Origin of the sequence: Desulfatitalea alkaliphila (genome assembly GCF_022968795.1) — a bacterium.
Lineage (GTDB): Bacteria > Desulfobacterota > Desulfobacteria > Desulfobacterales > Desulfosarcinaceae > Desulfatitalea > Desulfatitalea alkaliphila.
The window spans coordinates 1-45,122 of the sequence record NZ_JALJRB010000036.1 but is presented as its reverse complement, the minus strand read 5'-3'; the positions used below and the strand labels follow the sequence as shown (position 1 = coordinate 45,122).

The 45,122-nt window shown below is 61.9% G+C and carries 43 protein-coding genes; 23 read left to right on the top strand and 20 right to left on the bottom strand.

Annotation, left to right across the window (positions count from 1 at the left end):
• Nucleotides 1-226: 226 nt before the first annotated feature.
• From MRX98_RS20195 to MRX98_RS20185, 3 genes are all read left to right on the top strand, one after another.
• Complete coding sequence (locus tag MRX98_RS20195) at nucleotides 227-838, top strand: DUF3786 domain-containing protein (protein WP_246914448.1); 612 nt, start codon at nucleotides 227-229, stop codon at nucleotides 836-838.
• 338 nt (nucleotides 839-1,176) lie between these two features.
• Nucleotides 1,177-3,048 carry a 3-deoxy-7-phosphoheptulonate synthase gene (gene aroF / locus MRX98_RS20190; protein WP_246914446.1) on the top strand — a complete coding sequence of 624 codons (1,872 nt, stop codon included), beginning with the start codon at nucleotides 1,177-1,179 and terminating at the stop codon, nucleotides 3,046-3,048.
• 113 nt (nucleotides 3,049-3,161) lie between these two features.
• On the top strand, nucleotides 3,162-3,542 hold the full coding sequence (locus tag MRX98_RS20185) for a PilZ domain-containing protein (protein WP_246914444.1): 381 nt from the start codon (nucleotides 3,162-3,164) through the stop codon (nucleotides 3,540-3,542).
• Here MRX98_RS20185 and MRX98_RS20180 read toward each other — a convergent pair whose 3' ends face one another.
• From MRX98_RS20180 to MRX98_RS20145, 9 genes are all read right to left on the bottom strand, one after another.
• Nucleotides 3,543-3,914, bottom strand: coding sequence for a response regulator (locus MRX98_RS20180; protein ID WP_246914443.1), 372 nt, complete (start codon nucleotides 3,912-3,914; stop codon nucleotides 3,543-3,545).
• A gap of 16 nt (nucleotides 3,915-3,930) precedes the next feature.
• Complete coding sequence (locus MRX98_RS20175) at nucleotides 3,931-4,188, bottom strand: FmdB family zinc ribbon protein (protein WP_246914442.1); 258 nt, start codon at nucleotides 4,186-4,188, stop codon at nucleotides 3,931-3,933.
• Between the two features lie 62 nt (nucleotides 4,189-4,250).
• Entirely contained in the window at nucleotides 4,251-4,658 is a 408-nt protein-coding gene (locus MRX98_RS20170) for an iron-sulfur cluster assembly scaffold protein (RefSeq protein ID WP_246914440.1), read from the bottom strand.
• 46 nt (nucleotides 4,659-4,704) lie between these two features.
• Nucleotides 4,705-5,088, bottom strand: a complete 384-nt coding sequence (locus MRX98_RS20165; protein WP_246914438.1) for a NifB/NifX family molybdenum-iron cluster-binding protein — start codon at nucleotides 5,086-5,088, stop codon at nucleotides 4,705-4,707.
• Between the two features lie 48 nt (nucleotides 5,089-5,136).
• A complete protein-coding gene (locus MRX98_RS20160) occupies nucleotides 5,137-6,021 on the bottom strand; it encodes an ATP-binding protein (protein ID WP_246914436.1) in 885 nt (294 codons plus the stop codon).
• Nucleotides 6,014-6,892, bottom strand: coding sequence for a nucleotide-binding protein (locus MRX98_RS20155; protein WP_246914435.1), 879 nt, complete (start codon nucleotides 6,890-6,892; stop codon nucleotides 6,014-6,016). The genes MRX98_RS20160 and MRX98_RS20155 overlap by 8 nt, the downstream gene beginning before the upstream one ends.
• Entirely contained in the window at nucleotides 6,889-7,668 is a 780-nt protein-coding gene (locus tag MRX98_RS20150) for a DUF134 domain-containing protein (protein WP_246914433.1), read from the bottom strand. The genes MRX98_RS20155 and MRX98_RS20150 overlap by 4 nt, the downstream gene beginning before the upstream one ends.
• Before the next feature lie 114 nt (nucleotides 7,669-7,782).
• A complete protein-coding gene (locus MRX98_RS22285; RefSeq protein WP_425523900.1) occupies nucleotides 7,783-8,067 on the bottom strand; it encodes a DUF5320 domain-containing protein in 285 nt (94 codons plus the stop codon).
• A gap of 71 nt (nucleotides 8,068-8,138) precedes the next feature.
• Entirely contained in the window at nucleotides 8,139-8,573 is a 435-nt protein-coding gene (locus MRX98_RS20145) for a DUF134 domain-containing protein (RefSeq protein ID WP_246914431.1), read from the bottom strand.
• A gap of 313 nt (nucleotides 8,574-8,886) precedes the next feature.
• On the opposite strand from MRX98_RS20145, the gene MRX98_RS20140 reads away from it, so the two are divergent.
• Both MRX98_RS20140 and MRX98_RS20135 read left to right on the top strand, forming a co-directional pair.
• A complete protein-coding gene (locus MRX98_RS20140; protein ID WP_246914429.1) occupies nucleotides 8,887-10,728 on the top strand; it encodes a PAS domain-containing sensor histidine kinase in 1,842 nt (613 codons plus the stop codon).
• A 17-nt stretch (nucleotides 10,729-10,745) separates the two neighbouring features.
• Nucleotides 10,746-11,906, top strand: a complete 1,161-nt coding sequence (locus tag MRX98_RS20135) for a sensor histidine kinase (protein ID WP_246914427.1) — start codon at nucleotides 10,746-10,748, stop codon at nucleotides 11,904-11,906.
• On the opposite strand, the gene MRX98_RS22220 is transcribed toward MRX98_RS20135, so the two are convergent.
• On the bottom strand, nucleotides 11,903-12,730 hold the full coding sequence (locus MRX98_RS22220; RefSeq protein WP_246914425.1) for a lytic transglycosylase domain-containing protein: 828 nt from the start codon (nucleotides 12,728-12,730) through the stop codon (nucleotides 11,903-11,905). The two genes, MRX98_RS20135 and MRX98_RS22220, sit on opposite strands and share 4 nt — an antisense overlap.
• 592 nt (nucleotides 12,731-13,322) lie before the next feature.
• Here MRX98_RS22220 and MRX98_RS20125 point away from each other — a divergent pair.
• Both MRX98_RS20125 and MRX98_RS20120 read left to right on the top strand, forming a co-directional pair.
• The gene (locus MRX98_RS20125; protein ID WP_246914423.1) at nucleotides 13,323-13,895 is read left to right on the top strand and encodes an HD domain-containing protein; all 573 of its coding nucleotides are present in this window, start codon (nucleotides 13,323-13,325) and stop codon (nucleotides 13,893-13,895) included.
• Between the two features lie 6 nt (nucleotides 13,896-13,901).
• Nucleotides 13,902-14,735: a DUF362 domain-containing protein gene (locus MRX98_RS20120; protein ID WP_246914421.1), complete on the top strand. Its 834-nt coding sequence runs from the start codon at nucleotides 13,902-13,904 to the stop codon at nucleotides 14,733-14,735.
• Here MRX98_RS20120 and MRX98_RS20115 read toward each other — a convergent pair.
• Genes MRX98_RS20115 through MRX98_RS20100 form a run of 4 tightly spaced genes read right to left on the bottom strand, consistent with a single transcriptional unit; the run spans nucleotide 14,732 to nucleotide 18,388 of the window.
• The gene (locus MRX98_RS20115) at nucleotides 14,732-15,544 is read right to left on the bottom strand and encodes a hypothetical protein (RefSeq protein ID WP_246914419.1); all 813 of its coding nucleotides are present in this window, start codon (nucleotides 15,542-15,544) and stop codon (nucleotides 14,732-14,734) included. The two genes, MRX98_RS20120 and MRX98_RS20115, sit on opposite strands and share 4 nt — an antisense overlap.
• 14 nt (nucleotides 15,545-15,558) lie before the next feature.
• On the bottom strand, nucleotides 15,559-16,848 hold the full coding sequence (locus MRX98_RS20110; protein ID WP_246914411.1) for a TRAP transporter large permease: 1,290 nt from the start codon (nucleotides 16,846-16,848) through the stop codon (nucleotides 15,559-15,561).
• Entirely contained in the window at nucleotides 16,848-17,348 is a 501-nt protein-coding gene (locus tag MRX98_RS20105) for a TRAP transporter small permease (protein WP_246914409.1), read from the bottom strand. Before MRX98_RS20105 ends, MRX98_RS20110 begins: the two co-directional genes overlap by 1 nt.
• Entirely contained in the window at nucleotides 17,345-18,388 is a 1,044-nt protein-coding gene (locus tag MRX98_RS20100) for a DctP family TRAP transporter solute-binding subunit (protein ID WP_246914408.1), read from the bottom strand. Before MRX98_RS20100 ends, MRX98_RS20105 begins: the two co-directional genes overlap by 4 nt.
• 286 nt (nucleotides 18,389-18,674) lie before the next feature.
• On the opposite strand from MRX98_RS20100, the gene MRX98_RS20095 reads away from it, so the two are divergent.
• Nucleotides 18,675-19,115: a PaaI family thioesterase gene (locus MRX98_RS20095; RefSeq protein WP_246914406.1), complete on the top strand. Its 441-nt coding sequence runs from the start codon at nucleotides 18,675-18,677 to the stop codon at nucleotides 19,113-19,115.
• A 15-nt stretch (nucleotides 19,116-19,130) separates the two neighbouring features.
• Here the strand turns inward: MRX98_RS20095 and MRX98_RS20090 are convergent, their stop codons facing one another.
• Nucleotides 19,131-19,757 carry a class I SAM-dependent DNA methyltransferase gene (locus tag MRX98_RS20090; protein ID WP_246914404.1) on the bottom strand — a complete coding sequence of 209 codons (627 nt, stop codon included), beginning with the start codon at nucleotides 19,755-19,757 and terminating at the stop codon, nucleotides 19,131-19,133.
• Nucleotides 19,758-19,822: 65 nt separating this feature from the next.
• Nucleotides 19,823-20,461 (bottom strand): class I SAM-dependent DNA methyltransferase, encoded by a 639-nt coding sequence (locus tag MRX98_RS20085; protein ID WP_246914402.1) that lies wholly within the window; start codon nucleotides 20,459-20,461, stop codon nucleotides 19,823-19,825.
• A 536-nt stretch (nucleotides 20,462-20,997) separates the two neighbouring features.
• Here MRX98_RS20085 and MRX98_RS20080 point away from each other — a divergent pair.
• Nucleotides 20,998-22,398 (top strand): sigma-54-dependent transcriptional regulator, encoded by a 1,401-nt coding sequence (locus MRX98_RS20080; protein ID WP_246914400.1) that lies wholly within the window; start codon nucleotides 20,998-21,000, stop codon nucleotides 22,396-22,398.
• Nucleotides 22,399-22,457: 59 nt separating this feature from the next.
• On the opposite strand, the gene MRX98_RS20075 is transcribed toward MRX98_RS20080, so the two are convergent.
• Nucleotides 22,458-23,621, bottom strand: coding sequence for a PQQ-dependent sugar dehydrogenase (locus MRX98_RS20075; protein ID WP_246914392.1), 1,164 nt, complete (start codon nucleotides 23,619-23,621; stop codon nucleotides 22,458-22,460).
• Between the two features lie 249 nt (nucleotides 23,622-23,870).
• Here MRX98_RS20075 and MRX98_RS20070 point away from each other — a divergent pair, with 249 nt between their 5' ends.
• The 7 genes from MRX98_RS20070 to MRX98_RS20040 all read left to right on the top strand — a co-directional run bounded on the left by MRX98_RS20070 (nucleotide 23,871) and on the right by MRX98_RS20040 (nucleotide 30,817).
• Nucleotides 23,871-24,650 (top strand): dihydropteroate synthase, encoded by a 780-nt coding sequence (locus tag MRX98_RS20070; RefSeq protein WP_246914390.1) that lies wholly within the window; start codon nucleotides 23,871-23,873, stop codon nucleotides 24,648-24,650.
• Between the two features lie 197 nt (nucleotides 24,651-24,847).
• The gene (locus MRX98_RS20065) at nucleotides 24,848-25,471 is read left to right on the top strand and encodes a cytidylate kinase-like family protein (RefSeq protein WP_246914381.1); all 624 of its coding nucleotides are present in this window, start codon (nucleotides 24,848-24,850) and stop codon (nucleotides 25,469-25,471) included.
• A 258-nt stretch (nucleotides 25,472-25,729) separates the two neighbouring features.
• The gene (locus MRX98_RS20060) at nucleotides 25,730-26,725 is read left to right on the top strand and encodes an acyl-CoA desaturase (protein ID WP_246914380.1); all 996 of its coding nucleotides are present in this window, start codon (nucleotides 25,730-25,732) and stop codon (nucleotides 26,723-26,725) included.
• A gap of 58 nt (nucleotides 26,726-26,783) precedes the next feature.
• Nucleotides 26,784-28,034 carry an NAD(P)/FAD-dependent oxidoreductase gene (locus MRX98_RS20055; RefSeq protein ID WP_246914378.1) on the top strand — a complete coding sequence of 417 codons (1,251 nt, stop codon included), beginning with the start codon at nucleotides 26,784-26,786 and terminating at the stop codon, nucleotides 28,032-28,034.
• Nucleotides 28,031-28,816 carry a DUF1365 domain-containing protein gene (locus tag MRX98_RS20050; RefSeq protein ID WP_246914376.1) on the top strand — a complete coding sequence of 262 codons (786 nt, stop codon included), beginning with the start codon at nucleotides 28,031-28,033 and terminating at the stop codon, nucleotides 28,814-28,816. Before MRX98_RS20055 ends, MRX98_RS20050 begins: the two co-directional genes overlap by 4 nt.
• Nucleotides 28,817-29,045: 229 nt before the next feature.
• Nucleotides 29,046-29,453 (top strand): DUF2177 family protein, encoded by a 408-nt coding sequence (locus tag MRX98_RS20045; RefSeq protein WP_246914374.1) that lies wholly within the window; start codon nucleotides 29,046-29,048, stop codon nucleotides 29,451-29,453.
• 65 nt (nucleotides 29,454-29,518) lie between these two features.
• The gene (locus tag MRX98_RS20040) at nucleotides 29,519-30,817 is read left to right on the top strand and encodes an SAM-dependent methyltransferase (protein WP_246914372.1); all 1,299 of its coding nucleotides are present in this window, start codon (nucleotides 29,519-29,521) and stop codon (nucleotides 30,815-30,817) included.
• Between the two features lie 184 nt (nucleotides 30,818-31,001).
• Here MRX98_RS20040 and MRX98_RS20035 read toward each other — a convergent pair whose 3' ends face one another.
• Nucleotides 31,002-32,828: a DUF1295 domain-containing protein gene (locus MRX98_RS20035; protein WP_246914370.1), complete on the bottom strand. Its 1,827-nt coding sequence runs from the start codon at nucleotides 32,826-32,828 to the stop codon at nucleotides 31,002-31,004.
• Nucleotides 32,829-32,847: 19 nt separating this feature from the next.
• The gene (locus MRX98_RS20030) at nucleotides 32,848-34,218 is read right to left on the bottom strand and encodes an MFS transporter (RefSeq protein WP_246914368.1); all 1,371 of its coding nucleotides are present in this window, start codon (nucleotides 34,216-34,218) and stop codon (nucleotides 32,848-32,850) included.
• 257 nt (nucleotides 34,219-34,475) lie between these two features.
• Here MRX98_RS20030 and MRX98_RS20025 point away from each other — a divergent pair, with 257 nt between their 5' ends.
• Complete coding sequence (locus MRX98_RS20025; protein ID WP_246914366.1) at nucleotides 34,476-35,234, top strand: hypothetical protein; 759 nt, start codon at nucleotides 34,476-34,478, stop codon at nucleotides 35,232-35,234.
• A 33-nt stretch (nucleotides 35,235-35,267) separates the two neighbouring features.
• Here MRX98_RS20025 and MRX98_RS20020 read toward each other — a convergent pair whose 3' ends face one another.
• Nucleotides 35,268-36,008 (bottom strand): metallophosphoesterase family protein, encoded by a 741-nt coding sequence (locus tag MRX98_RS20020; RefSeq protein ID WP_246914364.1) that lies wholly within the window; start codon nucleotides 36,006-36,008, stop codon nucleotides 35,268-35,270.
• A 206-nt stretch (nucleotides 36,009-36,214) separates the two neighbouring features.
• On the opposite strand from MRX98_RS20020, the gene MRX98_RS20015 reads away from it, so the two are divergent.
• The 6 genes from MRX98_RS20015 to MRX98_RS19990 all read left to right on the top strand — a co-directional run bounded on the left by MRX98_RS20015 (nucleotide 36,215) and on the right by MRX98_RS19990 (nucleotide 44,546).
• The gene (locus tag MRX98_RS20015) at nucleotides 36,215-36,838 is read left to right on the top strand and encodes an MBL fold metallo-hydrolase (RefSeq protein WP_246914357.1); all 624 of its coding nucleotides are present in this window, start codon (nucleotides 36,215-36,217) and stop codon (nucleotides 36,836-36,838) included.
• 92 nt (nucleotides 36,839-36,930) lie between these two features.
• The gene (locus tag MRX98_RS20010) at nucleotides 36,931-37,173 is read left to right on the top strand and encodes a hypothetical protein (protein WP_246914355.1); all 243 of its coding nucleotides are present in this window, start codon (nucleotides 36,931-36,933) and stop codon (nucleotides 37,171-37,173) included.
• 9 nt (nucleotides 37,174-37,182) lie between these two features.
• Nucleotides 37,183-37,758: a peptide-methionine (S)-S-oxide reductase MsrA gene (locus MRX98_RS20005; protein ID WP_343217779.1), complete on the top strand. Its 576-nt coding sequence runs from the start codon at nucleotides 37,183-37,185 to the stop codon at nucleotides 37,756-37,758.
• Between the two features lie 286 nt (nucleotides 37,759-38,044).
• Nucleotides 38,045-38,254 (top strand): YwbE family protein, encoded by a 210-nt coding sequence (locus tag MRX98_RS20000; RefSeq protein ID WP_246914351.1) that lies wholly within the window; start codon nucleotides 38,045-38,047, stop codon nucleotides 38,252-38,254.
• 77 nt (nucleotides 38,255-38,331) lie between these two features.
• Nucleotides 38,332-39,258 carry an HD domain-containing protein gene (locus tag MRX98_RS19995; RefSeq protein ID WP_246914349.1) on the top strand — a complete coding sequence of 309 codons (927 nt, stop codon included), beginning with the start codon at nucleotides 38,332-38,334 and terminating at the stop codon, nucleotides 39,256-39,258.
• The gene (locus tag MRX98_RS19990) at nucleotides 39,222-44,546 is read left to right on the top strand and encodes a RecQ family ATP-dependent DNA helicase (protein WP_246914347.1); all 5,325 of its coding nucleotides are present in this window, start codon (nucleotides 39,222-39,224) and stop codon (nucleotides 44,544-44,546) included. Before MRX98_RS19995 ends, MRX98_RS19990 begins: the two co-directional genes overlap by 37 nt.
• The last annotated feature ends 576 nt before the right edge of the window (nucleotides 44,547-45,122 follow it).

Below are 45,122 nucleotides of genomic sequence, written 5' to 3'. Positions count from 1 at the left end.
GCCCGGCCCCCCGGCCCACCCGCCGGCGGTTGTTCAACGCACCATACCTCAACGCACCATACATCGGGCTTCCAATTTTTTATTAGGCGGATTCCACCGCACACCATACAGCGGTGGTTGGTCAGCATTGCTGAGAAGGGCCGTCCAATTTGATTTTTCAATGGAATCGGGTTAAGGACGAACAAAAAACGCAAATTCAGCGGCACCCAGAACAGGGAGGGATTAAATGGCACGTGTGGACGATTTTCAACAGGCGCGGGACTTGGCTGCGGAACAGCTGGCGCAACAGGATTTGACCCGGATCGCACGCCGCGCCGGCTACGAAACCGTGGACGACGCCACCTTGCGCATCCCCTTCCTGGACCGCGACTACCGCGTCAGCGCCCCCGCCTTCACATTCAGCGACGAGGCCAATCCGGAAGCGCAGATCCCTCTTCAGGAACAGGTTCTCATCCTTCACTACCTGCTCGGTTGCCGTCAGCAGCTAAAGGGGCAGTGGGTGGCCTATCGCGAAATTCCCGGGGCGAGCTTCTACTTCGGTCCCTTTGTCAAGCGGGCCATCGAGCCCTTGAAGAAGGTGTTCGGCCAAAACAGCGCCGGCCTGCGCACTGCCGCAGAGCGCCTCAACGGCACGCCCATCGATACCGGCGATGCCGGATTCCATTTCGCACCCCTGCCCTACGCCCCCATCCAGATCATCGTCTGGGAAGGTGACGAGGAGTTCCCCACCGAAGCCAACATCCTTTTCGATGCATCGGTGGGCGATTACCTCTCCCCGGAAGATGCCGCCTGGCTGGCCAGCTTGACCGTCTATCGATTGATGGCCGTGGCACGATGAATGCGGCTGTCGAAGAATGGTTTTGACAAAACGGCTCCGGCTGATGTATTAAATATGACATCAAGCGCAGTTGATGGATGTCACACATGAATGCCGGCAAGGAAACGGCCCAATCATGAGCAACGGCACCAACGTCTTCCGGAATGACTTTTTCAGCGGATGCTTCTTTTTTGGTTTTAGGAGCATCCACCTGGAGGCGTAACATTTCAATGTAATCGACGACCCCGGGTGGATATGCAATGCCACCCGGGGTTTTTTATTTTTCGAACCCCGCGAGGAAGGCACCCCTCGACGGGGTTTTCCTTTTCGCGGCAAGGGCAACCAGGGAGGAATACACCATGATTATTGTATTGCGGGAAGATGCGAGTGATGAAACCAAAAAGCAGATCCGGGCCGATCTGTTCCAGCAAGGCTGCGTGCTGCGCGAGGTCAACGGCGGTGCGCAAAACGTCATTGTCGCCATCGGCCGCGGCGATCTTTCCGCCGATGTCCTGGCCGCCATGGAAGGTGTCGCCGAAGTGCTGCCCATGGACAGCAAGTTCAAGCTGGTCAGTCGGCAGTGGCACCCCCACGACTCGCGTGTGCAGGTGGGACCCATTACCATCGGCGGCGAACGGATCGTGCTGGTGGCCGGCCCCTGCGCCGTGGAGAGCCGCGAGCAAGCCCTGACCATCGCCCATGAAGTGCGCCGCTACGGCGCCGTGCTGTTCCGGGCCGGGGCCTTCAAACCGCGCACTTCGCCATACTCCTTTCAAGGCATGGAAGAAGAGGGCTTGAAAATCCTGGCAGAGGTCAGGGCGGCGACCGGCATGCCGGTGGTGACCGAAATCACCTCGCCCGATCAGGCGTCGTTGATGGAAACCTATGTCGACATGGTGCAGGTCGGCGCCCGCAACATGCAAAACTTCGAATTGCTCAAGGCCGTGGGGCGTTCGGGCAAACCGGTGCTGCTCAAACGTGGCCTGGCCGCCACCATCGAAGAGTGGCTGATGTCGGCGGAATACATCATGGCCGAAGGCAACGACAATGTGGTGCTGTGCGAGCGGGGCATTCGCACCTTCGAGCCCTTGACCCGCAACACCCTGGACCTTTCGGCCATTCCCGTGCTCAAAAACCTGACTCACCTGCCGGTGGTGGTGGATCCCAGCCATGCCACCGGTATCCGCGCAAAGGTACCCCCCATGGCCCGCGCCGCCGTGGCCGCCGGTGCCGACGGATTGATGGTCGAGGTGCACCACGATCCGGACAATGCGCTGTCCGACGGTCCCCAAAGTCTCTATCCGCAACAGTTCGGGCAACTTGCGCGGGACATCTATGTCATCGCCCCGGTCGTCGGCAAACAACTCGATTTCGACTACCTGGAAAAAGCCCGTCGTCCCCCACCCCGCCCCACCCAGGGAGACGCCTGCATGGCGGCCTATGTGGGCGAACCGGGCAGTTTCAGTCACATGGCCTGCTGCCGGTACTTCGGCGAAGCAGCGCAATTGACGACCCGGCCCTCCTTCCGCACCATCTTCGACGCCGTCGCCGCCGGCGAAGCCCGATACGGCGTATTGCCCTTGGAGAACTCGCTCACCGGCAGCATCCACGACAATTACGATCTGCTGCTGGAGTACGATCTGCATTTGGTGGGCGAACTTTACCTGCGCATCATTCACCATCTGATCGCGCCGCCGGAAACCCGATTGTCCGACGTGCGCCGCGTCTGGTGCTCCGAAGCAGGCCTGGCGCAATGCCGCACCTTCCTGGAACGGCATGCGGAATGGGAAATCATCCCGGTACACGGCAATACAGGTGCCGCGCGCCTGCTCAAAGAGCATGGGCTACCGGGGGATGCCGCCATCGGCAGCCGGGAGGCCGCCCGGCACCACGGCATGGCCCTGCTGGCCGAAAGCATCGAAACCAACCCTCGCAATTTTTCGCGCTTTGTGATAGTGGGTAAACAACCTTCAACCGGGCTCAACAAATCCAAAACAGCCATTGTCTTCTCCACGCTCAATCATCCCGGCGCCTTGTTCGAGGTGATGAAGGTGTTTGCGGCCAATCGCATCAATCTGGTCAAACTCGAATCGCGGCCGATTCACGGGAAACCGTGGCAATACATGTTTTATGCCGATATCGAAGCCGACCTGTCGGCTCCGGAAATGGCGGCACCGCTGCAAAGGCTTCGCGCGGAAACCGACTTTTTCAGGATATTGGGAAGTTACTGAGAGAACACTGCAAAAAGGACCGGCCGTCAGCGGCAATGGCGTCTGTTCAGCCTTGACGGCCGACCCCAAGCGCGGTGATCGTTGACGTCATCCGACAAACAGAGAGGTGTAAGATGGTTGAAGAGAGAAGATTGTATCCCAGGCTGAAACTAGAGATGGACGACGGCTATTTCGCCCAATTGCTTTTGCCGGACCAGGAAACGCTCTCTGCCGCCATTATCAATCTGAGTGCCGGAGGAATCCATCTGATCCTGCCGAACGGCGCCAAAGAACGCATGCAAGAGGGGGACGAACTGCTGCTTCAAAACATCCTCGGCGGCCGCACCCTGAACTTCCTGGCGGACGTCAAAGCGGAAGTGCGCTGGATTCGTCCGGCGGCAACGGACCATCAGCTTTCGGCGGGGTGCAAATTCCGAGACCTGGCCGAACCGGTGCGCCAGCAACTCAGCCAATTCGTCCACTCCGAACGGATGACCCGCGGCCAATATGATTGATCAATCGGCGACCACTCCGCCCAGCAAGCGCCGAACGGTCTTGGCATCCTCGAGTCCGGGCACGGACGGCAAACGACAGAGCACTCCCAAGCCTTCGGACTGCTCATGAAAGGCCTCCTCATCCATATTGCTGAGTACCGCCGTATTGACGAAGGCATTGAATTCGAGCAGCTGCCGTACGACGGACAGCGCGGACATCTCCCCCACCGGGTCATCCACGATCACCAGGTGGGGCAGATCGTGCCGAACGGCATCCAAGGCATCTATCGCGGAGTGCAACACCTCCACCCGATCCTCGGGGGTCTCTGCCAGCGCTTCGCGGAAGGGGCGGAATAGATCCGCCTGCCGGCTGGTGACCAATACGATTCGCATCGTCCTCTCCCCTTTGTTAGAACTGCCCCGCCCGACCGCAACAGGAACCCGGCCCGCTACAAGAGGCCTGGTCCGGGCTCTGGCCGCAACAGGCCGTGTCCCCCGCACCGGGCAACCGTTGCGGCGTCTTGCCGGTCAGGCTGGACGGCGCCGACATGAGCTTTCGGGTCCGCTCACTGCCGCAGGACGGGCAGCGCAGGGCATCACCGGCGCTGAGCACAATCGTTTCGCCAGTGTAGTGGCATTCATCGCAAGCGATTTCAAAGATGGGCATGGCCTCACTCCTTTTCCCGGCACGCCTTGCAGCGGGACCGGAGCCCCATCAAAGGGCGACTTTCAGTGACCGTCCCCCTTGTCCTTTGCGGGCAGGGCCACGGTACGATAGGCATCGGCGATGGCCTCGCCGAGGGTGTTGACGGCCAGTCGGGCACAATGCAGGTGGTCTTCGGGAAGGCCGCCCAGCAAACAATCCACATCCTCGGGTTGCAGCAGCAAGGCCTCTTCCACCGTTTTGCCGTAGGCCAGTTGTGTCACGGCACTGGCACAGGCAACGGTGTAATCGCAGCCCCGGGGCCGATGGCCGATGGCGCTGATGGTGTCGCCTTGCAGGCGCAGGCTGATTTCAACGGAATCGCCGCAACTGCCGACACCGACGGCACACCCGTCGGCTCCGGCCACCGCCCCCTGGTTGCGCGGGTGCCGCACATGGTCGAAAAACGGCCCCCCAACGATCTCAGGGGGCAAGTGATGTTCCCCGCCACTGTCTTCCACAATGGATCCCATGGTTTTTTTAAAGACCTCCACCACCACCACAGGTGTGCATCTGCTGGAACTGCATCAACTTACCGTCGATGGCGGCCTGCACCGCCTCGCCGACCGTGCGTGCCTCGCCGCCGTGGAGCACCTGGATCCCCACCTGTTTGAATCCCATCAAGGGCCGCAACCCCATGCCGCCGGCGATCAACTGTTGCACACCCTTGCCGGCCAGGTACTGCACCGGCGCCATGCAACCGCCCTGCTGATGGGGCACGTTGGGCACCACCTGCACGTCCCGGACGCTGCCGCCTTGCACGGCAACAAGGGTATAAAGGTCACAATGGCCGAAGTGGGCACCCAAACCGGCGTCCAATCCTCCGGGGTTCTGAGACGGTATCGCAATCAACACTGAATCCATGGTTCCTCCTGAAGGTATCTGACTCAATTGAACTTTCTCCTCATTCTGTTAAGCCGCATCGAATGCGGCCGCCTGTTGCAGCACCCGCTCCCATACTTCGCGTACGGCGCGGGACGCGGCACTGTCGGTAAATTCGGTGATCGCCTGGCCTTGCACCATGGCGTGGACAAAATCGGTATCGAAGGGAATCTCCGCCAAAACCGGCAATCCTTTGTCCGCGCAATAGGCCTGAATAGACCCGCTCACCGATTTATTCAAGTCCGTTTTATTAATGATGACGGCAGTGGGCACCCGAAAGTGATCGGCCAGTTCCACCACCCGTTCCAAATCGTGGAACCCGGAGGGCGTCGGTTCGGTGATCATCACGGCCAAATCGGCGCCTGAAACGGCGCTGATCACCGGGCAGCCGATCCCCGGCGGGCCGTCGGAGAGAATCAGCTTGGCGCCGTTTTCCTTGGCCAGGGCCTTGGCCTGCGTGCGCAGCAGGGCCACCAGCTTGCCCGAATTCTCCTCGCCCGGATGCAACTGGGCATGCACCATGGTGCCGAACCGGGTTCGGGCGATCCGCCACCAGCCGCATTCCCGGGGCGTGAAATCGATGGCCTTTTCCGGGCAAAAATGGACACAAACCCCACATCCCTCGCAACGAACCGGGTCCACGCTGAATCCGTCATCCGTGTCACGGATCGCTTCGAAGCGGCACATCTCATGACACAGACCACACTGGGTGCAATCAGCGCTACGAATCCGCGCCTCAAAGCCCGACACGAAAGGGATCTTCTCAGTGTCGGACGGTTGTAAAATCAAGTGCAAATCGGGCGCATCCACATCCAGGTCGCACAGCACCGCATCATGACTCAAATGGGCGAAGGCGGCGGTCAGCGATGTTTTTCCGGTTCCCCCCTTGCCGCTGATAATCAATATTTCATGCATGCCGGGCCTCCCGTGAGTTCATCACCGCCGCTTGAATGGATCGTGCCAGGGTTCGGAACAAATCTTGCCACCGTGGGTCGCTGAGGGCCACCACCCGGCCGTCGGCGTAGACGGCGGCGATGTCCCGATCATAGGGAATTTCCGCCAAGATGGGCAGATCGACCTCGCGGCATAGGTCGTAGACCGCGCCATTGCCCAGCCCGGCACGATTGATCACCACCCCCATGGGTTTGTGCAACGGCCGAAAGGCCTCTTGGGCCAAACGTAGATCGAACACGCCGAAGGGGGTGGGCTCGGTCACCAGCAGAATGAAATCGCTGTCGATCACCGCATTGACGGCCGGGCAGCTGACCCCCGGCGGTGCATCCATCAACACATCGGCGGCCGGATCGAACAGATCGGTCCTGGACAAGCAGGCTTGCACCTTTCGGATCAATGGAGGGCTCATGGCCTCCCCCACCCGCAGGCGCCCCATGATGAAGGCATTGTCCGCCGAACGGCCCCAGGCGATCTCCCCCAGGGTGCGCGTGGTGGTGGCGATGGCCTCCCGTGGGCACAGTGCCATGCAGCCGCCGCAGCCATGGCACATTTCGGGAAACACCATGACCACATTGGGCAACACCGATATGGCCTTGAACTGGCAGAACTCGGCGCACTGGCGGCAATAGTCGCATTTTTGTTCATCGACCAGAGGCACCTCCATGAATGCCTCCTGCCGTCCGGACAGCTCGGGTTTTAAAAAGAGATGCAGATTGGGCTCTTCCACATCCAGGTCCACCGCCACCACCGGCGCGCCCCAGCTCACCGTGAGTGAAGCGGTGACCATGGTTTTACCCGTTCCTCCCTTGCCACTGGCGATGGCGATCTTCATGCGCCTTGTCCTTTCGCGTCGTCCAATGCCGACCATTGCACGTCGCCTTGTTTGAACCGCTCGACCGCTTCACGCACCGTGAGGTTATCCAAATTCTGCGCAATGCGGATGCCGGCGGCGGACAGCGCCTGAAACGCCTTGGGGCCCACGAAGCCGGTCAATACCGCCTCGGCGCCGGTCCGCGAAATCGTCTCGGCGGCCTGAATACCGGCGCCTTGGGCACGCGCCTGGGCGGCACCGTTTTCCACGTAGCTGAACGACATGGTTTCCGGATCAACCACCACAAAACCGGCGGCGCGCCCGAAACGGGGGTCGACGGCATCGTCCAGGGTCGGCCCTTCACTGGTAATGGCGATTTTGGTCATGTTCACACCCTCCTTGGGTTGGGTCGTGTCTGTTGTTGGTTGGATTTGCGCTACCACCGACGACCGAACGGCACCGGTGGTACAAGCAGCCGCCGTCGCTGTGCTTTCATCGGCGGCGTCGCCCATTTGGTAGTGCCCGCCATGAATGCGCAGCGCCATCCCCTCCACCAGTGCCCGGCCGACCGTATTGCGCGCCGAGGCCAAAATACGGCCGAAGGTCTGACGCGAGACGTGCATCTGCAGGGCTGCCGCTTCATGGTTCAACCCCTCGTAGTCGGCCAGACGGATGGCTTCGAATCCCTCCAGAGGCAGATACACCTCGGCCAATTCACGCATGGGAACGCCCCGGGGTTTGAAATAGTTGATGTCGGGTGCGTTGTTGATTTTACGGCATTTCCGCGGTCGCGGCATACGGTGTCATCCTTCTGTTTTGAGCATATGCGCTTTTTGCCCTACACCCAATAATGGGCCCTGTCAACATAAAGAGCATATGCCCAATTAAAATGTGGTCGGCGCCGTCAGGGATCAGCGCTGCCGACCGCCGCCGCCGAAACCACCCCCGGTGCCCTGGCCGCGCAGGCCAAACGGCCGACCGGCCCCCTCAACATCCTGCCTGCGGCCGCCGTATCCTGCGCCGGCATCCATTGGGGCAAACGCATCGCGGCGGCACCGCCGCCGGCGCAGACGCTGCATCACGCGGGTTGTCCGTTCATCTCGACCATTACCGAGACGATTGCCGTTGCATCGGCCCAGCCCTCTGCCACTACGGGCACCTTGGCCCATTGGTCCTGTCTGGTCATAACCTGGCATAATAACCTCCTGTATCGTGTTTTCGATCCCGTGGCCGTCACCTGCATGGCAACAAGCCGACGGTATCGTTGTTATCGTGAATCTTCACCATTGCCGGATGGCGCCCGCGAATCGCGGACGGCCCCGGAAGCCGATGGGCCGCAACGCCCGTCAAAGCGCCGGCCCCTGCCGCGGCCCTGCCGCCGCCCAGCCCCATGAGGTCCTCCGACCGCCCCCACCATGCGGTAATGGCCGCCATCGATGTGTATCGCCCAGCCGTTGCTCAAGGCGCGTGCCACCGTGCGGCGCGCCTCGGCCAACATGCGGGAAACGGTGGGCCGCGAAACACCCATGCGCTCGGCCGCCGCCTCATGGTCCAGCCCCTCGGCATCCACCAGGCGCAGGATCTCCAGCCCCTCAACGGTCAGGTTCACACCGGTCAATCCCTCCAGGGGAACGCCTTGCGGCTTGTAAAAGGTGTGCACCGGGCCTTGCTGTACACAGCGGCGAATTTTGGGTCGCGGCATTGCATCCTCCATGCTTATTATGAACGCTGGCTCATAATAAGTAGGTGCGTCGTTGTTGTCAATCCATGTTTTTGCACATGCGTTCATTTACCTTTGATCAAGGAGGTCGGTCGGGAGCCGGAATACACACCTGTCATCGAAGCGGTCCAGACCCTGTCCGGTGGCGCTCAATCGAGTGCGGCGCCACTTTGACAATCCGGCCGTTGCAGCCTAAGATGTTACCGGATCCAATAATCCCGCGCCCTCGAGGACCGCCGGCATCGGTTGACGGTCCGCTCCTCCGGGCGACACATCATCAAAGGAGTACCCCGGTATGCCGCCGCTGCCCAAGGCCCTCCGCCACAACAGCCTCACCATCCGCGTGGGGGGCGCGCTGTCCGTCCTGTTCGTCGCGGGATTGTTGTTCTGGACCCTCCTGCTGTTCCACTGGGGAAACATCCGCCTACCATGGACCACCTTACTGGGTGGCTTGGCCCTGGTAAGCATCGCGGTCCTCGCCGCCGCCGCTTTGTTGATCCACCACCGGGTCACCGCGCCGCTGCGCGCCTTGCACGCCGTCACCGATCAGGTGGCCAAGGGGGCGCCGCCGCCGACCTGGAAAGAGACCCGCCCCGATGAAATCGGAGGCCTGCAGGATGCCTTGGCGGAGATCGGCCGGGTACTGGACCGCAAGAAAAGCGCGCTGCGTCAGGAGCACTCCGAATACCTGAACCTTTTTGACAGCGTGCCCTGCCTGATCACGGTGCAGGACCGCAGCCTGCGCCTGATCCGCTACAACCGCGCCTTTGCCGAACGGTTCGCGCCCCGCGAAGGCGACTTCTGCTTTTCGGCCTACAAGGGGCGAACGGAAAAGTGCGACCACTGCCCGGTGGAAAAAACTTTTCAGGACGGTCAGTCCCACGCCTTCGAAGAAAAAGGGTGCAACCGCGAGGGGCGCCCCATCCACTGGCTGGCGCGCACCGCCCCCATACGGGATGCGGCGGGCAATGTGGTGGCCGCCATGGAGATGAGCCTGGACGTCACCCTGAGCCGCCAACTGGAAGAACAGCTCAGGGCATCGGAACAGCGTTACCAAGCCATTTTCAGCAACATTCCCAACCCGGTCTTCGTGCTGGAGCCCGACACCTTGCGCATCCTGGACTGCAACCGCAGTGTACGGCCCGTTTACGGCCACTGCCGCGAAGATCTCAAAGGCGCCTCGTTTCTCGAGCTGTTCGACCCCCGCGAGCGAGATCACTATGCCGCCAAAATCAAGCAGGAGAGCTTCATCCACCAGGCGCGCCAGATCAACCAACAGGGCCAACCCCTCTTCGTCGATATCCGCGCCTCCCTGACCCCCTACCCCGAATGGGAAGTGCTGCTGGTCACCACCAGCGACATCACCCAGCAGATCGAAACCGAGCAGCAATTGATCCAGGCCAGCAAAATGACCACCCTGGGAGAAATGGCCACCGGTGTGGCCCACGAACTGAACCAGCCCCTGTCGGTGATCAAGACCGCCAGCAGCTTCATGCTCAAGAAGATCGAGGCCGACCAGGAAGTGGGACCCGACCTCTTCGAAAACATGATGTACAAGATCGACGCCAACGTGGACCGGGCCACCAAAATCATCCAGCACATGCGCCAATTCGCCCGCAAGGCGGAAGTGGAGCTGGAACCCACCGATTTGAACCATACGGCGCGCATGGCCTTGGAGATCTTCTCGGAACAGTTGAAGCTGCGCGGCATCCAGGTGGTCAAAGACTTGGAGAGGAATCTACCCGCCATCCACGGCAACGCCGGCCGCCTGGAACAGGTGTTCATCAACTTGCTGCTCAACGCCCGTGACGCCATCGAGGAGCGCTGGGGCGACCAGCCGGACCCGGTCGGCGACAAGGTGATCACCCTGACCACCCGCAGCCATCCGGGATACGTCCTGGCACGCGTCTGTGATACCGGCACCGGTATTCCCGCGACAGTGAAAGAGAAGATCTTCGAACCCTTTTTCACCACCAAAACCGTCGGCAAAGGCACCGGTCTGGGGCTGTCCATCAGCTACGGTATCGTCAAGCAGCATGGCGGCACCATCCAGGCTGAAAACCGGCCGGAGGGCGGTGGTGCCTGTCTGACCATCAAAATTCCCACGTCGCCCGACGGCAACGCGACCCCCGCATAAATCCGATGGAGAACCCCATGCCGACAATGGAAGCGCCCCTGACCGTACTGCTGGTGGACGACGAACAAGATGTACGCGAGATATTGGACCTGGCGTTGCAGGACGCCGGTTACCAAGTGTTGATGGCCGAAGACGGCCGCGCCGCGCTGGAACTTTTTCAGGACCGCCAACCGCCCATCGTGCTCACCGATATCAAGATGCCGCGTATGGACGGCATCGAGCTGCTGCGGCGCATCAAGCACGAAAACCCCGAGACCGAAGTGATCATGATCACCGGCCACGGGGACATGGAGTTGGCCATCAGCAGCCTCAAGCACCAAGCCTGCGACTTCATCACCAAGCCCATCGACGTGACGGCACTGGACGCCTCGCTGCAGCGGGCCCGCGAACGGATCATGATGCGGCGTACGTTGCAGGCGTACACCCGCAACCTGGAAGCGCTGCTGCGGGAGAAGACCGAGCTGCAGGACCATCTCGCCTCCCTGGGCCTGATGATCGGTTCCATCTCCCACAGCATCAAGGGTCTGCTCACCGGCCTGGACGGCGGCATCTACCTGCTCGGCAGTGGCTTGAAGAAAGAAGACGAAAAGCTGATCGAAGAGGGATGGCAAACGGTTCAGCGCACGGCCGAACGCATTCGCAAACTGGTGATGGACATCCTTTTCTACGCCAAGAAGCGGGATATCCAGTGGGAAAGGGTGGATCTGGGCCGGTTCGCCGAAGAGTCGGCCCAAACCATGGAAAGCCGTCTCAAGGAAACGGGTATTGTCTTCGAACGCCGTTTCAGCGGCCCCTTGTCGGATTGTGAAATCGATCCCGGCCTGGTGCACACCGCCATCATGAACCTTTTCGAAAATGCCATCGACGCCTGCCAGCGCAAGGACGGCGAAGCCCCTTGCCGCATCACCTTCACCGTCGCCTCGGAAGGCGACCACATCACCTTTGCCGTGGCGGACACCGGCATCGGCATGGATGACGAAACCCAAGGCAAACTCTTCACCCTCTTCTTCTCCTCCAAGGGCGTCAAGGGCACCGGTCTGGGGCTCTACATCACCAAGAAGATCATCGAACAGCACGGCGGCCACATCGAAGTCCATTCCAAACCCGGCAAAGGCAGTCGATTCACCTTCAATCTGCCGAAACGGGTCGGGCTGTGCAAGGACGCCGTGGAGGATTAAGCGCTCTTGTACTGTTGTTGAAACCTCAACACCCGCTGCACATATTCCCGTGTTTCGCGATAGGGCACATTGCCGTTGAAGCGGGCGACCGTTCCCGGTCCGGCATTGTAGGCCGACAGGGCCAGGCGCAGGTTGCCGTCGAAACGGTCCAGCATTTGCCGCAGGTAGCGCGACCCGCCATCGATGTTCTGATCGATGTCGAAGGCATCCTTCACACCCAATTCACGCGCCGTGGCCGGCATCAGTTGCATGAGCCCCCGGGCCCCGGCCGTGGATACGGCCCGCACGTCGAAATTGGACTCCGCCCGAATCACGCTGCGAATCAATTCGGCCGGCAAACGGTACTGGGCGGCGGCGCGAGCGATGCCGCGTTCGATGCGATCCGCAACGGACATACCGGCAGTGACCTGTTCATCGGCGTTGCCCGCAATGGATGCGGCGGCGGCAACCGGAGGCGTCTGAACAGTCGCCGCCGACCTCTCCTGCGCCGCCAACAGCGTGTCCTGGCCGGCTGCCGGCCCCGTTTCGAAGCGCCCGCGGCCCACCGGCCGCTCCGCCTGTTGCCGCGCCGTCCGCTCTTCCGACGACGGGGGTTCCAGGCGTGGCAGGTGCGCCTTCACCGGGGAGCGCAAATAATCGGCAAACCGCTGGCCGCTCGATCCTTCCGCCGATGACAAACCTCGCGCGCGCGCCAAGGCAGCGGTGAAACCCTCCTCGACGGCCGGTGCCGTCCGTGACGCCCGATTGGATCCACCCACCGCATCATGACCGAAACCGGCACGCTGGAAATAGTCCTGTATGTTCAAACCGTTCTTCGGTACCACGGGTTCCCCCTGCTACGGCCATCTTTCAGCATCCGTGACCATCATGCAACCCATTATGCGAGTATGACACTGCGGTACGCAGTCGTGCGCCACGGATATGCCATGGGTTATCCGCAAACAAACTTAGCAAATTCCGTTCCGTTCCCAGCAACCAATAGAAAATACCGCATTTTCAGAAAGATACAATGCAACCGCTGATGGCGGAGTTCACCAAACCGGTCAAATCTGCCGTGGCACAGGCAAAAAGTTGACGCCCGATCGTGACCGCTTGCCCTGTTCAACAAACCCAACCCGATTTGCTCACCGGGCCAACACACAGTCTGGCCCTTACACTGTTATCCACCAACCCCAACCATCTCTAATCGATAGAATTCCTTCACTTTAAAACTTAAAACTTAAAACTTTAAACTGGCCCGCCAGGGCCTCAAGCCAGCCTCCCCCTCTATGCACCAGCACCATTTTCTTGTACAGTTACTGCAAAATATTGCGACCCTTGCCTGCGCCGGCATCGGCCGCAGCACGGCCGCGCTTTCGACCCCCGTGCGATCATCCAATCACCGCCACCTGATCGGGATCAACCACAGGAGGGGCCATGGTCCAAGAGAAATTCCCCACCCGCGAAGATGCCTTCCAGTTGCTGCAACACTACAACCAGAGCGATAGCCTCATCACCCACGCGCTGACCGTAGAGGGGGTGATGCGCCATTTTGCCGCCAAGTACGGCGGCGATCCCGATCACTGGGGCATCATCGGGTTGATTCACGACCTTGATTACGAACAGTTTCCCGAGCGCCACTGCCATGAGACACGCCGCATCCTCGAGGAACACCACTGGCCCCCGGACCATATCCGGGCCGTCATGAGCCACGGCTGGGGCATCTGCACCGATGTGGAACCGGTGTCGGATCTTGAAAAAGTGCTCTACGCCGTGGACGAATTGACCGGCCTGATCGCGGCCGCGGCCCTGGTACGCCCCTCGCGCAGCGTGATGGATCTGACGACCAAATCGGTCAAGAAAAAGTGGAAGGACAAACGGTTCGCCGCCGGGGTGAACCGTTCGGTGATCGAAAACGGCGCGCAACGGTTGGACATGGAACTGACCGACCTGATCACCGAAACCATCGCCGGCATGCGCACCGTGGCGGATCGGATCGGCTTGAAGTAGCCAAGCATGTGTGCCGCAAGCAGCCCCACAACCGCCGGCAATCCCGTTACGATCCCCTTCACCACCTACGCTGAAGCCGTCGGCCGCGCCCTGGACGCCATCGGTGCGCCGGCGGTGTTGCGGCGGCAGAACGCCATTTTAATCAAGCCCAACCTGGTCACCATCGATCCCCACCCGGTGACCACCCCCGCCGCCTGTTGCGCGGCCATCATCGACTACATCCGCACCTGCTCGGATGCCGCCATCGTGATCGCCGAAGGGTGCGGCGACGCCCGGCGGGAAACAGCGGAGATCTTCGCCGCGCTGGGCTATGAACGGCTCGCGGCCCGCTACGGGGTGCCCCTGATCGATCTGAACCACGCCCCGCTGGTCCGGTGCGTCGACGAGAGTTGCCCGGTGTTCCCCGAAATGCTGCTGCCGGAGATCGCCTTTTCCCACTTCATCGTTTCGGTGCCGGTGCTCAAGGCCCACTCTTTGGCTGCCATGACCGGCTCGTTGAAAAACATGATGGGCTTTGTGCCGCCGGCCCACTATTCGGGACGCGGGGGATTCTGGAAGAAGGCGGTTTTTCACCTCCGCCTGCAACAGTCCATCATCGACCTCAACCGCCATCGCACGCCGGATCTCACGGTGCTGGACGCCGCCATCGGCCTGGCCGAGCAGCACCTGGGCGGCGCCCGGTGCGACCCGCCGGTCAACCGAATCGTGGCCGGTTTCGACCCCTTGGCCGTGGACCGCGAAGCGGCCCGCCTGCTGGGATTGGAATGGCACACCATCGGTCATCTGTGCCCGAAACCGGATGGCACTGAAGGGGAGCGTCGCTGCCGACGTTTTCGCTAAAGTTGGCGTCGAAGATGCCGCTTGCGCAACGTTTCCAGGCCCACCAGGTAGACCGTGGCGGCCAGATAGCCCATCAGCGTGCCCGCGACAATGCCCAGCCGACCGTAGGTGGCGGCCACCGTCAGGGTGTAAACCAGCAGGGACACCATGCCCCGCGGCACGTTGCGGATCAGGGTGCGCACGTGGGACGGCTGATGGGCGGCTTGCAATATGACCAGCAGGGGCAGCATGGTGATGGGAAAGGCGGCAAAGAGGCCCGCCCAGCGGGGCCCCACAATCCCGGCGGCGGCGGTGATCACCAATATGACCGCCGCCGCAAAAACGGCACGGCAAAGGGTGACCACCCACCGCCGCGCCGCCACCTGCTGGATGGTGGCTTCCGGCACCCATCGAAAGGCCCTATCGGCCAGCACGATGGCCGACAGGGCGACGGCAGGCGCGCTGAGCCAGCCCAAGGCGATGTTGGCGAGCACCCAGGCCGTCAGCCCGTAGGTGGCCATGGCGCTGAGCACTGCCAGCGCCAGGGCCGCCGCCCGACCCCGTTCTTCGGCACGGTGCAAGCCAAGCAGGTAACCGGCGACGAAGGCCAAGGTGGCCGCAAGACCGCCGGCGGTGAAAATGGCGCTGCGGGCGGCGAAATCGGCCCCCTGCTCCAGGCCGATGAAAAAGAGACTGATGGCCGCACCCAGGGGATAGCCGGAAATCACGCCGGCAATCCGCGGCCCCGCTCGTTCGGCGACCCAGCTCAGCACCACCACCATCAGGATGGAGACGGCGACCTTGATCACCATATAGAAGCCCAATGTCATCACGGTGCGCGTTCTCAGGGCACGTAGAGGCCGGCCTTTATCGGCAGATAGAGGGAAAGGGCGGGCAGCAGGGTCAGCAGGGCCAGCACCACCACATCCATCACCACGTAGGGGATGGCCTCCTTGGCCACGCTGTCCACGTCGCCTTTGATCAGGTTGGCTGCCGTAAAGAGGTTGACCCCCACCGGCGGCGTGGCCTGGCCCACGGCCAGTGCGGTGATGAAAATGACGCCGTACCAGACCGGATCGATGCCGAAGGCCTTGAGCACCGGGATCAGGATCGGCATGAGCAGATAGCAGATACTGATGGCGTCCAGCACCATGCCCAGGGCCAGGAGGAGCACATTGACCAGCAGAATCATCACCATGGCGTTGGGCGAGATGGAAACGATCCACCCGGCCACCGTATCGATCACCCCGATGACCGAAGCGGTCCAGGTGAACAACCCGGCGAACACTACGATGAACATAATTACCGAACTGGTGACGGCCGCGTCCACCAGCATCTCCACCATGTCGCGCCAACGAATGGAGCGGTAGATGAATACCGCCACGAAGAGACTGTAGAAGACCGCCACCACCGCCGCCTCGGTGGGCGTGAAGATGCCCGAGTAGATGCCGCCGAGAATCACCACCGGCGCCAGCAGGGCCCAGATGGAGCGCAGGAAGGCGCGCCCCACCTCGGCGGCACTGCCCCGGTCGGCGATGCCGCGATAGCCCCGCCGCCGGGAGATCCAGTAGGCCACCAGTACGGTGCCGGCGCCGGTGATCAGCCCGGGCACGATGCCGGCGACGAACAGCGCGCTGACCGACACGCTGGTGATGTTGCCGTAGATGATGAAAGCGATGCTGGGCGGGATGATGATGGACAGATCGGCCGCATTGGCGATGGTGGCGCCGGCGAAACTTTTGCTGTAGCCGTGGCGCACCATGGGCGCCAGCAGGATCAGACCCACCGCCGCGGTGGTGGCCGGACCCGAGCCGGACAGCGATCCCCAGAAGATGCAGGTCAGCACGGCCACCATGGCCAGGCCGCCGGTGCTCTTGCCCACCAGCAGTTCGAAGAAGCGGGCGATGGTGGCCGCCAGGCCGGCCCGCTGCAGAATCACCCCCGCCAGTACGAAGAAGGGAATGGCCAGCAGGGGAAAAGAGGCGATGCCGGCGCTGAAGTTGACCCCCAGCATCTCGATGCCCAGGTTGAACTGGTAAATGGTGACCACCGCCGCAACCCCCAGGGAAACGGCAATGGGCACCCCCAGTGCCATCAGGAGCAGAAACACCGTGCTGATGACCACCATCTCCATCAGCGTTCCATCCTCTCGAGCTGCGCCAGGCGCGTGCGGGCGCCGCGGTAGATGCCCCGGAAGACGAAAACCGACAGCAGCGGCACCCCGGCATAGTAAATCCAGACCGGAATGCCCAAAGAGGGGCTGGTGGCCCGGAACAGGGTCATCTCGTCATAGATGGCCTGGATCATGTAGATGCACACCAGCACGAAGAGCGCGGCCCCCAACAGGGCGCTGAACACCACCAACCCCTTGCGCATGCGCGGCGGAAACAGGTTGTAGAAGGTCACCATGCCCAGCTGGGCGCCGCGCTCGAAGGCAATGCCCGTGCCCACCACCGTCATCCAGACGAACAGGTTGATGGTGATCTCCTCGGTGGCGCCGATGGAAAAGTGGATAAAGTAGCGGCTCAACACATTGACAAAGGCGATGGTCGCCATGGCCATGAGCAGAAGGGCCGCGATCCAGTGATCCACGCGGATGGGCCGCTTCCCCGTATGTTCCGGCTGGTCGTTCACCGCGCCATGTCCGCCTTGGCCTTGTTCACCAGGTCCTCGCCCAGGGTTTTGGCCCATTTGTCCAACACCGGCGCCGTGGCCTCGGCGAAGGCGGCCACCTGCGCATCGGTCAGGAAGCTCACCGTCATCCCCTTGGATTCCATGAACCGTACCGGATCGGGCACCTCCATGGTAAAATCGAAGAGATCCTTGAGTACCTTCTGCGAAACCCCGTCATCCAGGCCGGAGCGGGACAGGGCGATCTCGAAGCGGCCCGCCTCTTCGGCCGCCGCCTGAATGGCTTGCTGGATGTCGGCGGGAAAGGCCTCCCACTGCCGCTTGTTCCAGTAGATGATCAGGGGGTCCACCAGGTAGTTCCACATGGTGACGTGCTGGTGATACTGCCAGATCTGCACCGGCACCAACACCCCCACGGGGTTTTCCTGGCCCTCCACCACCCCTTGCTGGAATGCGGTCTGGGCATCACCCCAATTCATGTTGACCGGGTCGGCGCCCAACTGACGAAAGGTCTCCATGAACAGTGGATTACCCACCACCCGTATGCGCAACCCCTTCAGATCGGCGGGCGCCGTGATGGGGCGCTTGCTGTTGGTCAACTGGCGGAAACCGTTTTCCCCCCAGGCCAAGGGCTGCAACCCCACCCGCTCCAGGGCGGCGAACACCGCCGCGCCGGTCTCGCCGGCCTTCATCTTGTCCAGATTCTCGAAGGTGTTGACGAAAAAAGGAAGGTGAAAAATGTTGGCTTCCCCCACCACCGGGGAAATGTTGATGGTGGACTCGAAGGCGCAGTCGATCACGCCGCGGGCCACCATCTGGGCGGCATTGAGCTGGGCCCCTTGCAGCAAGGCGCTGCCGAAGTAGGGTTTGACATTGATGCGTCCGTCCGTCTTCTCGGCCACCAGCTCGGCGAACTTGGTGGCCCCCATGCCCCAGTAGAAAGAAGGCCCCACATTGACCTGCAGCCGATACTCCTTTTTAAAATCGGCGGTCAGTCCGGCGGCAGGCAGCATCACCACCGCAGCGGCCATGACGGCGGTCACCCAAACGATTCCACAGCGCAAACACCTGTTCCAATTCCGCATCATAGGTTCCCTCCTCTTGCGGCGTCCCGCCGGGCAACCCGTGCTCCGGGCCGACGCCGATTGGGCGGCTGTTCCCCACAGGTGCGGCTGTATCCGTGGGGCGCACGCCGGATCATTATGAATTCAGGGCTATAGTGATAAACCGGAGGATGCGCGTCAAGATAAAAATACGATGGCAAGGGATGTTGCTGATTGGAGCGTTTGGTGGTAGGTCCGAATCACATCTTAAAGTGGAGGACCGCCCATGAACGAGCGAGAGCAATTTACGCCCCTGTCAGCCAACTTCAGGGCCGCGTTGATCGCGAAATCCCCCAGCGTGCACCCCTTCTGGGCCCTTTTGGGCATGACCCTGGTGGATGTCAAGAAGGGTTGGGCATTGGTGCGGTTGCCTTTTGGAGAGAAATTGACCCAGGCCGACGGCATCGCCCACGGAGGTTCGATCTTCGCGGCCGCCGATGCGGCCGTCGGGGTGGCCCTGCTGGGGATGATCGACCGCAGTGAAACCATCGTCACCCTGGAGATGAAGATCAACTATCTCAAGCCGTTTGTCCGAGGCGCCCTTCTGGCCGAAGCGCAGATCGTCCAGAAAGGCGCCCGTACCGCACTGGGTGAGGTCACGGCAACCACCGAAGTGGGCGACTTGATCGCCAAGGGTTCGGCGACCTACATGATTCTGCAGAAGTAAAACAGCCGGAGCACCCTACACCAACACCTTATAGGTGCACATCTTGCAGGTGACCCCTTCGTTCTTCAGGTAGTCCGTCTCGTACATACCGGTCAATTCCCAGGCGTTTTGCTGCTCGAGTTCGATCATGTGCTGGCGGTAGCCGTAATCTTCGTAGGCCCCCTCGCGAATGGTGAAGCAGATGAAGCCGCCGGGCTTGGTGATGCGGATCAATTCGTCGAAGGCGTTGGCCTTGACGTGGCCGTAGGTGAAGGTGCCGGTGCAAACGACGGCATCGTAGCTGTTGTCCTGCATCTCCAACGGATGGCTCAAATCGGCCTGGATGTGATTGCGGTAGATCTGCTTGCGCTCCGCCTCGTCAAGCATCTCCTTGGAATAGTCCAGGGCGTCCATGGTCGAATAGCCCATCTTGACAAGCTCTTCACCCACCAAACCGGTGCCGCAGCCCGCATCCAGGATGCAGGCGTCTTTGCGGTCGAGCGCCTTGTCCAGAGCCTCGGCGGAGGCAATGTGCGCCACGTAACCGAAACGGCCCACCGTATCGTTGTCGTAATCGCCGGCCCAATCCTTGTAGGCATCCATCAGCTCTGTGTGATTCTGGGCCGTATATACTTTGTCCAGTGTTTGGTTGTTGCTAACCATTGTACACTCCTTCTTGGTGCTTGGTGCTGGTTACTTGGCATTGCGCCGCGGGTAGCTGTCCGCAATCAGTTGGCGAGGACTTTGTAGGTGCAGAATTTGGCGGTCACCTTTTCATTGACCAAGTAATCCGCCTCCCGCAGCTCCTGTAGCTCCCATTGGGACGAAGCTTCCAATTCCAGCATCTTTTCGCGGTAATTGTACTCCTCGTAGGCACCGTCGCGAATGGTGAAACAGATGTAACCGCCGGGTTTGGTCACCCGCAGCAACTCCTCGAAGGCTTCCGGCCCGACATGGGCATAGGTGAAAGTGCCCACGCAGATGGTGGCATCGTAACTGTTGTCCGGAATTTCCAGTCCCTCGTTGAGATCCTCCTGGAACAGCTTTTTGTATACCGACTTTTTCTCGGCCTCCACCAGCATATCCTCGGAGTAGTCCATGGCATCGATGTTCTTGTAGCCTTTGTGCTTGAGAAACTCGCCCACCAGGCCGGTACCGCAACCGGCATCGAGCACCCTGCACCCTTTGGAATTGAGATAACCGTCGAGCATGGAGACAGCCGTCTGGGGCCCCACATAGCCCATCACCTTGATCGTGTCCCGGTCATACAGTTCGGCCCACTCGCCATAGGCATCGGCCAGTTCTTGCGCCGTTTTGGCTTCATAGGTGGCTTCCCACAGTTTCGGTGTCTCTTGTTTCGCTTCCATTGAACCTCCTTGTTTGCGGCGCGCCGCCGCGATGACCGCCAGGCGCCGCGCCTTGTCCATGCGTTCCGGTTGCATGTGTATTGGATTGGTTTGTCACGAAAAGTGGCGCGCGTCGGATACATCCCCATGGTGGTGAGCACCGCAAGCGCCGAAGGGCACAACACGAAGCAATTAAAATGCCAACGCGGCAAGGCATGAACACCCGAGGATGTGTCAACACATCGTAATCATTTACTTTTATATTATTGATTGTGCCTTCGCCCTCGGTTCACTCGGATTGAAAATTCGAGGCGATGGCGCAAACACGAGCAAAATCGGCCGGTCGCGGCAGGACGCACCCTATTATCGGGTAACTTTTTCTCATTGCAGTTTTTGCATTGAACACCATGGCCGAACGAGCGCACCGGTCCCGATCACAAGCTTGCTTTCCGTGCAACCTTCTGATATGGGTCGGAACCATGAATTCCCGCTGATCCACTATTGTTGCCTCTACCATCCTGTGCATATTTTTCCCGAACCCATTAAGGATATCCCAATTGGAACCACGACCATCGGCAAAACCCCGCATCATCTGCGTTGACAAAGGCCGCCAACTGGCCCGCCAAGTCCTGACTATTTTCGGCGAGGAGAATGTCACCCTGGCCTATGAACGCAGCCTGGACGAAGTGCTCGACCGCTTCGAGCGGGCGGTTTTCGACCTGATGCTCTTTTCCAGCAGTGTGGCCCATGACCACATCAACAATGCCATGGACATCCTGGAGTTGGTTTCGGCCAAGTGCCCCGCCACCCAGATCCTTTTCCTGGCCGATCCCGGCCGACTCAAGATCGCGCACCAGGCGCTGCGTGCCGGCGTTTTCCACTATGCGGTGCTGCCGGTCAGCGACGAAGAACTGAAACTGCTCATCGAAACCGCATTGGAAAAAGCGCCCCAAATGGGACCCAACAGGCTGCTGAAATCCGAGGGCGAAAGAACCACCTTCGAAAGCATGGTGGGCCGTTCCGCCGCCATGCAGCATGTTTACCGCCAGATCCGCCAGGCCGCGGCCACCGACATCCCGGTACTGCTCTCCGGCGAAACCGGCACGGGCAAGGAGCTGGCCGCCCGCGCCATCCATGAATTGAGCGCCCGCGCAATGCGACCGTGCGTGCCGGTCCATATCGGTTCCCTGCCCGGTGACCTGGTGGCCAGCGAGCTGTTCGGTCATGAAAGCGGCGCCTTCACCGGCGCCACCAGGCAGCGCAAGGGCTCCTTCGAAGTGGCCGACGGCGGCACGGTCTTTCTGGATGAGATCGCCACCATCGACAGCAAAATGCAGATCAGTTTGTTGCGCCTGCTGGAAACCCAGGAGTTTTGCCGTATCGGCAGCCAGGAGGTGCAGTCGGTGGATGTGCGCGTGATCGCGGCCACCAACGCCGACCTGGCCGAGGAGATCCGCCGCGGCCGATTCAGGGAAGATTTATACTACCGGCTCGATGTGCTGCATCTGACCATGCCGCCGCTGCGCGAGCGGCACGGCGATATCAACTTGCTGGTGGACCATTTGATCAAGGAAGCTTGCGACGATTTTCAGAAGACCATTCGCGGCATCTCCAGCGATTTCATCAGTTGCCTGGAGGCCTACGCCTGGCCCGGCAACGTCCGGGAGCTGAAAAATGTGATTCAGCGGGCGGTGATCTCCTGCCCGGGCGATATCCTGGAGCCCGCGCAACTGCCCGCCCGCATCAGCCGGCTGCAGAACGAGGACATGACCATGACCATCCGCATCGGCATGTCCATGGAGGAGGTGCAAAAGGAGTTGATCGCCCGCACCCTGCAATACACCAATTACAACCGCACCCGCGCCAGTGAAATCCTGGGCATCTCCCGTCGCTCCCTCTACACCAAGATCCAACGCTTCAACCTGCCGGCCGGCAAGTCGGAACAGCTCAAGAAATAGAACATCACAGGCCGCCCACCATGTCGCCACGCCCTATTCTCTGTCCATAAACCACCGGCCTATCGCCCGCGTCCTGTGATGCGCACGATGCGGTCATCGCCCGCACGGGTACGGCCGCGGCCGTCGCGGTTGGAAGTCAGCAAATAAAGGCGGTCGTCGGGGCCCACCACCGTATCCCGCAAACGACCGAAGGTGGTGTCGCCGTGGTCCGGGTCGAACCAGCGCTCGATGGCCGTCACTTGAAAGCTGCCCTCCTGTTGCGCCAGTTGAATACGGATCAGCGCACGGCTGCGCAGGGTGGCCACGAAAAGGTCGCCGCCCCAGAAGGCCATGCCCCCTGGCGGAGTGGCCTGTTCCCACATGATCAGGGGATCGATATAGGGCGGCCGGTCGGCCTTGCCCACGGTCCGTGGCCAGCCGTAGTTGCCCCCCTTCTCTATCAGATTGATGATATCCCGGCCGCGCAGACCATACTCGCCCGACGGGCCGTGCTCCGATGAGAAAAGCGCGCCGGTGCCCGGATGCCAGGCCAGGCCCTGGGGGTTGCGGTGGCCCAGGGAGTAGACCGGCGATCCCTCCGTGGGATTGTCCGCCGGAATGGCGCCGTCGGGGGTCAAACGCAATATCTTGCCGGCCAGGGAGTCGGCATCCTGGGCCAGCTCGGCTTGCCAAATGTCGCCGGTGGTGACGTAAAGCATGCCGTCGGGGCCGAATCCGATCCGCCCGCCGTTGTGCACACGGTGGCCCGGAATATCGTCGATGATCACCCGGTCCAGGGTGGCCCGCTCGCCTTCGTGACGCAACCGCACCACCCGGTTGGCGGGCCGCCCCCCCTCCCGATAGGTGTGCATGGCATAGATGTAGGGCACATCGGGAAATCGGGGATGAACGGCCAGGCCCATCAGACCGCCCTCCCCGGTGTGCAGCACCTCAGGCGCCGCATAAGCATCCGGCAGGAGTCGTCCCTCAACAATCCGCCGAATCCGCCCCGGCCGCTCACTTACCAGGGCCTCGGTTGGCGAGAGAAAAACCAGGGACCAGGGAATCTCCAATCCTTCGATCCAGGTCTCCACGACATAGTCGTTCAGTTCGGATCGCTGGGTATCCGGCACCGTCTGGGGCGTCCCGCCGACCACCGGATCCGCATGAACGGCACCGGCCGACAACGACAGCACGACCAGCCAGGCCACGACAACGCGCCGGCAATAATCCTTAAGTTGCATTCGCCCACCTCCTTGGATTGATGCGCAAAATGTATGAAATACGCATCGCATCCACTCTCTACGATGCGCCGAAACGCCACCTCAGCCACACCCGACAATGAACCTGCCACCATCGCATCTTTCGGTCTTCCACCATTGTCGGGGAAATGGTATGCCTGCGCAGTGGTCGCGGGCACACAACAAAAAACCGCCATGCACCGACCACGCCACAAAGATTCACAAGCAAGAACCCACAAGAGCATTATAGAGATGATCATCGCCGCCGACAACCTGCGCGTCACCCAGCCGACCATCGCCAAGGCCATCGAACAGCTGGATCCGGCCCCCATTGCCGCCATGGCGCGCCGTTGCGCGGAAGCCGGCGCGGATTGGATCGACATCAACCCCGGCCCCTTGAACCGCGATCCGGTAGGCCGCATGACCTTCCTGGTGGAGACCGTCTGCGCCGTCACCACCCTGCCGCTGATGCTGGACACGGTCAATCCCGCCGCCATGGCCGCCGGCCTGGCCGCAGGTCGCAGCAACCGCGTCATTCTCAACGGCTTCTCCCTGGAGCCGGCCAAACTGGCGCAAATTCTGCCCCTGGCGGGCCAATACGGCTGTGATATCGTCGGCTACCTGCTGACCCCCGACAGCCAGGTGCCCGTCAGCGAAGAGGAGTGCATCGCCGTCGCCTTGGACCTGTACAGCGCCTTTCAAGCAACCGGCCTGTCCGACGCGCAACTGATCATCGATCCGGTGGTCGCTCCGCTGATCTGGGCCGATGGCCCCCGGCACAACCGGCACCTGCTCACCCTGCTGCGCACCCTTCCGGACCTGCTCGGTTTTCCAGTGCGCACCATCGCCGGACTCTCCAACCTGACCGCCGGCCGCATGCCCGGCAAAATCAAACAGGCCATGCAGCGCACCTTCCTCCCCATGCTGGCCGCCGCCGGCCTGAACATCGGCCTGCTGGACATCGATCACCCGGACACCGTCCTAACCGCCCGCACCTGCACCCAACTCCTCGAAAATGACATCATCGCATAGTTCGGGGACGCGTATTCGCCTTCTCATATCCCTTTCTCACCGTAAAAAGGCTTATTCCCATGTTAGGGGCAATCGATTATAATAGAGTATTGGATGGAAAATGTGCATATTCCCGATCGGCTTGACCCACTTGGCAATCGCGGAGGCTTTCTCGAGCCGCACAAGCACGCAATTTTTGATTTCTACAAGGAGGATCCATGGCCGTCATCACAATAGCTCGCCAATTCGGGGCAGGTGGTCGAACACTTGGATTGCGATTGGCCAACGCGCTGGGTTACCGGTTTCTTGACGATGTGGTGATTCACGAGCTGGCGCGACGGGTCAATGTTACCCACGAAGCGGTTCAAGACATTGAAAATATAGCCGGCGGCTTCTTTTCCAAAGCCGTTACCGCCATGTTGAGCAAAAGCTACATGGACCGAATGACTGGGGAAGAGTTTGGCTATATTGACGAAACCATTTATGCTAAGACACTGAAAGAAGTCATCTTGGACCTGGCAAAAAATGACAATATCATTTTGCTGGGTAGAGGTTCGCCACTTTTTCTGGAAGGCCACCCCAAAACGCTCCATTTTTTGCTTGTTGCAGAAAAGAAGGATCGCGTGGCATTTATACGAGAGCATTACAATCTCACCGCTGCGGAAGCAGAAAAGGACGTTGAAATTGGGGACAAAAAGCGGCGAAACTTATATTCTTTGTTCAAGAACTACAACTATAAAGATCCCTTGCATTACCATATGGTCTTCAATGCAAGCCTAATGACGCTCGATGAAATACTGCAAGAGATTGTAACATTTGTCCAACGATCGAGAGGTGAGTAAATATATTCGGGGACGTTCGGGGGGACGCCCTTAACTTTTTAACTTACCGCCCAAAAAAAGGCAGTAAGTTAAAAAGTTAAGGGCGTCCCCCCCTGCTCTGCTATCAACAGCCCCTCATTTTACTGCCCATGGATTGGAATTGACATATCTTTGAAAGGCCGCAGTTTTTTGTTGCTTTCTATGGCCATCGAAGCATACGTGCTTACAGGGATGGCTGTTTGAGCCAAACAGTCCTCTCAGCGAAGGAACTTCCGACCCATGACGGACAATCCGCGGAACCGTATCGAGCAAAACAGCGTGTGGACCACTTTGCGACAGTGGTTCGATTCCGAAGCGCAAACAACTGCTTCAGGCCCACCGGCTTCTCCTTATACCGTGGATTGGCTGCGCGCCGTACCCCTCATTCTGGTCCACCTCATGTGCCTGCTGGTGTTCTGGGTCGGGGTCAGCCCAACGGCACTGGTGGTGGCCGCGGTGCTCTACCTGGTAAGGATGTTTGCCATCACCGGCATCTATCACCGATACTTCTCCCATAGAACTTACAAGGTCAATCGGGTATGGCAGTTTGTGTTCGCGCTGGCGGGCAGCAGCGCCATGCAGCGCGGTCCCTTGTGGTGGGCCGCCCACCACCGCCATCACCACCGCTGTGCCGATCAGCCGGATGATCCCCATTCACCGGTCCAGCACGGCTTCTGGTGGAGCCATGTGGGCTGGATCCTGTCGCCGGCCAATTTTCCCACCCGCTGGCCCTATGTGAAGGACTGGGCCCGGTTTCCGGAGCTGCGCTGGCTCAACCGCTGGGACATCTTGATGCCGCTTGTTCTGGCCGCCTTTCTCTACGGATTGGGCGAACTGCTGGCCGCCGTCGCACCCGGGCTGCGAACCAACGGCCCGCAACTGTTGATTTGGGGCTTTGCCGTCTCCACCATCGTGCTGCTGCACGCCACCATGACCATCAACTCCATCGACCACCTCATCGGCACCCGACGCTACGACACGCCGGACCACAGCCGCAACAACGCCCTGCTGGCCCTGATCACTCTGGGGGAGGGGTGGCACAACAACCATCATCACTATCCCATCTCGGCGCGCCAGGGCTTTTTCTGGTGGGAGGTCGACATCACCTATTACATTCTGCGCCTGATGGTGTTGCTGGGCATCGTGTCCGATTTGCGGCCTTTGCCTGCCAATGTTCGCAACGGCCGCAAATCGGGCCGGCCATCGGCCATGGGCGCCGAAGAACAAGGGCGTTGAAGCCCCACGTCGCTGCAATGGACCGCTGCCCGGCAGCGATCATAAAAGGAAAAATGGTATGCGTATCGCAATCATCGGTGGCGGCATCAGCGGGATGACAGTGGCCCACCTGCTTTGCAAAGACCACAGGGTGACCCTTTTCGAAGCCGACCGCCGCATCGGCGGTCACACCCACACCGTTTCCGTGACCGCCGAAGACGGACGCCGCCATGCGGTGGACACCGGCTTCATCGTTTTCAATGAGGCCACCTATCCCAACTTCATCCGGTTAATGCGGCACCTCGGGGTGGCCTGGCAACCGTCGGACATGAGTTTCAGCGTGCAGTGCGAACGCAGCGGGCTGCTCTACTCGCCCAAATCCCTGAAAGCCCTTTTCGTGCAGCGGAAAAACTTGTTGCGCCCGGCTTTCCAGCGCATGCTTTTCGACGCCCTGCGCTTCCGGCAAGCGGCCCGGCGGCTGATGGCGTCCGGCGACGACAGGACCACCCTGGGCCATTATCTGCGCAGCAATCGTTACGGCCCCCTGTTCATCGAAAAATTCCTGGTGCCCATGGGCAGTGCCATCTGGTCCTCCGATCCCAGGCGGTTCCTGGATTTCCCGGTCAGCTACCTGGCCCGCTTCTTCCACAACCACGGATTTCTCAACGCCCTGCACCAACCCCGTTGGCTCGCCATCCAGGGCGGCTCCCACCGCTACATCCCGCCGCTGACAGGCCCTTACCGGGAGCGCATCCGGCTCGACAGCCCGGTCACTGCCGTGCGCCGGGCCTCCGACGGCGTGGACATCACCGTTTCCGATCACCCCCCCGAAAGGTTCGACCAAGTGGTGATCGCCGCCCACAGCGATCAGGCCCTGCGCATGCTGGCCGACCCCAGCGACGCCGAACGGGCCGTGCTGGGCGCCATTCCCTACCAGGAGAATTTGACGGTCCTGCACACCGACGCCCGTCTGCTGCCGCCGGCGCCCATCGCGCGGGCCAGTTGGAACTACCATATTCCGGTAGCGCCCATGGGCCGCGTGGCCCTGACCTACTACATGAACCGCCTGCAGCAACTGGATGCCTCTGAGCACTACTGCGTCACCCTCAACCGCCCGGAGGCCGTGGCTCCCGAACGACGCATCGCGAGCATGCTCTACCACCACCCGATCTACGATCCACCCGGTCTGCAGGCCCGCCGGCAATGGGAAAGCATCAGCGGCCGCAACCGCACCCACTACTGCGGCGCTTATTGGGGCTACGGCTTCCACGAAGACGGCGTCAACAGCGCCCTGGCCGTCGCCAACCATTTCGGAAAGGCCCTGCCATGATGCACAGCGCCATTTACGAAGGGTGGGTGCGCCACCGGCGCTTTCAACCCACCAGCAACCGTTTCCGCTACCGCTTGTTCCTGATGTACCTGGACTTGGCGGAACTGGACCCCCTGTTTGCAGTGCATCCCCTCTGGTCCCACACCCGTCCCAATATCGCCTGGTTCAAACGCCAGGACCACCTGGGCGATCCGCGCACCCCCCTGGACACCGCCGTTCGGGAACTGGTGGCGCGACACACCGGCATCCGCCCCGAAGGTCCCATCCGGCTGCTGACCCACCTGCGCTACTTCGGCTACTGCTTCAACCCGGTCAGCTTTTACTACTGCTTCGACCGCCGGGATCAGTGCCTGGAAACCATCGTGGCCGAAGTGCACAACACCCCCTGGAAGGAGGAACAGCTCTATGTATTGCGCCGGGACGACAACCAGCACCCCGCTGCCCATTGGCGCCAATACCGTTTCGCCAAGCAAATGCACGTGTCGCCTTTCATGGCCATGGATCTGGCCTACGATTGGCGCTTCCGCGTGCCCGGCGACCGGCTCAACGTGCACATGATCGTCGGCGAGACGGGCGGCCGGCGGCTGTTGGACGCTACCCTGGCCCTGCACCGACGGGAAATCACCCATCGCCGGTTGACCGGCGTTCTGCTCCATTATCCCTTGATGACCACCAAGGTTTGGACCCTGATTCACTGGCAAGCCCTGCGCCTCTTTCTCAAGGGCACACCGGTCCACACCCATCCCAAGAAATTGGCGGCGGCACCGGAAAGCGCTTGCTGAGCCGATCGATCGCATCCGCCCGGTCACCGGCCGGCCACCTGTTATCCTGGTGCGCTTGGCGGCCTTGGCGCAGGACTACCACTTCCCCCCCATTAAGCCCCCGATGGGCTTGGATTGACAGGTTGACCTCACGCAGCATCTTTTACGCAACACATTCGGATCAAGCGTAAAGAAAAAGGGTAGTTCAAAGGTCCAACGGCAAACCTCATCACATCCAGGAGGGCATGTTATGAGCATCGTGAAACTGGCTGCCGTAACCGGCAGCATGGCGGCGGGATTCCTGATCGTGGATCTACTCTGGTTGGGCATTTTCGCCAAGGGTTTTTACCAGCGGCAGATCGGGCATCTCATGGCGGATCAGGTCAATTGGCCGGCGGCGCTTCTGTTCTATGCCGTTTACATGGTCGGCATTCTCTTCTTTGCCGTTCTGCCGGCGAATTCGATCGGGCAGGCGCTGCTTTTGGGAGCGGCCCTGGGATTCCTGGCATACGCCACCTACGATTTGACCAACTGGGCCGTGCTCAAGGATTGGCCGCCGGCCATGGTCGCAGTGGATCTGGTCTGGGGCACGGTGTTGACCGGCTTGACCGCAGCCATCGGCTATTACGTTGCCCGACAATGGCCGACGAACGGGTAGTAAAAGTGGCGCCGCAATGGCCTGCAAACGCCCTTGAAAGCAGGGAATATAGGAGGAAAACCAACATGACCACATCGATCATGCCCGACCGCACGACGGCCGCAGCCCGTTTCTCTTCAGGACACCTGGCGCCCTTGGCCCGCAACCTGGTGATGGGCCGGATGGCCGGCATCCGTAATGGACGCTTGGCGGTCATTGCAAATGGTGAAACGCTTGATTTCGGCAGCAGCGAGGGGCCGCTGCCCTTAACCGCCATCCTGGAGGTTCACGACCCCCGTTTCTGGACCGCCACCGCCTTCGGCGGCAGCATCGGCGCCGCCGAAAGTTACATGGACGGGCATTGGACCAGCAACGACCTCACCGCGCTTTTCAGGATCATCCTGCGCAATCCCGACGCCTTCCAGGGACTGGACCGGGGAACAGGCAGACTGACCGCGCCCCTGCACCGCCTGTTCCACCTGCTGCGGCGCAACACCCGACGGGGCAGCCGCCGTAACATCGCCGCGCACTACGACCTGGGCAACGACTTTTACCGGTTGTTTCTGGACGAGACCATGACCTACTCCGCCGGCATCTTCCCCGACGCGCAAAGCACCTTGCAAGCCGCCTCCTTGAACAAGTACGATCGCATCGCCCGCAAACTGGGTCTCACGGACAAAGATCACGTGATCGAAATCGGCGGCGGCTGGGGCGGCTTTGCCGAATACGCCGCCACCCACTTCGGCTGCCGGGTGACCACCACCACCATCTCCGATGCGCAGTACCGTTATGCCAAGCAGCGGATCGCCGCCGCCGGATTGTCGGACCGGGTGCAAGTGCTGCAAAAGGACTACCGCGATCTCAATGGCCGCTACGACAAACTGGTCTCCATCGAAATGATCGAAGCGGTGGGCCACCAGTACCTCGGCGATTTCTTCGCCGCCTGCAGTGGGCTGCTCAAGCCTGCAGGTACGATGGCCCTGCAGGCCATCACCATCACCGATCAGGTCTACGACCAGCATGTGCACTCCGTGGACTTCATCAAGCGCTACATCTTCCCCGGCTCTACCATCCCCTCCACTACCGCCATGCTCCAGGCGGTGACCCGGCGCAGCGACATGCGTCTCTTCCACCTGGAAGAGATCGGCCCCCACTATGCCCGCACCCTGGCCGCCTGGCGCCGCAACTTCATGGACCGTCTGGAGGACGTGCGCCGCCTCGGCTACCCCGAAAGCTTCATCCGCATGTGGGAATTCTACCTCGCCTACTGCGAAGCGGGATTCGCCGAACGCTACCTGGGCAATGTCCAGATGGTACTCGCGAAACCCTTGGCTCGAGAGGCGCCGATTTTACCGGCGATTGAGATCGACGCCGTGCAGCAATAAACCCGCCTGTCAATAACTCCCTACCGTGGGCAAAATGGCATTCGATTGTGGATCGTAGGCGGTAAGAAGCAGTCCTGGCTGATGAACACCTTGATGACGAACAGAGGGGGAGGCCCCTCTGTTCGTCTTTGCACTACCGGAAGCAAGCAGCCTATTAGATCTTCTATTTGTTTCGGTCGTTGTATCAACGTTTCTGCAACAGGTAATGGGAAACCAACCACTCATTGCCCCGCCGGTAGCCCCACAATTCGGCACAAGCCATGAAGAAGATGCGCCAACGTTGCAGCCACAGTTCGGTGTCGGTTCCATAGACCGGTTCAATAATCCGGCGCACCACCGCACGATGGCGGTCCAGGTTGGTCAGCCAGGCGTTGGCTGTGTCGCGGTAGTGGCGGCCGTTGACCACGTGGTGGGTTTGCACCCGGAAATGGTCCTGGAAGTAGAGCAGCAAATCGTCGGAGGGCATCATGCCTCCGGAGAAGAAGTAGCGCCCCATCCAGTTGTCTTCCCCGCCGGTTTCGAAGGGGTAAACCAATTCCCGGTGCGTGAAGATGTGAATGAACAGCTTGCCCCCCGGGGTCAGCCAGCCGGCGATGCGCGACAACAATCGCTGCCAGTTGCGCATGTGCTCGAACATCTCCACCGAGACCACCCGGTCGAAAAGTTGATCGGTGTCGAAATCGTTCATGTCGGCGGTGAGCACCGTCAGGTTGTCGAGCCCTTCCCGCCGGCATGCCGCCTTTATGAATTCCGCCTGTGCACTGGAATTGGAAACCGCCGTGATGGCCGTCCGCGGGTAGTGGCGGGCCATCCAGAGGGAGAGGGCACCCCAGCCGCAGCCCAGCTCCAGCACCTTCATACCGTCGGCCAGTTCGGCCCGCTCACAGGTCAGCTGCAGCATGGCCGCCTCGGCGGAGTCCAGGGTGTCGACCCCGGACGGCCACCAACAGCCGCTGTATTTGCGATGGCGGCCCAGCACCTGCTCGAAGAAAGCCGGCGGCAGCGCGTAGTGCTGATCGTTGGCCCGCTCCGGCACGATGGCGATGGGCGCCGCGTGCATGTGGCGGATGAAAGCCTGTTTGCGAGCCATGCGCGCCGCTGCGCCGCCACGCCCCTCCTGGAATAGACGCACGGCATCCAGCAATCGGATGCCCCATCGGATGACCCGGTCGGGCAGCACCCCCCGGTCGGCCATGGCGGCCAGACGGCCCAACAGCAACTGCAGGGGCGAAGTGGAAAACCACGGCACCAGGGCGCTGGTGCGCCGCTGGTAATCGGCATATGCGGGCCGGGTGGCCAGCATGGTTTTCTCGGTGAGGGCCACGCCTGTCAGGCGCACCAGCACATAGGTGATCAGCAGGGGCCCGATTACGGTGAGCCAGCCGCCGGGTACCGAAACGGCCATGAAAAAGAGACCCCACCAGATCAATATTTCGCCGAAGTAGTTGGGGTGTCGGCTGTAGGCCCACAGGCCGCGATCCATGATCCGTCCGCGGTTGGCCGGATCGGCCTTGAAGCGCGCCAACTGCCGATCCGCAACGGCCTCGAAGGTCATCCCGACCAGCCACACCACCAACCCCAGCACATCCCACGCGGTCCATCGCGCCGGTTCCGGGGCCATGACGGCCACCTGCAGCGGCAGGGCGATGACCCACAGCACGGCCGCCTGCAGCAGAAACACCTTGAACAGGCTGATCCACCAGAAACCGGGGCCGGTCGCGGTCCGCCAGGCGGCGTAGCGGGGATCTTCGCCCTTGCCCCGGTTGCGCTGGTGCAGGTAATGGCTCAAGCGCAAACCCCAGACCGTGGTCATCAAGACCATGGGCCAGGCGCGGCCGGCATAACCTTCGGCCCCCATCAAGCTAAGCCAGGCCAGCATGACGAACCCCAGCCCCCAGAGGGTGTCCACCACGGTCACGTTGCGGCGGGCCGTGCTGATGCCCCACCCCACCGTCATCAGGGCGGCGACGGCCGCCAGGTTGGTCAGCAGAACCATTGCATAAGACGCCATGGCAGTCCTCCTTTCCGTTTCAGGCCCGACGCGACGAGGGAACGGCGTGGCGGGCATCGATTTGGGCGCGGATCTTGCGGTGCAGGGTCTCGTCAATGGGATAGGTCATGGCGATGACCAGGCCGAGCAAGTTGCAGATCGCCGGCACCAGGGCATACAAAACGCGCAGCATGTGGACCACCTCGGGACTCTGGGCCCTATTGGGCGTGTACCCCGACGCCCCCAGAAGGGCCAAACCGGCCCCCACCCCCACGGCGGCGGCCAGTTTTCGGGAGATGGACCACAGCCCGATGTACAACCCCTCACGCCGCCGACCGGTCTGCAACTCGTCATAATCGATCACATCGGCCTGTATAGCGGACGGCAAGGCCAGGGTGGCCCCGAACCCGATGCCCGACGCAACCACCAGCAGACCGTAGAGCAGAGTGTCGCCCGGCCCCAAAAAATAGACACCGGTAAAGGCACCGCTGTTCACCCCCATGGCGCCCAGCCAGGCCCATTTTTTGCCCACCCGGCGCGCCAGAGCGATCCAGGCCGGCAACAACAGGATTCCGGTAACAAAATAGAGCATCAAAAACAGATCGGCCCGGACCGATTCAAGCACATATTGCACATAGAACAGAATCAAAGTGGCCGGCAAGTTGTTGCCCACGGCGCTGATGGTATAGGAGGCCAGCAGCACCCAAAAGGGGCGATTGCGCCCCAGGGCGCGGATACCGCGCAACAACCCCGTACACGCTGCAACCGAGACCCCCGACCGCTCGCTCACACTGGCGACGCACCAAGCGCCGCTGGCCAGCAACAACGGCGCGTACAAGATCGCCATCCAGTAAAACTTCTCCCGCTCGCCCCGGGCATCGGCACCCAGTCCGAACAGCGCCTGGATCAGGGCGGGCGAGGCAGCCGCCACCAGGGTGCCCGCGATCAGGGCGCCGTCCCGCCAGCCGAAAAGGGTCGTGCGGGCGTGGTAGTCGAAGGTGATCTCCGGGCCCAAGGCCTCGAAGGGCACCGTCGCCATGGTCCAGAAGAAAAAGAGCACATAGATCCAGACGCCGAACCACACCGCCGCCGCCGTCGGCCTGGTGTCCGGCGGCGTGAAGAGAAAGAAGAGGGACAGGGCCACCAAGGCCATGCCGGCGGCGATGAAGGGACGTCGCCGGCCCCACCGGCTGCGGGTGGCGTCGGACCAAAGCCCGATCAAGGGGTCGGTCACGGCATCGAAAAGACGCACCCCGAACAGCAGGGCGCCCAACACGGCGATGTCCACGCCCACCACATCGGTGTACAGCTTGGGCATATAGACATAGACCGGAATGCCCACCACCGCCAGGGCAAATGCGGGCGAGGCATAGGCCAGCTTGATATTTGTCGACAATCCGGTGCCCGCCATTCCACCACCTCCCTGGTTGTTGCCGCGCTTTAAACCAAGGTATAGAATAGATCGGCGATGGGCCATGGCAAGGGAGGGATGGTTGGTAGGGTCATGGTAGGACAAGGCCCGCATGGGATCATGTCAACGGTGGGCCGCCGTGCAAACCCCGCTCATGTTGCCGGCCGGACGGCCGATACATCTTTGGAGCGAAGCCACCGGCGACCATCAGGTGGTATCGCACTGTAGGCAAAAAAAGAGAAAAGGAGAACCCCTTGTTGTCCCCCCTGTTCCGAAGGACTCTCTTTTGGGCGATCTTGTTCGGTGCGATCGTCGGTCCGGCCGGCAACGGTGCAGCGGCGGACGGAGCCGACCCGCGCAATGCGGACGGCCGTTCCAACCGGATGCCCATTGCGCTGGAGGAGGCCTTCTTGCAGGTCATCGATGCGCCGGATTGGGAGCGGCTCGCCACCGGCGAAATTATCACCCGGATCACCCGGCAAGATGCCGATACGGTAGTCGCCCAGAGCATGGGGCGCATCCAGGCGCCCCCGCGAGCCTGTTTCGAAGTGGTGCGGCGCTATGACCAATACACGACGCTGATGCCGCACACCGTTGAAAGCAAGGTGCTGCGGGCGTTTGCCTTGGACGCCCCCCATCCAGGCGCCGAGGCGGTGGATTTCTGGACCCGCATCCGGGTCTTCGGCTTCAGCACCGGCTATCTGTTGCGTATTGCACATCTGCCGCAACCGTGCGGCGAACGCCTGGACATCTACTGGACCCTGGTGGATGATCCGTCGCAAACCACCGGCTGTCTGGACGCCGACGGCCAACCCTGCGCCAACGATCTGGCCCTCAACCTGGGCGCCCACCGTTTCGAACCCTTCCCCGGCGATCCCGACGCCACCCTGCACACCTACACCCTGACCCTCAAAGGCACCCGCTGGTACCAGCGCGCAGGCTTGCGCCTCGGTGCCGGGCACTCCATGGCCGATGTGGTGGGCCGTATTCGCGAAGCGTTGCACTGCACCGAATGAATGCGCCTCCGGCAAGGTAATCGGCAGGACGCGTCAAGCGGCCAGGATTCCCTGCAACAGCACCGCGTGGCGGTTGGGCGGGGTGAAAACGCGCACCTGCGCCGTAAGGGTCTGTGTGTCGAGGGACAAATACTGCATGCGTTGGGTAGTGCAATCCCCGGCATTGAGATAGAGCCCCTTTCCCAGGGCACGCCATGCGATGGTGTGGGAGTGGCCCATGGCGACCAGATCGACCGCGCCATCGATCATCTCCTGCCGCGCCTCCCCGTGCAGTATGGGAAAGCGCCGCTGTCCGGCCTGATACAACGGCCCTTCCAGATAGTCGGCCAGTCGATGCCAACCCATGCGCCGCAAACCGCCGATCATCCAGGTGACCACGTAGGGCACCTGCCCGCGCCTTTCGATGAAAGGGTCGAACTGGTGGCCGTGAATGAACCACATCCGCAGGCCGTCCACCACCATCCGCACCTGCTGCACCGCGCCCATCAGCCCCTGGGTGATGCGGTCGTGGTTGCCGTAAAGCATGGTGCACGGTGCGGCGCGCCAACGCCGGAAAATCCGCGGATAGCGCTCTGTGATGGCGCCGAACACCTCGGCACGCGATCCTGGATAAGGCCCGTAATCGGTCTGGAAAATATCCCCCAGCAACAAAATCCGATCATGGCTGCGCGTGAGGTGATCATCAAAGCGCAGCAGGGCCACTTCATCGGCCCCGTGTTTGTCCAATGCCGGTCGATGGGTCAGATGGAGATCGCCGAAGGCGGCAATGCGCATGGTTCGAGCCTTTCCTTTGGTTGTGGCGTTAAGTGGCGGCCGTGCCTTGGGCACGACAACGGTTCGGGGTTTCGCAGAGACCACCGCCAAAGAAATTATCGCCAGGGTCCATCGCAAACTTGAGTTTTCGGGGGGACGCCCGCATTCGGTTTTGACAAGGCGGGAGGGCGTACGCATTGTTTTGCATAACGACCGAAACGATTGGGATGGTGCCGATGATCATCAAGCAGTTGGATACGGGATACCTGGACAACTTCAGCTATATTGTGGGCTGCGAACAGACCGGCAAGGCGGTGGTGATCGATCCCGGCCCGGAAGCGGAGATGATCGCCGCGGCGGCCGAAGCGGCGGGGTTGCGCATCGAACTGATCGTCAACACCCACGGGCATGGAGATCACACCGCCGGCAACGCAGCCTTAAAGGCCTTGACCGGAGCGCCGGTAATCATCCACCAGGGCGATGCCGACCGCTACCCCGCGGCGGACCGCTTTCTGGCGGATGAAAGCCCGCTGCGGGTGGGCGAGATCGTTTTGGATATCATCCACACCCCGGGACACACACCCGGCGGCATGTGCCTGTATGCCCGGGGCAATCTTTTCACCGGCGACACGCTGTTCGTGGGCGACAGCGGGCGCACCGACCTGACCGGCGGCCACCGCCCCACCCTGGGCGCTTCCATCCGGCGCCTGATGCAGCTGCCCGACGAGACGGTGGTGTGGCCCGGCCACAACTACGGCCCCACCCCATCCTCGACCATCGGCTGGGAGAAGCGCCACAATGTCAATGCCCGCGAATACGGCTTTGCGGCGTCCGCCGGCGATCCCCGATAGCTGTTGATGCATCGAACGGGATTATAGAATGCGGTTGGGCACAAAACCCGAATAAGATCAAAAGCGGGCGAAAGCAGTATTAGGAGCGACCCATGAACCCCTTAACGAAAATACCCGTGCGCGGTGTGCTGGTCATTGTGTTGGCGTTGGCCGCATTGGCGGCCATCACGCTTGCACGCACCACCGCGTCCGAGGTTAGGCAAACGGAAATGGAGAGACCCATGAAGGCGTCCACCTTATTGGCATCCGACCATCACAGCACACCCGCCCCCATACCGCCCATCGACACCCTGCAGCCGGTTGCGGTGGCCACCGCATCCTTCGGCCTGGGGTGATTCTGGGGCATCGAGTCCCGGTTCGGGGCCATCGAAGGCGTGATTCGCACACGGGTGGGGTATGCCGGCGGCCAAAAGGCCGACCCGACCTATCACCACATCGGCGATCACACGGAGACTGTTCAGATCGACTACGATCCCACCCGCATCAGCTACGACGACCTGCTGGCCGTGTTTTGGCGCAGCCACGCACCGTCGGCCCATACCATCTCGCGGCAGTACCTGAATGCGATCTTCTACCATGACGAGACCCAGCGCGATGCGGCCCTGGCCTCCAAGGAAGCGCTGGAAAAGCGCGGCGGCCGCAACATCCGCACCGAAGTCCTGCCCTTGCGCAGTTTCACCATGGCCGAGGATTATCACCAGAAGTACCTGCTCAAGCGCAACCAGGTGCTGACCGCGGAACTGACCCGCATCTACCCGCAGGCCGCGGATTTCGTCGCCTCCACCGCCGTGAGCCGGATCAACGGCTATCTGGGTGGCTATGGCACGCGCGACCAGTTGCGCAAGGAAATCGATCAATTGGGCCTGAGCCCCAAAGGCCGCGCCATCCTGGAAAAGCGGGTGGGGGATCGCGGCGAGTGATCGGACGCCTGGGGTTTACGCACGGTGGTCGCAAGCCCCAAGCCCCGCATCCATTGCGCCGGCCCCGCTGCCGACCAGTGCGTTCAGGAATCAAGTGAACCGGATTTTGATCAGTCAGCCATTATCCCACGCCGCCTGAGAAAAGATTGGGGATAGTTGGTGTTTCGGGGGTGTCGGGGTCATTTACATTCGGCCCTTTTCTTGAAAAACAGGCGCCTTCAGGCTATGGAAGGGCAAGGCGACCATTAGGGTTGCCGGCCATCGTAGCGAAACGAAAGCGCACGCCATGACCGAACAACCAAAGAACGGACAGTACCGCGTCCATGTCCGAACCGGATCGACCGTCGCCGTGGTTCTGAAATCGGACCAGCGCACCGGCCGGCTGACGCGGGGCATTGTCAAGGATGTCCTGACCCGCGCGGCGCGCCACACCCGCGGTATCAAGGTGCGCCTGCAGGACGGACAGGTGGGCCGGGTGCGGGAAATCCTCGAATAAGAGCTCGGCCTTTTGCTGGAACGCGATGGCGCAAAGGTACGCGCGAGCCCAAATGAGCCGCGACGACGATAAAGCCGATGAGCAACGATCCAGCGCGCACTCTGAAACCAACGGTCGAACAAGCGCCCCACTTGCTGCGGGAATGGTTCGACCACTACGTGGACCGCTTCCGCGCCCCGGACGGCAGCCTGCCGCCCGCCCTGGAACTCAAATACCGCCACAGCCTGCGCGTCGCCGCCGACGCCCGGGCCGTCGCCAAGGCCGCCGGGTGGCCGTCGCCGCGCATCCGGCTGGCCGAAGCGTGCGGCCTGGTGCACGACGTGGGGCGGTTCGCGCAGTATGCCGACCACGGCTCCTTCAACGACGCCGACACCCTGGATCACGGCGCCGCCGGCCGCAAGCTGCTGGAAAACGAAGGGCTGCCGGAGCACTTCGGCCCCGCACTCTGGCCGCAGGTCGCCTGCGCCGTGGCCTACCACAATCGTGGCACGGCCGATATCCCGCCGGGAATCGATGGGCCCACCGCCGATCTGCTCGGCCTCATCCGGGATGCCGACAAACTGGACATCATGGATCTGGTCCTCCGCTCGGTCGCCCGCGACGGCTTCAGCGACCTGCCCGACATGCTGCCGCACATCCGGCTGGACCGCGCGGTGACCCCCGATGTGTTGACCCAAGCCTTGAGCACCCGCAGCGTGGCCATCGGCACCTTGCACACCCTGTCCGATTTTCTGGTGATGATCGCCACCTGGTTCCACGATTTCAACAACCGTGCCGCGCGGCAGATGGCCGTCGAGAGGGGCATCGTGCAGCGACTCCGTCAAGTGCTGCCGGACAGTCCGGCTCTTGGTCGCCTGTTCCAAGCGATCACAACCAGCGCTGATCCCCCTGACGGAATGCAGGGCGCAGCCGAATGCGAACAGGACGATGACAACGCACCACATCCCTGCACCCCAAAGGAGACTGCGTGCCGGTTGAACACCCGTCCGATGCCCCCCCGGTGAAGACGACAGTGCCGGCCGATCCGCCGGCGGCGCCACCGCCGGCGGCCATGACCGACCTCCTGGCCGAAACCGTGGCCCTGGACCTGGAGATCACTCACAGCGGCATCCTGCGGCACATCGGCGCCGTTTGCGGCCCTGAAACCTTCCAGTGGACGGGCCGCCGCAAGGAAATCGACCGGGCCCTGGCCCGCCTGGACGCTTTCGGCCGCCGGGCGCGATTCGTGCTGGGCCACAACCTGTTCAACCACGACCTGCCCTTTTTGCGCGCCGCAACCCCCGACCTGGCACTGCTGGACCGGCCGGTGATCGACACCCTGTTCCTCTCGCCGCTGGCCTTCCCGCGCAACCCTTACCACCGCCTGGTCAAAGACTACAAGCTGGTGCGCGCCTCTCTCAGCGATCCGCTGGAAGACGTGCGCCTGGCCTTGTCGGTGTTCGCCGACCAATGGGAAAGCCTGGCCCGCCAGGGCGACGCCTGGCCCGAGCTGCTCGCCTTTTGCGCCCACTGCTTCCGCAACAGCCGGTTCAACGGTTTCAGCGGCCGTGGCCTGGCCATGGTGTTGGAACGCCTGGGCGCCCGCCCCCTGCCGGCGACAGCCACGGTGCGGGACCTGTTCGTACAACTAAGCGGCGAAGCCATCTGCCGCAACGGCCTGGACAACGCCTTGGCCGCCCTCGGCCCGCAACCGTGGCACCCGGCGGCCGCCTACGCCCTGGCCTGGCTGCGGGTGGCGGGTACCAACTCCGTGCTGCCCCCCTGGGTGCGGCGCCAATTCCCGGCGGTGGCCCCCTTGCTGCAGGCCCTGCGCGACACCCCCTGCGGCGACCCGACTTGCGCCTGGTGCCGCGCCACCCACGACCCCGACACCCAACTGCAATGCTTCTTCGGCTTCGAAGGCTTTCGCCCCACCCCCGCCGCCGCCGACGGACAGAGCCTGCAACGCCAGGTGGTGCTCGCCGGCATGCAGGGCCGCCCCCTGCTGGCCATCCTGCCCACCGGCGGCGGCAAGTCGTTGTGCTACCAATTGCCGGCCCTGGCGCGCCACATGCGCCGGGGTCTGCTCACGGTGGTCTTCTCGCCCCTGCAGGCCCTGATGAAAGACCAGGTGGACAACCTGGCGGCCGCCACCGGCACCCCCTTCGCGGCGGCCATCTACGGCCTGCTGACCCCGCCCGAGCGCGGCGAAGCCATGGAGCGGGTGCGCCTGGGCGACATCGCCCTGCTCTACATCTCCCCCGAGCAGTTGCGCAGCCGGTCGGTGCGCCAAATGCTCAGCCAGCGCGAAATCGGCTGCTGGGTCTTCGACGAAGCCCACTGCCTATCAAAATGGGGCCATGACTTCCGGCCGGACTACCTCTACGCCGGGCGCTTCATCCGCGAACTGAGCGAAGCACAGCACCTGCCCACGCCGCCCATCGCCTGCTTCACCGCCACGGCCAAGCCGGACGTGATCGAAGAAATCATCGCCTACTTCCGCACCGAACTGCACCAGGAACTGCGCCTGTTCGAAGGGGGCGTGGAGCGCGACAACCTGTCCTTCGACGTCCTGCCGGTGTCGGCCGCGGAAAAGCCCGAACAAACCTTTGCGCTGATCAAAAGGCACCTGGGCGACGACGGGCCGGGCAGCGCCGTCGTCTACACCGCCACGAAGAAATGCTCGGAAGAGGTGCGCGACTACCTGCTGCACAAAGGCATGTCGGCCGAAGCTTTCCACGGCGGCCTGGACACCCACGAAAAGCGACGCATCATCGATGCCTTCAGCGCCGGCGAAAGCGCCGTGATCTGCGCCACCAACGCCTTCGGCATGGGCATCGACAAAAGCGACATCCGCCTGGTGCTGCACTACGAAATCCCCGGCTCCCTGGAGAACTACCTGCAAGAAGCCGGCCGCGCCGGGCGGGATCGGCAGCCGGCCCACTGCGTCCTGCTCTACGACCCGGCCGACGCCGAAACCCAGTTCCGCCTGGGGGCCTACTCCGAAATCAAGCGCGACGAGATCCAGCGCATCCTGCGTTGCCTCAAGCGCGGCAAACGCAGCCGCCACAACGAAATCGTCATCACCACCGGCGAACTGCTGCGCGAAGAAGAGCTGGCCCAAGTGTTCGACAAGGAGGACCGGGGCGCCGACACCAAGGTGCGCACCGCCGTCTCCTGGCTGGAGCGGGCCGATTTCCTGGAGCGCAACCAGAACCTGACCCAGGTGTTCCAGGGCAAGCCCCTGGTCAAACGCCTGGCCGATGCCGACCCCCTCATCGCGCGTGCCAAGCTCTCACCGGACATGCAGGTCCTGTGGCGCGGCATCCTGGCCGCACTGTTCAACGCCCCCGCAGACCACGGCTTCAGCGCCGACGACATCGCCGAGCAGCTCTTCCACGACGCCGCGCGCCTGCACGCCCTGGAACAAAGCACCGGCCTGACCCCCGCCCAACTGGTGATCCACGCCATGCACCAGATGGCTGCCGTCGGCCTGCTGGACAAGGGCCTGCGCTTGAGCGCCTTTGTGCACTGCGCCGGCCGCAAAAGCGCGCCACGCTTACTGGCATCCAAAGCCGACCTGGAAAGGCGCATGATCCAGGTGATGCAGGAAGCGGCGCCCGAAGCCGAACCCGGCGCCTGGCAGGAGCTGGACATCAGCCGGCTCAACCAGCGCCTCAACGGCGACGGCCACCAGAGCGACCTCATCACGCTGCGCCTGCTGATCAAAGGACTGGCCCGCGACGGCCAAGGCCTGGCCGGCGCCCACGGCAGCCTCGACCTGCAGCACACCGGCCGCAGCCGCTACCGCGTGGCCCTGCGCCGCGGCTGGTCCGCCCTGAGCGAAACCGCCGCCCTGCGCCGGGACGTGGCCGCCCTGATCGTCAAAGTGCTCACCGAAAAAGCCCGCAAGGCCCTCGTCGAGACGGGCCAGGCCACCACCGCCGAAGTACTGATCGACTTCACTGCCGACGAGCTGGAGCAGGCCATCCGCCACGACCTGCTGCTGCATGCCAGGATCCACAAACCCCTGGCCGCCATCGACCGCGCCCTGATGTTCCTCCATGAACACAAAATCATCGCCCTGCAGCAGGGCCTCAGCGTCTTCCGCCAAGCCATGACCATCCGGCTCAACCCCGCCGACAAGCGGGGCGGCTACACCGCCGGCGACTTCAAACCCCTGGACATGCACTACCGCGAACGGCGCTTCCAGGTGCACGTCATCCTGGAGTACGCCACCCTGGCCATGGACAAAGTGGCCCGCGCCCTGAACCTGGTGCTGGACTACTTCGCCCTGCCCCGCTCCGACTTCGTCAAAAAGTACTTCTCCGACCGCGAAAAACTGCTCGAGCGGGCCACCAGCGCCGAGGCCTACCGCCAAATCGTCGATCAACTGGACAACCCCCACCAGATCGCCGTGGTGGGCGCCCCCACCGGGGCCAGCCGCCTGATCCTGGCCGGCCCCGGCGCCGGCAAAACTCGCGTCGTGGTCCATCGCTGCGCCTACCTGCTGCGCGTCGAACGCATCCCGGCCAACCGCATTCTGGTCATGTGCTTCAACCACAGCGCCGCCACCACCCTGCGCAAGCGGCTCGGCGCCCTGGTGGGCAACGACGCCCGGGGCGTCATGGTGGCCACCTACCACGGCGCCGCCATGCGCCTGGCCGGCATCTCCCCCCGTGAACTGATGGAAGGCCGCCCGGCGGCCCCAATCGACTTCGACCGCCCGATCCGCGACGCCGTGGCCCTTCTCAAAGGCGACAAGGAAATCCCCGGCCTGGACCCCGACGAACTGCGCGACCACCTGCTGCAAGGCTTCAGCCACATCCTGGTGGACGAATACCAGGACATCGACCAGGACCAGTACGAACTGGTCTCCGCCATCGCCGGCCGCACCCTGGAAGAAGGCAACGGCCGCCTGGCCATCCTCGCCGTGGGCGATGACGACCAGAACATCTACGCCTTCCGCGGCGCCAACGTGGCCTTCATCCAACGCTTCCAGCAAGAGTACAACTGCAAGACGGTTCACCTGGTGGAAAACTACCGCTCCAGCGCCCACATCATCCAGGCCGCCAACCAGCTCATCGCCCGCAACCGCGACCGCATGAAAGCCGACCACCCCATCCGCATCGACCGCCGCCGCCGCAACCACCCCCCCGGCGGCCCCTGGACCACCCGCGACCCCGTCGCCCAAGGCCACGTCCAGCGCCTGCGCGTGCCCACCGCCACGCACCAACCCGCCGCCGTGCTGCAGGAGATCCAACGCCTGCGCACCATCGACCCCGACGCCCGCTGGCAGAACTTCGCCGTCCTGGCGCGCACCAAAACCACCCTCGACACCCTGCGCGCCCACCTTGAACAACACCAGGTCCCCCTGCGCCGCACCCTGACAACCGGTCTGCCCCTGCACCGCATCCGCGAAGTGCACACCTTCCTGACCGCCTTGAAACACATCGAAGCCCAATTCCACCGCGCCTCGGCCCTGGCCGCCCACCTGCCGTCACCACCCCCCGGCGCCCCGTCCTCTCCCTGGATCGACCTGCTGCAAGACCTGCACGCCCTCTATCAGGAAGAAACCGCCGACAGCGAACTGTCCGTCACCCACTACATCGACTGGCTCTACGACGCCCTGGCCGAACAGCGCCGCGAAAAAGCCCTCGGCCGCGGCCTCTTCCTCGGCACCGTCCACGGCGCCAAAGGCCTGGAGTTCAACCACGTCTTCATCCTCGACGGCGACTGGCACCACCCCCCGACCCGCCCCCAACAAGAAGAAGAACGCCGCCTGCTCTACGTCGGCATGACCCGCGCCCGCGAAACCCTCTGCCTCATGGAGACCGACGAGCACCCCAACCCCTTCATCACCAACCTGCAAGGCGAATGGATGCTGCAGCGCGAAGCGCCCCGGGACCCGAATAGTCTCCCCGCACCCCTCCACAACCAATACACCCTGCTGACCCTGGCCGACCTCTACCTGGGCCACGCCGGCCGCTTCCCGGCGAATCACCCAATGCACCACCACCTCGCCCAACTGAATGCCGGCGACACCCTGCGCCCGACCGTCTCCGCCGGCGGCATCGCATTGCAAACAACAGACGCCCAATGCGTGGCACGCCTGTCCAAAGAGGCCAATTCCATATGGGCCGACCGCATAGCGGCAATCCAAGAAGCCCGCATCATCGGCATGGTCCGCTGGTGCGCCGACGACAGCCATCCGGAGTACCGGCACAACTGCAAAACTTCGGCATGGGAAGTGCCACTGGTAGAGCTGGTCACCACGACCCCGGATTTAAAATCATCACCCCCATGGCCGTAACAACACCGAAGGTCCAAACCATGTTCCGATTAGTATTACCGACCATTGTGCAAGTCGTTAACCAGATTCGCACAAAAAGGGACCGCCTTCAGTTCATGTCCCATCGGGTTCACGTGTTGATACTGAATGAAACCTGAACTAATACCTGGGCCGACAAACAATATGAGCGGTTTTCCTGAAAATACTTTTCTTATATCTTTTCCGTCGGTTATAAAGCGATTCGAATCGCACTGAATAATGGAATCCCGCATTATGCCGCTGCGGTATAATATTGATAATTACGGCAAATTATCGCTCATAATCCAAGCGTCGCAAATCACCCATTATGAGTCAAAACAAAACGGAATTCATGAAAAGGGTTGATAAATTAGAGAAAATATGCTGTAGAAATATTAAACTTCCCGATTCAAAGATCCATTTTTGAACCCTTTGCGATTGATCCGGAAATAAAGTCACATGCCAACGAAAAATAGAATAAAACCATATTTATTCCTGATGCTTAGAAGTTCATAGCCACTGGCACAGCAATTTTTCTACGAATACAAGACAGGAAATTACCGCTTCGTCATAATAATA

Excerpts from the sequence above, each read along its gene's own strand:
- MRX98_RS20165 (WP_246914438.1), bottom strand. The coding sequence starts at position 5,088 with ATGGATTCAGTGTTGATTGCGATACCGTCTCAGAACCCCGGAGGATTG.
- MRX98_RS20195 (WP_246914448.1), top strand. The coding sequence starts at position 227 with ATGGCACGTGTGGACGATTTTCAACAGGCGCGGGACTTGGCTGCGGAA.
- MRX98_RS20045 (WP_246914374.1), top strand. The coding sequence starts at position 29,046 with ATGAGCATCGTGAAACTGGCTGCCGTAACCGGCAGCATGGCGGCGGGA.
- aroF (WP_246914446.1), top strand. The coding sequence starts at position 1,177 with ATGATTATTGTATTGCGGGAAGATGCGAGTGATGAAACCAAAAAGCAG.
- MRX98_RS22285 (WP_425523900.1), bottom strand. The coding sequence starts at position 8,067 with ATGCCAGGTTATGACCAGACAGGACCAATGGGCCAAGGTGCCCGTAGT.
- MRX98_RS20115 (WP_246914419.1), bottom strand. The coding sequence starts at position 15,544 with ATGACATTGGGCTTCTATATGGTGATCAAGGTCGCCGTCTCCATCCTG.
- MRX98_RS20095 (WP_246914406.1), top strand. The coding sequence starts at position 18,675 with ATGAACGAGCGAGAGCAATTTACGCCCCTGTCAGCCAACTTCAGGGCC.
- MRX98_RS20020 (WP_246914364.1), bottom strand. The coding sequence starts at position 36,008 with ATGCGCATTGCCGCCTTCGGCGATCTCCATCTGACCCATCGACCGGCA.
- MRX98_RS20145 (WP_246914431.1), bottom strand. The coding sequence starts at position 8,573 with ATGCCGCGACCCAAAATTCGCCGCTGTGTACAGCAAGGCCCGGTGCAC.
- MRX98_RS20140 (WP_246914429.1), top strand. The coding sequence starts at position 8,887 with ATGCCGCCGCTGCCCAAGGCCCTCCGCCACAACAGCCTCACCATCCGC.
- MRX98_RS20185 (WP_246914444.1), top strand. The coding sequence starts at position 3,162 with ATGGTTGAAGAGAGAAGATTGTATCCCAGGCTGAAACTAGAGATGGAC.
- MRX98_RS20070 (WP_246914390.1), top strand. The coding sequence starts at position 23,871 with ATGATCATCGCCGCCGACAACCTGCGCGTCACCCAGCCGACCATCGCC.
- MRX98_RS20110 (WP_246914411.1), bottom strand. The coding sequence starts at position 16,848 with ATGGAGATGGTGGTCATCAGCACGGTGTTTCTGCTCCTGATGGCACTG.
- MRX98_RS20135 (WP_246914427.1), top strand. The coding sequence starts at position 10,746 with ATGCCGACAATGGAAGCGCCCCTGACCGTACTGCTGGTGGACGACGAA.
- MRX98_RS20015 (WP_246914357.1), top strand. The coding sequence starts at position 36,215 with ATGGTGCCGATGATCATCAAGCAGTTGGATACGGGATACCTGGACAAC.
- MRX98_RS19995 (WP_246914349.1), top strand. The coding sequence starts at position 38,332 with ATGAGCAACGATCCAGCGCGCACTCTGAAACCAACGGTCGAACAAGCG.
- MRX98_RS20035 (WP_246914370.1), bottom strand. The coding sequence starts at position 32,828 with ATGGCGTCTTATGCAATGGTTCTGCTGACCAACCTGGCGGCCGTCGCC.
- MRX98_RS20150 (WP_246914433.1), bottom strand. The coding sequence starts at position 7,668 with ATGCCGCGACCGCGGAAATGCCGTAAAATCAACAACGCACCCGACATC.
- MRX98_RS20125 (WP_246914423.1), top strand. The coding sequence starts at position 13,323 with ATGGTCCAAGAGAAATTCCCCACCCGCGAAGATGCCTTCCAGTTGCTG.
- MRX98_RS20000 (WP_246914351.1), top strand. The coding sequence starts at position 38,045 with ATGACCGAACAACCAAAGAACGGACAGTACCGCGTCCATGTCCGAACC.
- MRX98_RS20075 (WP_246914392.1), bottom strand. The coding sequence starts at position 23,621 with ATGCAACTTAAGGATTATTGCCGGCGCGTTGTCGTGGCCTGGCTGGTC.
- MRX98_RS20180 (WP_246914443.1), bottom strand. The coding sequence starts at position 3,914 with ATGCGAATCGTATTGGTCACCAGCCGGCAGGCGGATCTATTCCGCCCC.
- MRX98_RS20155 (WP_246914435.1), bottom strand. The coding sequence starts at position 6,892 with ATGAAGATCGCCATCGCCAGTGGCAAGGGAGGAACGGGTAAAACCATG.
- MRX98_RS20060 (WP_246914380.1), top strand. The coding sequence starts at position 25,730 with ATGACGGACAATCCGCGGAACCGTATCGAGCAAAACAGCGTGTGGACC.
- MRX98_RS20030 (WP_246914368.1), bottom strand. The coding sequence starts at position 34,218 with ATGGCGGGCACCGGATTGTCGACAAATATCAAGCTGGCCTATGCCTCG.
- MRX98_RS20085 (WP_246914402.1), bottom strand. The coding sequence starts at position 20,461 with ATGGAAGCGAAACAAGAGACACCGAAACTGTGGGAAGCCACCTATGAA.
- MRX98_RS20050 (WP_246914376.1), top strand. The coding sequence starts at position 28,031 with ATGATGCACAGCGCCATTTACGAAGGGTGGGTGCGCCACCGGCGCTTT.
- MRX98_RS20175 (WP_246914442.1), bottom strand. The coding sequence starts at position 4,188 with ATGCCCATCTTTGAAATCGCTTGCGATGAATGCCACTACACTGGCGAA.
- MRX98_RS20160 (WP_246914436.1), bottom strand. The coding sequence starts at position 6,021 with ATGCATGAAATATTGATTATCAGCGGCAAGGGGGGAACCGGAAAAACA.
- MRX98_RS20090 (WP_246914404.1), bottom strand. The coding sequence starts at position 19,757 with ATGGTTAGCAACAACCAAACACTGGACAAAGTATATACGGCCCAGAAT.
- MRX98_RS20065 (WP_246914381.1), top strand. The coding sequence starts at position 24,848 with ATGGCCGTCATCACAATAGCTCGCCAATTCGGGGCAGGTGGTCGAACA.
- MRX98_RS20040 (WP_246914372.1), top strand. The coding sequence starts at position 29,519 with ATGACCACATCGATCATGCCCGACCGCACGACGGCCGCAGCCCGTTTC.
- MRX98_RS20010 (WP_246914355.1), top strand. The coding sequence starts at position 36,931 with ATGAACCCCTTAACGAAAATACCCGTGCGCGGTGTGCTGGTCATTGTG.
- MRX98_RS20055 (WP_246914378.1), top strand. The coding sequence starts at position 26,784 with ATGCGTATCGCAATCATCGGTGGCGGCATCAGCGGGATGACAGTGGCC.
- MRX98_RS20120 (WP_246914421.1), top strand. The coding sequence starts at position 13,902 with ATGTGTGCCGCAAGCAGCCCCACAACCGCCGGCAATCCCGTTACGATC.